At 71.3% G+C, this 57,671-nt stretch carries 45 protein-coding genes, 1 tRNA gene and 2 pseudogenes (2 of these 48 cut by a window edge); 24 read left to right on the top strand and 24 right to left on the bottom strand.

Annotation, left to right across the window (positions count from 1 at the left end):
* Positions 1 to 71, bottom strand: partial view of an ATP-binding protein gene (locus ABS735_RS07780; protein WP_373902133.1) — the 5' portion only. It extends 397 nt beyond the left edge of the window; 71 of the gene's 468 nt are visible here — the first part of the coding sequence; it begins with the start codon at positions 69 to 71; the stop codon falls past the left edge of the window.
* 157 nt (positions 72 to 228) lie between these two features.
* Between ABS735_RS07780 and ABS735_RS07775 the strand changes: the two genes are divergently transcribed.
* Together ABS735_RS07775 and ABS735_RS07770 are read left to right on the top strand one after the other, a co-directional pair.
* Positions 229 to 1,116, top strand: coding sequence for a helix-turn-helix domain-containing protein (locus tag ABS735_RS07775; RefSeq protein WP_373902132.1), 888 nt, complete (start codon positions 229 to 231; stop codon positions 1,114 to 1,116).
* The gene (locus tag ABS735_RS07770) at positions 1,116 to 1,301 is read left to right on the top strand and encodes a DUF397 domain-containing protein (RefSeq protein ID WP_373902131.1); all 186 of its coding nucleotides are present in this window, start codon (positions 1,116 to 1,118) and stop codon (positions 1,299 to 1,301) included. The genes ABS735_RS07775 and ABS735_RS07770 overlap by 1 nt, the downstream gene beginning before the upstream one ends.
* A 62-nt stretch (positions 1,302 to 1,363) precedes the next feature.
* On the opposite strand, the gene ABS735_RS07765 is transcribed toward ABS735_RS07770, so the two are convergent.
* From ABS735_RS07765 to ABS735_RS07750, 4 genes are all read right to left on the bottom strand, one after another.
* Positions 1,364 to 6,895, bottom strand: a complete 5,532-nt coding sequence (locus tag ABS735_RS07765) for a DNA methyltransferase (RefSeq protein ID WP_373902130.1) — start codon at positions 6,893 to 6,895, stop codon at positions 1,364 to 1,366.
* 5 nt (positions 6,896 to 6,900) lie between these two features.
* On the bottom strand, positions 6,901 to 9,903 hold the full coding sequence (locus tag ABS735_RS07760; protein ID WP_373902129.1) for an SNF2-related protein: 3,003 nt from the start codon (positions 9,901 to 9,903) through the stop codon (positions 6,901 to 6,903).
* 89 nt (positions 9,904 to 9,992) lie between these two features.
* On the bottom strand, positions 9,993 to 11,210 hold the full coding sequence (locus tag ABS735_RS07755) for a serine/threonine-protein kinase (RefSeq protein ID WP_373902128.1): 1,218 nt from the start codon (positions 11,208 to 11,210) through the stop codon (positions 9,993 to 9,995).
* 84 nt (positions 11,211 to 11,294) lie between these two features.
* Positions 11,295 to 12,080, bottom strand: coding sequence for a nucleotidyltransferase domain-containing protein (locus ABS735_RS07750; RefSeq protein ID WP_373902126.1), 786 nt, complete (start codon positions 12,078 to 12,080; stop codon positions 11,295 to 11,297).
* Positions 12,081 to 12,233: 153 nt separating this feature from the next.
* On the opposite strand from ABS735_RS07750, the gene ABS735_RS07745 reads away from it, so the two are divergent.
* Together ABS735_RS07745 and ABS735_RS07740 are read left to right on the top strand one after the other, a co-directional pair.
* The gene (locus tag ABS735_RS07745; RefSeq protein ID WP_373902124.1) at positions 12,234 to 12,647 is read left to right on the top strand and encodes a RidA family protein; all 414 of its coding nucleotides are present in this window, start codon (positions 12,234 to 12,236) and stop codon (positions 12,645 to 12,647) included.
* Positions 12,648 to 12,772: 125 nt separating this feature from the next.
* On the top strand, positions 12,773 to 13,210 hold the full coding sequence (locus ABS735_RS07740) for a GNAT family N-acetyltransferase (protein ID WP_373902329.1): 438 nt from the start codon (positions 12,773 to 12,775) through the stop codon (positions 13,208 to 13,210).
* A gap of 4 nt (positions 13,211 to 13,214) precedes the next feature.
* Here ABS735_RS07740 and pip read toward each other — a convergent pair whose 3' ends face one another.
* Positions 13,215 to 14,186 (bottom strand): prolyl aminopeptidase, encoded by a 972-nt coding sequence (gene pip, locus ABS735_RS07735; protein WP_373902123.1) that lies wholly within the window; start codon positions 14,184 to 14,186, stop codon positions 13,215 to 13,217.
* Positions 14,187 to 14,251: 65 nt separating this feature from the next.
* On the bottom strand, positions 14,252 to 14,965 hold the full coding sequence (locus tag ABS735_RS07730) for a uracil-DNA glycosylase (RefSeq protein ID WP_373902122.1): 714 nt from the start codon (positions 14,963 to 14,965) through the stop codon (positions 14,252 to 14,254).
* A 127-nt stretch (positions 14,966 to 15,092) separates the two neighbouring features.
* Here ABS735_RS07730 and ABS735_RS07725 point away from each other — a divergent pair, with 127 nt between their 5' ends.
* Complete coding sequence (locus ABS735_RS07725) at positions 15,093 to 15,632, top strand: RNA-binding S4 domain-containing protein (RefSeq protein WP_373902121.1); 540 nt, start codon at positions 15,093 to 15,095, stop codon at positions 15,630 to 15,632.
* Between the two features lie 57 nt (positions 15,633 to 15,689).
* On the opposite strand, the gene ABS735_RS07720 is transcribed toward ABS735_RS07725, so the two are convergent.
* Together ABS735_RS07720 and ABS735_RS07715 are read right to left on the bottom strand one after the other, a co-directional pair.
* Positions 15,690 to 16,124, bottom strand: a complete 435-nt coding sequence (locus ABS735_RS07720; protein WP_373902120.1) for a DoxX family protein — start codon at positions 16,122 to 16,124, stop codon at positions 15,690 to 15,692.
* A 107-nt stretch (positions 16,125 to 16,231) separates the two neighbouring features.
* Positions 16,232 to 16,918, bottom strand: a complete 687-nt coding sequence (locus ABS735_RS07715) for a class I SAM-dependent methyltransferase (protein ID WP_373902119.1) — start codon at positions 16,916 to 16,918, stop codon at positions 16,232 to 16,234.
* A gap of 172 nt (positions 16,919 to 17,090) precedes the next feature.
* Between ABS735_RS07715 and ABS735_RS07710 the strand changes: the two genes are divergently transcribed.
* Positions 17,091 to 17,348 (top strand): DUF6343 family protein, encoded by a 258-nt coding sequence (locus ABS735_RS07710; RefSeq protein WP_373902118.1) that lies wholly within the window; start codon positions 17,091 to 17,093, stop codon positions 17,346 to 17,348.
* 39 nt (positions 17,349 to 17,387) lie between these two features.
* Here ABS735_RS07710 and ABS735_RS07705 read toward each other — a convergent pair whose 3' ends face one another.
* The 4 genes from ABS735_RS07705 to rpsA form a co-directional block, all read right to left on the bottom strand.
* Positions 17,388 to 17,768 carry a tetratricopeptide repeat protein gene (locus ABS735_RS07705; RefSeq protein WP_373902117.1) on the bottom strand — a complete coding sequence of 127 codons (381 nt, stop codon included), beginning with the start codon at positions 17,766 to 17,768 and terminating at the stop codon, positions 17,388 to 17,390.
* A 49-nt stretch (positions 17,769 to 17,817) separates the two neighbouring features.
* Positions 17,818 to 18,420 (bottom strand): dephospho-CoA kinase, encoded by a 603-nt coding sequence (coaE, locus tag ABS735_RS07700; RefSeq protein ID WP_373902116.1) that lies wholly within the window; start codon positions 18,418 to 18,420, stop codon positions 17,818 to 17,820.
* 136 nt (positions 18,421 to 18,556) lie between these two features.
* A complete protein-coding gene (locus tag ABS735_RS07695) occupies positions 18,557 to 19,495 on the bottom strand; it encodes a PAC2 family protein (RefSeq protein ID WP_373902115.1) in 939 nt (312 codons plus the stop codon).
* 159 nt (positions 19,496 to 19,654) lie between these two features.
* Complete coding sequence (rpsA, locus tag ABS735_RS07690; RefSeq protein ID WP_373902114.1) at positions 19,655 to 21,163, bottom strand: 30S ribosomal protein S1; 1,509 nt, start codon at positions 21,161 to 21,163, stop codon at positions 19,655 to 19,657.
* 252 nt (positions 21,164 to 21,415) lie between these two features.
* Here rpsA and ABS735_RS07685 point away from each other — a divergent pair.
* Positions 21,416 to 22,383: pseudogene (locus ABS735_RS07685) on the top strand (class I SAM-dependent methyltransferase).
* Between the two features lie 144 nt (positions 22,384 to 22,527).
* Positions 22,528 to 25,500, top strand: a pseudogene (locus ABS735_RS07680) (ATP-dependent RNA helicase).
* Positions 25,501 to 25,549: 49 nt separating this feature from the next.
* On the opposite strand, the gene ABS735_RS07675 reads toward ABS735_RS07680, so the two are convergent.
* The 3 genes from ABS735_RS07675 to polA form a co-directional block, all read right to left on the bottom strand.
* A complete protein-coding gene (locus ABS735_RS07675; protein WP_373902113.1) occupies positions 25,550 to 27,373 on the bottom strand; it encodes a lytic transglycosylase domain-containing protein in 1,824 nt (607 codons plus the stop codon).
* Between the two features lie 305 nt (positions 27,374 to 27,678).
* Complete coding sequence (locus ABS735_RS07670; RefSeq protein ID WP_373902112.1) at positions 27,679 to 27,981, bottom strand: hypothetical protein; 303 nt, start codon at positions 27,979 to 27,981, stop codon at positions 27,679 to 27,681.
* 550 nt (positions 27,982 to 28,531) lie between these two features.
* Positions 28,532 to 31,255, bottom strand: coding sequence for a DNA polymerase I (gene polA, locus ABS735_RS07665; protein ID WP_373902111.1), 2,724 nt, complete (start codon positions 31,253 to 31,255; stop codon positions 28,532 to 28,534).
* Between the two features lie 191 nt (positions 31,256 to 31,446).
* On the opposite strand from polA, the gene ABS735_RS07660 reads away from it, so the two are divergent.
* The 9 genes from ABS735_RS07660 (at position 31,447) to ABS735_RS07620 (ending at position 41,605) form a co-directional block, all read left to right on the top strand.
* Entirely contained in the window at positions 31,447 to 33,726 is a 2,280-nt protein-coding gene (locus ABS735_RS07660; RefSeq protein WP_373902110.1) for an FdhF/YdeP family oxidoreductase, read from the top strand.
* An 80-nt stretch (positions 33,727 to 33,806) separates the two neighbouring features.
* Positions 33,807 to 34,295: a PaaI family thioesterase gene (locus ABS735_RS07655; protein WP_373902109.1), complete on the top strand. Its 489-nt coding sequence runs from the start codon at positions 33,807 to 33,809 to the stop codon at positions 34,293 to 34,295.
* Positions 34,296 to 34,717: 422 nt separating this feature from the next.
* Entirely contained in the window at positions 34,718 to 34,963 is a 246-nt protein-coding gene (locus ABS735_RS07650; protein WP_373902108.1) for a hypothetical protein, read from the top strand.
* Positions 34,960 to 35,556, top strand: a complete 597-nt coding sequence (locus tag ABS735_RS07645) for a Tat pathway signal sequence domain protein (protein WP_373902328.1) — start codon at positions 34,960 to 34,962, stop codon at positions 35,554 to 35,556. The genes ABS735_RS07650 and ABS735_RS07645 overlap by 4 nt, the downstream gene beginning before the upstream one ends.
* Before the next feature lie 287 nt (positions 35,557 to 35,843).
* The gene (locus ABS735_RS07640) at positions 35,844 to 37,079 is read left to right on the top strand and encodes a branched-chain amino acid ABC transporter substrate-binding protein (RefSeq protein WP_373902107.1); all 1,236 of its coding nucleotides are present in this window, start codon (positions 35,844 to 35,846) and stop codon (positions 37,077 to 37,079) included.
* A gap of 113 nt (positions 37,080 to 37,192) precedes the next feature.
* Positions 37,193 to 38,125: a branched-chain amino acid ABC transporter permease gene (locus tag ABS735_RS07635; protein ID WP_373902106.1), complete on the top strand. Its 933-nt coding sequence runs from the start codon at positions 37,193 to 37,195 to the stop codon at positions 38,123 to 38,125.
* A 5-nt stretch (positions 38,126 to 38,130) separates the two neighbouring features.
* Entirely contained in the window at positions 38,131 to 39,957 is a 1,827-nt protein-coding gene (locus ABS735_RS07630) for a branched-chain amino acid ABC transporter permease (RefSeq protein WP_373902105.1), read from the top strand.
* A gap of 5 nt (positions 39,958 to 39,962) precedes the next feature.
* Positions 39,963 to 40,892 (top strand): ABC transporter ATP-binding protein, encoded by a 930-nt coding sequence (locus tag ABS735_RS07625; RefSeq protein ID WP_373902104.1) that lies wholly within the window; start codon positions 39,963 to 39,965, stop codon positions 40,890 to 40,892.
* Positions 40,889 to 41,605, top strand: a complete 717-nt coding sequence (locus ABS735_RS07620; protein ID WP_373902103.1) for an ABC transporter ATP-binding protein — start codon at positions 40,889 to 40,891, stop codon at positions 41,603 to 41,605. Before ABS735_RS07625 ends, ABS735_RS07620 begins: the two co-directional genes overlap by 4 nt.
* A 75-nt stretch (positions 41,606 to 41,680) precedes the next feature.
* Here ABS735_RS07620 and ABS735_RS07615 read toward each other — a convergent pair whose 3' ends face one another.
* Entirely contained in the window at positions 41,681 to 42,337 is a 657-nt protein-coding gene (locus ABS735_RS07615; protein ID WP_133888483.1) for an ANTAR domain-containing response regulator, read from the bottom strand.
* A 97-nt stretch (positions 42,338 to 42,434) separates the two neighbouring features.
* Here ABS735_RS07615 and ABS735_RS07610 point away from each other — a divergent pair.
* Together ABS735_RS07610 and ABS735_RS07605 are read left to right on the top strand one after the other, a co-directional pair.
* Positions 42,435 to 42,518 (top strand) — tRNA-Leu (locus tag ABS735_RS07610).
* Between the two features lie 86 nt (positions 42,519 to 42,604).
* Positions 42,605 to 43,384 carry a helix-turn-helix domain-containing protein gene (locus ABS735_RS07605; RefSeq protein WP_373902102.1) on the top strand — a complete coding sequence of 260 codons (780 nt, stop codon included), beginning with the start codon at positions 42,605 to 42,607 and terminating at the stop codon, positions 43,382 to 43,384.
* On the opposite strand, the gene pyk is transcribed toward ABS735_RS07605, so the two are convergent.
* On the bottom strand, positions 43,385 to 44,821 hold the full coding sequence (gene pyk, locus ABS735_RS07600; RefSeq protein WP_373902101.1) for a pyruvate kinase: 1,437 nt from the start codon (positions 44,819 to 44,821) through the stop codon (positions 43,385 to 43,387). It abuts the gene before it with no gap.
* A 213-nt stretch (positions 44,822 to 45,034) separates the two neighbouring features.
* Between pyk and ABS735_RS07595 the strand changes: the two genes are divergently transcribed.
* The gene (locus ABS735_RS07595; RefSeq protein ID WP_373902099.1) at positions 45,035 to 46,846 is read left to right on the top strand and encodes a bifunctional metallophosphatase/5'-nucleotidase; all 1,812 of its coding nucleotides are present in this window, start codon (positions 45,035 to 45,037) and stop codon (positions 46,844 to 46,846) included.
* A 22-nt stretch (positions 46,847 to 46,868) separates the two neighbouring features.
* Here the strand turns inward: ABS735_RS07595 and ABS735_RS07590 are convergent, their stop codons facing one another.
* From ABS735_RS07590 to ABS735_RS07575, 4 genes are all read right to left on the bottom strand, one after another.
* The gene (locus ABS735_RS07590) at positions 46,869 to 48,281 is read right to left on the bottom strand and encodes a lysine N(6)-hydroxylase/L-ornithine N(5)-oxygenase family protein (protein ID WP_373902098.1); all 1,413 of its coding nucleotides are present in this window, start codon (positions 48,279 to 48,281) and stop codon (positions 46,869 to 46,871) included.
* The gene (locus ABS735_RS07585; protein ID WP_373902097.1) at positions 48,278 to 49,636 is read right to left on the bottom strand and encodes a pyridoxal phosphate-dependent decarboxylase family protein; all 1,359 of its coding nucleotides are present in this window, start codon (positions 49,634 to 49,636) and stop codon (positions 48,278 to 48,280) included. Before ABS735_RS07585 ends, ABS735_RS07590 begins: the two co-directional genes overlap by 4 nt.
* Positions 49,637 to 49,798: 162 nt before the next feature.
* Entirely contained in the window at positions 49,799 to 52,297 is a 2,499-nt protein-coding gene (pepN, locus tag ABS735_RS07580; RefSeq protein ID WP_373902096.1) for an aminopeptidase N, read from the bottom strand.
* 129 nt (positions 52,298 to 52,426) lie between these two features.
* The gene (locus ABS735_RS07575; RefSeq protein ID WP_373902095.1) at positions 52,427 to 52,789 is read right to left on the bottom strand and encodes a chorismate mutase; all 363 of its coding nucleotides are present in this window, start codon (positions 52,787 to 52,789) and stop codon (positions 52,427 to 52,429) included.
* A gap of 125 nt (positions 52,790 to 52,914) precedes the next feature.
* Here ABS735_RS07575 and ABS735_RS07570 point away from each other — a divergent pair, with 125 nt between their 5' ends.
* Both ABS735_RS07570 and ABS735_RS07565 read left to right on the top strand, forming a co-directional pair.
* Entirely contained in the window at positions 52,915 to 53,811 is an 897-nt protein-coding gene (locus tag ABS735_RS07570) for a hypothetical protein (RefSeq protein ID WP_373902094.1), read from the top strand.
* 42 nt (positions 53,812 to 53,853) lie between these two features.
* Positions 53,854 to 54,483 carry an SIMPL domain-containing protein gene (locus ABS735_RS07565; RefSeq protein ID WP_373902093.1) on the top strand — a complete coding sequence of 210 codons (630 nt, stop codon included), beginning with the start codon at positions 53,854 to 53,856 and terminating at the stop codon, positions 54,481 to 54,483.
* Between the two features lie 9 nt (positions 54,484 to 54,492).
* Here ABS735_RS07565 and ABS735_RS07560 read toward each other — a convergent pair whose 3' ends face one another.
* Positions 54,493 to 55,218, bottom strand: coding sequence for a vWA domain-containing protein (locus ABS735_RS07560; RefSeq protein ID WP_373902092.1), 726 nt, complete (start codon positions 55,216 to 55,218; stop codon positions 54,493 to 54,495).
* Positions 55,219 to 55,371: 153 nt separating this feature from the next.
* On the opposite strand from ABS735_RS07560, the gene ABS735_RS07555 reads away from it, so the two are divergent.
* Positions 55,372 to 56,307: a rhomboid family intramembrane serine protease gene (locus ABS735_RS07555; RefSeq protein WP_373902091.1), complete on the top strand. Its 936-nt coding sequence runs from the start codon at positions 55,372 to 55,374 to the stop codon at positions 56,305 to 56,307.
* A gap of 31 nt (positions 56,308 to 56,338) precedes the next feature.
* Positions 56,339 to 57,259, top strand: a complete 921-nt coding sequence (locus ABS735_RS07550) for a chitosanase (protein ID WP_373902090.1) — start codon at positions 56,339 to 56,341, stop codon at positions 57,257 to 57,259.
* Between the two features lie 100 nt (positions 57,260 to 57,359).
* On the opposite strand, the gene ABS735_RS07545 is transcribed toward ABS735_RS07550, so the two are convergent.
* Positions 57,360 to 57,671, bottom strand: the end of a protein-coding gene (locus ABS735_RS07545) for a glutamate synthase subunit beta (protein ID WP_373902089.1). 1,152 nt of this gene lie beyond the right edge of the window; only the last 312 of its 1,464 coding nucleotides appear in the window; the start codon falls outside the window, past its right edge; it ends in the stop codon at positions 57,360 to 57,362.

The following is a 57,671-nucleotide window of genomic DNA, read 5'->3' as shown; positions in this document are numbered from 1 at the left end:
GGGGTGGAGCTGAAGCGCTGGGAGAACACACGCACGGTTACCGCGAGTTCGTGGGGCGAGGGTGCTGTCATGGGGCCACAGTGGCGTCGGGCGGGACGGCCTGCCAGGTCAGCGACTCGTACTCTGGGTCAGCGTACGAGTACGGAGAGTGGACAGTGGCGGTGACGGGCTGTAACCCTGGGCGCGTTGGGAGTTGGCGGCGGGGAGAACGCGCGGAAGGTGGCCGCTATGGCGGACGGTGCGGGTGTGGTCGGCGGGGCCGAATCGTCGGCGGCGACGAGCTTGGCCGGTGCGCCGCCGGGTGGGGGCGGTGAGCCCGAGGTCTCCGACAGCCTGAAGACGTTCGGGGCGGTGGTCAAGGGCTTCCGCAAGCGGGCCGGGCTGACGCAGGAGGAGCTGGCCGAGCAGGTGCGGTACTCGGTGCAGACCGTGGCCTCGGTGGAGCAGGGGCGGCGCTTCCCCACGCTGGAGTACGTCCGACGGGCCGAGGACGTGCTGGACGCGGCCGGCATTCTCAGCGGGGCGGTGCAGCATCTGTCGCGGCAGCCGGGGCTGGCGAGCTGGTTCCGCCAGTGGGCGAAGCTGGAGGCGACGGCGATCAGCCTGAGCACGTACGAGTGCCGTCTGATTCCGGGCCTGTTGCAGACGGAGGCGTACGCGCGCACGCTGTTCGTGAACCAACTGCCCCCGCTGGGTGACGAACAGATCGAGGCACAGTGGGTGGCGCGGGAAGAGCGGCAACGGTTGCTCCGGGAACGGCCGAACACGGCGTTCAGCTTCATCCTGGAGGAGCATCTGTTCCTGCGGCGCACGGGCGGTGCGGAGGTGACTCGGCAGCTTATCGACCATGTGCTGGAGCTGGCTGAGTTGCGGAACGTCGAGGTGCAGGTGATGCCGTTGGTGCGAACAGCTCACGCCGGCCTGGCTGGTCCGATGCAGTTGCTGGAGACGCCCGAAGCCCGGTGGTTCGCCTACAACGAGGGTCAGCGGGGCGGCCTGTTCGTCTCTGACGCGAAGGAAGTAAGCGTCCTCCAGATGAGGTATGCCAGGATGCGTTCACAGGCTCTCTCCCTCGAAGACTCCCTGGGCCTGTTGCAGCAGATGCGAGGAGCCTGATGAGCACGAGCGAACTGGCCTGGTTCAAGAGCACTTACAGCAGCAGCGGCGACGGCGACTGCGTTGAGGTTGCCACTTGCCCGACCATGGTCCACATCCGAGACTCCAAAGACAGGCGCGGCCCACAGCTCGCCCTCTCCCCCGCCGCGTGGAACGACTTCGTCTCGTACGCCGCGCAGGACTGACCGTACGCACGCGGCAGCGCCCCGCACCGGATGAGCAACTCCGGTGCGGGGCGCTTGCGCGTCTACTCCAGCCGGTTCGCGAAGTGGGCGTGCGCGGTGCGCATCTCCTCTTCGCGGTTGGCCTTGTAGAAAGGCGCGGTGTAGCCCTCGGGGGGTTCGGGGCGTTCCTTGTTCTCGTAGGCCACGAAGTCCTCGTAGTGCTGCTTCGTCTGGCCGTGCCCGAAGGCGTACGGGTCCTTCGCGAGTTGACGCCCCTCCACGTCGAACCACATCTGCGACTCCCGGTCCGCGAGGATCGCGTACCGCGCCTTGTGGATGGCGATCAGCTCGTCGGCGCTCATGCCCAGCCATACGGCGACCAAGGCGTCCAGCTCGACCAGCGCCGCCCGCCGCTCGTACTCCGTCCGCAGCGGCGTGCCGTACTCCCACGTCGATTTGAGGTGCCCGGCGAGCGGCTTGAGTCCGGGCCACTCCAGGGCCCAGTCCTCGTAGCCGGGCCAGGTCATGTCGTACAGCTCCTCCCAGAGGGGGGCGTAGGCGTTGGTGAGGCAGTTGAGACGGAGGGTGCGGAGGAGGAGGGGGCCGGCCAAGGGATGGGTCGGGTCGGCGTAGGGCATCTTCTTGGCTTCGGCTACCCGCAGGTCTGAGCGCCCCGTAATACGCAGGAGGTAGTCGATGGGAAGCGCAGCCCAGAACCCGGAGTTGAGTGTGGTCGCACGATTGTCAGCCAGGGCCATCGAGTTTACGGCGTCGACATGCGCAGGCCCCGGCGGGACAAGCGCCGCAAACAGGCTGCGCTCCGTGTTGAACGGAATCATGCGACGCCACGCCAACCTGTAGAACCGCGTGTACGGCCGGAACAGCCACAGGCGCTCACGCAGCAACTGCCGCTGCTCATCTTCAGGGAGTGCCAACTCCTCCTCCGACAGCACATCACTGCGGCTCTCCCAGTCCGCTGCGGTGGGCTCCCAGTCAGCGCTCAGCCGATAGTGGTCCAACCAGGGATCTTGCTCATCCTCGTACCGTCTCAGAGAACACGTCTCGGGCCTGACGTAGTTCGTCCGTGGCACGACATTCCTGTCGAGACTCGGCAGGTCGAAGCTCGTCCAGTCGTGATTTCCCCGGCAGGGGACCTTCGGCTGCTTGCTCACCGGAGTGGCGACCCCGAAGTGCGGCCCCTGAAGGACCAGGTCGGACAGCGAGGCTGGGTGGGAGGTATCCCAGTCGATGAAGCCTGCCTTCTTCGCGTTCGTCTCGTTGTACCCCTGGCTGATCCTCGGCTCGTGTTGCCCCAGCCGGTCCCGCACGGCGGACAGCGCTGCGATGGCGCCCTGCTCCTCCGTTGTCGTCGGCTGCAGGAGAGCGGCACGGCTCGATGGGCTCTCTGTGTCGCCTGTCAGGCGTCGCCACTCCGAAAGCACACCTTCATCAACCTCGATCACACGCGCCTGGTGTGCGCGAAGATCCCAGCCGCCCGCATAGCGCATCCCTGGAACTTCGCCCTCCCCGTCGTGATCAAGGGATGCCATCAGCGGCTCCACTCCGTACAAACGACTCAGGTTGTCGAAGCTAGGAGTCCTTCGTGGTGCACCGTAGATGTGCACACCGAACTCGGTATTCCTGCTCGCCTCGAAGGCCCAGTTGCCGACATTGATGAAGCCAGCATGCAATCGCAGGTGTCGGTACGCCTCCCCACGCAGTCGCCCCTCGTTTACGCCGCCGAAGTGGGTATCCGGGTGGATGAGTCCCGCAATACCACCAGCGCCCGAATTTCCCCAGACCCTGCACATGAAGGCGCGGTACAAGTCGGGCCGAGTCCTCCACAGCACCGGATATGCAACTCGTGCTCCCAGCATTGCCGAGACCCCAGTGACCGCTGCAAGCTCATCCAAGTAGTAGCGAAGCGCCGCTACCTCCACCAGGAGCGTGTCCTTCTTCTCCTGCCGAACGGCTGCAGCAGGCTTCTCTGCCAGCATGAACCACGGATTCCGCTCGGCCAGAACCTGCGCCTCCACCCACTCCGGCCGAACCCAAGGCGGATTCCCCACCTGAAGATCGAACCCCCCGCTCCCCCTCCGGAAGACATGCGCAAAGTGCAGCTCCCAGTGGAAGAACCCGTGCCCGTCCTCCGCCTTTATGTCCTTCTCGGTCGTACCGGCGATGTCCTCCACCGTGTGCAGCCAGGGGAACCGTCCCCGCAGATTGAACGCCCTGTCCATCCCCAGGGCGACATCCATGTCCCGCTCGAACGCCTCCAGCAGAGGCAGCGCCTCGTCGACCGGCAGGTCGTCCAGGCCGTCCAGGAAGGAACCGTCGGCGTCCTTCGTACCGAGCGTCAGCTCAAGGAAGTCGAGCCAGTCCCCGAAGGAAGTCAGCGGGATGACTTCGCGCCACGGATCGTCATGGATCTGGGCCTGACGGCCACCGCCGCCCCCGGCCAGCGACGCCTTGGTGCGCAGCCCCGCCGCCCCGTCGGCGGCGAGGAGCTCACCCAACTCCCCCTGCTCACCGTCGGGATCGTCGAACAGCCCCGCAGCCCGCCAGGCGGCACCGGCACCAGTGCCTGCACCAGCCTCGGCCCCCGCGTCACTCGGCGCAGGCGGCGCCGCCGACAGCAGCCCCGGCACGTCCTCCCCCCGGACGACACCGCCTCCCACCGCGTAGTCCGGCGCCGTGCCGTCCAGCTCGGCCACCTTGTCCAGCGGCCAGAACCACAGGGCGCACCACGCGTCCATGACGGTCTTGAGCCGCCAGTACGGGGTGCCGAGGGCCGTCAGGTCGTCCAGGACCTTCTGCCGGGCGTCACCGTCGGCGTCCGTTCCCCCGCCCTGCGTCAGCCAGTCCGCGCCCCAGACGTCGATGCGTCGGGACACCTTCCGCTCGGACAGCTCAAGCCGCTTGGCGACCAGGCTCCAGAGGAACTCGGCGCGGCGGGCGACCCGCTGCAGGCGCCACTGCTCGGTCTTCTCCCGGGCTTTGGCCCACCGGTCGTACCGCTTCTGGCGGCGCTCGCGCGGCTCACCCTCCTTCTCCTCGAAGGGCTTGTACGCCTTGGGCGCCTTCAGCATCCCCTTGCGCCACTGGCCGAGCGCCTTGGCCTGCGGCTCCGCGAGCTTCTTGGCCTCCGCCTCCCCGGCGACCGCGCCCCACCCGATGGCGGGCAGCAGGAAGTGGTGGACGGCGCCCTCGGGCAGGTCACCGTCCCGGAAGGGGAGTTCACGCGGTGGCAGCGGGGCCTTCTTGGAGAGCCAGTCACCGCCCGGCAGGGCATCCGCCTCGTAGACCTTGCGGCCGGCGCCGATGAGGGAGTTGCCGCGTCGCAGGTGCAGGCCGAACCAGGGGGCCCGCATCCCGGGGTGCATGGTGTTGAGCCACAGCGAGACCTCCGCCAGCTCCACCGCCGTGGCGTTGAGGTCGACGCCGTACGCGTTGTGGAGGGCGATGTATGCCTTGACCTTCTGCAGCTCGATCTGCCGCTGCTCGGTGTCGACGCGCCGGCCCAGCTCGGCCTCGCGGCGGCGCAGGTACTCGCCGGCCACCTGGTCGATGGCCTCGTTCAGGAACGCCCCCGAGCCGAGTGCGGGCTCGCAGATCTTCCAGTCGAGGAGCTCCCGCGCCGGTGTCGTCGTCCCGTCCTGGTCGAGGCGGTGGCGCAGGGCCAGCTCGACCGTGACCGCCGTGAGGCTCTTCGGGGTGTAGTACGAGGCCGAGGTCTGGCGGTCGCGGCCGGCGAGGCGGTAGACGAAGGAGCCCTTGGGGTGCACGACGCGGTGGGACTGGCCCGTCTCCTCGTCCGTGCGGTGGACGAAGACGTCGTCGGGGTAGTCCTGCACCTTGGACGCCGGGATCATCCAGCTGCCGCCGGACGGGTCACCTCCCTTGGCGACCTCGTACAGGTCCTCCTCGGCGATGAAACCGGTGTAGGACATCAGGCCCTCGTACACCGCGCCGAGCTGGTTGATACCGAGCTGGGCGTACGAGATGAAGCCGCCGCGCTCACGGCCGCGGCCCTTGGTCAGCATGAGGCGGCGCAGGACGCGGTGGAGGGTGGCGTTGCGCAGGCGGGTGTCGAGGAACTCGGGCTGTGCGGAGCCGTCGCCGTCCTCGCCCTCGTACAGCGGGTTGTCCAGTCGTCGGCCGATCAGCCGTACCGCGTCCTCCTGGAACAGCTCCGAGCTGAGTGGCTCGAAGCGGAGTCCGGCGCTCGCGCTGAGGGCGGCCGCACGGCGTACGCGGGCCGCCTCGCGGGTCCGCTCGTCGTGCTCGGCCTGGGTGATCGTGCCCGCGGCCAGCAGTTCGGCGGCCTCCTTCTCGGCCGCGCTCGCCTCCCGGTCGGCGGTCTCGGCGGCCCGGTCCTCGGGCTCGCTGCCGTACTGGCGGTGGCCCTTCTCGACCATGCGGAAGAGCAGGTCGAGGGAGTCGTAGAGGTGGTGGCCGCGGCGGGAACGCTCGCCGATCAGGTCGCGGACGACGAGGTCGCCGAGGCGCTGGAGGCCGTAGCCCTGGCTGTACTCGGGGTAGTCCGAGGGGAGGATGCCGAGCGCGGGCTGGGCCTCGGCGTAGAGGAGGAAGAGGACGCGGTAGAGGTAGCGGAGCGATTCGCGGCTGAGTTGTTTGGCGAGGCGGGCCGGGTCGTCGAGCTGCTCGGGGCTCACGCCCTGCTGGCGCAGGCGCTCCAGGACCTCGTTGGCGATCCACTCGACCGACAGACGCAGGCCCTCGCGGAGTTCGGTGGAGACGCCGACGGCGTGCTTGCTCGACTTGTCGGCGAAGTCGGCGAGCGGCGCGGTGCCGCCCTCCTCGGGTACGCGTACCGCGTCGGCGCTGAACAGGGCGGCGACGGTGTCGAGTTCGCCGCCGTTGCGGTCGTCGCGGCGGTTGAGGGCCGTGTCCAGGTTGACGGCGAGGTAGCGGCCCTCGTGCCAGGCCGTGCGGTCGGCGAGGACGAGGACGCCGCCGACCAGCAGCAGCACGTAGCGCGGGGGCTCGTCGCACTCGAAGAGGAAGTCGGTGAGGGCCTTGCCGTCGGTCAGGCGGGCCGAGCCCTCCAGCTGGACGGGGTGGAGCAGGGCGCCGGGACCGTCCGGGTCGAGGGCGGCGTCGGGCTGGGTCGTCCAGCCGCAGGCGACGGCGGTGAGGAGACCGGGCTCGTGGTGGAGAACGTCGACCGGGTGGTCGTGGCCCGAGCGGTGGACGGTCACCGTCTGCTCGTGGGCCTCGGCGAAGCCCAGGGCGCGCAGGGTCGTCAGGTGGAGGTCGGTGAGGCGCTTGGTCCAGTCCGCCGGGGTAGGGCGGTCGGGGTCCGTCGCGGCCTCGGCGTCCTGGGCGAAGGCGGCGCGGCCGGCGAAGTACGGGCCGTGCAGGGCGCGCAGGCCCTCACGCGGGGTGCGGGCGCGTGGCGGGACGGTGTCCGGGTCGGCGCCGGTGCGCTTGGCCTCAGCAACCGCCGCGGCGTGGCGGCGGCGCTCGTCGTCCTCCGTCACCGCCCAGCGGGACAGGAGGCCGTCCTTGGCCTTGAGGTCCTTCGGGAGGACCTCGGCGAGGTAGTGGGCCGAGAGGTAGTCGCCGTGGTTGACCAGCGAGTCGTACGTCATCGCTCTCAGCTCTCCGCCGGGGTGTCGTCGGTGGTGTCGGTGCTCGCCGGGCGGTCCAGGACCGCCAGGACGCGCAGCAGGGGGCGGCCGGACGTCTGCAGCTGGTCGAGGAGGCGGGCCTGTTCGTCGGCCGTGTCCTCGATCCGGCGCCGGCCGCGGCTGGTGCGCTCGGGCAGCAGGGAGTCCTGGCGCCACTGGGCCAGCTGCTTGCGGTACTGGGCGAGCGGCTCGCTGATCAGGTCGGCCCACTCGTCCTTCGTGCGCTCCAGGTGGTCGCGGGCGGCGGACACGGCGGCCGGGACGAGGGCGGTGAGGCGGTCGAGGTCGCGGTCGTGCGGGACGCCGGTGACGGCCAGGCGCGGGCCGACCCCGGCGGCGCGCAGGGCCTCGGACATGTCACCGACCTCCGGAGTGCCGGGCAGGCCCGAGACGGCCATCCACTTCACGACGGTGGGGCGGCCCAGCGCGTTGGAGTAGATGCCCTGGACGAGGAACGTCGCCTCGGTGACGTGCGGCGAGATGACGACCGGCGCCTCCTGGCGGCCGAACTGCACGAGCACCTTGTCGGTCAGCCACTCCGCGACCGGATGGATGTCGGTGAGGAAGGAGACGTTCGGCCACAGGGTGTCCGATGCCTCGCGGGCGTCGGTGAGCTTGCGCTCGGCGAGGGCACGGTCGAAGGTGACGAGCATGCGCTCGGCCACGCCCTGTTCCTTGAGGTAGGAGGGCGGCAGCGCCTTGAGGCGGTGCAGGAGGTCGGGTGCCTTGGCCGGGGAGAGGGCCAGATACCGGCCGCCCTTGGGGTCGTCGCCGCGGGCCAGGCCGATCAGGTCCTCGGCGCGCTCGTCGTAGAGCTCGGCGAGTGCCGCCTCGGTGAACGCCTCCGTGTCGCCGTCGAAGAGGCTCGGGACTTCGGCACGCGGCGGGAGCTCCTGCTCGGTGATGGTGTCGACCTGGCCGAACAGGCCGGCGAGCATGTCGTCCTCCGCCGCCGGTGCCGCGTCGAGGAACTCCTCCACGGTGCCGCCCTCGACCAGTTCGCGGATCAGGCGCCGCTCCTCCTCCTCGGCCCGGTAGTAGCCGGTGACCGCCTCGGCCGTGCCGTCGAGCTTGTGGGCCTCCTCCTCGCGCCGGAGCAGCTTCTCGGCGACCGTGCGGTCGTCCTTGGCGCCGGGGGTGGTGGAGGTGAGGATCAGGGCGCGGAACTGCGGCTGGTGGCGCTGGCCGTAGCGGTCGATGCGGCCGTTGCGCTGCTCGATGCGGATCAGCGACCACGGGATGTCGTAGTGAATCAGGTGGTGGCACTGACGGTGCAGGTTGACGCCCTCGGAGGCGACGTCGCCGGTGAAGAGGAGGCGGACCGGGTTCTCCGCGAGTCCGAAGGCCGTGAGGACCTTCTGCTGCTCGTCGTCGCTGAGACCGCCGTGCAGCACGCGCACGTGCGGCGACTCGGCGTCCTTGCCGTTGTCCTTGCTGCTCTTGCCGTTGTCCTTGCCGATCTTGGCGGCGGGGAAGCCGAGCCTGGGCGGGACGACCTCGGCCAGCCACTTCAGGGTGCGGACGCGTTCGGAGAAGACGACGGCGCGGGTGGTGCTGCGGGGGCCGACGCCGATGTCCTTGAGCTGCTCGACCAGCGCGTCGAGCTTGGCCGAGTCGCCGGGGGCGGTGCCGTCGCCCATGGAGTCGGTGAGCGCGCGGAGCCGGGCGACGGCCTCCTGCTCGCGGTCGACGGCCGGGTCGTGCCTGCGGCCTTCCTTCGCCGCCTTGGCGACGCGCGTCGTGAGGCTGGTGACGCGGGCGTCGAGGGTGTCGGCCAGGGCCTTGTGGGAGGAGAGGAAGGACTTCAGGAGGTTGTAGGCGAAGAGCGGGTCCGTGCTGACGGACTGGCGGTCCTGGTCGGCCGTTCCGAACTCGGTGCTCGTCGGTCGACGTGGCAGCCAGTGCTCGGTGAGTTCGGCGAAGATCCGTTCCTCGGCCTCGGTGGCCGCGCAGTGCAGGGAGACGGTCGGGCCGCGGTCCGCCCACTCGCTGCCCATCTGGTCGCGGACCTCGGGGCTGACCTTCGTACGCCGGATGAAGAGGTGACCGAGGTCCTTCTCGGGGTCGTAGTGGTTCGGATCGGCGATGGCGGCGGGGTCGAGAAGCGAGATCAGGTCGGCGAAGGACTGCTTGTCGCCGTTGTGCGGGGTGGCGCTGGCCAGCAGCAGGGCGTCGGTGCGCGGGGCGAGGATCTCGGCGAGGGCGCGGCGCTGACTGCCGGGATTGATCAGGTTGTGGGACTCGTCGATGACGACGGCGTCCCACTGGATGCGCTCCAGGTGGTGGCGGTACTGGCCGATGTTCTTGAGGGTGTCGACCGAGATGATCACGCGCTTGTAATGCGTGAAGGGGTTGCGGCCGGCCGGGATCTCCCGCTGGATGCGCTGGATGCCCAGCGAGTCCAGGCGGCCCAGGGGGATGGAGAAACGGGTCCACAGTTCGTGCTGGAACTGCTCCAGGACGCTCTGCGGAGTGACGACAAGGATGCGTTCGCCCCGGCCGCGGCGGATCAGTTCGGCCAGCGTGAGGCCGATTTCGAGGGTCTTGCCGAGGCCGACGACGTCCGCGACGAGGACGCGGGGCCGCAGGTTGCGCATCGACAGCGCCAGCTCGGCGGGGCGCTGCTCGTAGGTGAGCGGGTCGAGGAGGAAGCGGTCGGCGAGTGCGAGACCGCGCTCGGACTGCGGCAGGGGCGTCTTGCGCAGGACGGCTTCCAGGAAGAGGCGGCTGCGGCGGAAGTAGGAGGAGGTGTCGGGGACGAGGCGGGTGTTCTCCGGCTCCAGGAGGTCCACTTCGTCGATCCCCGTGAAGAAGACCGCTTCCTCGTCCCGCACGAATTCCGACACTCCGACGGCTTCGATCTTGTCGCCGTCGTGGTCGGTGGGCGAGGCGTTCCTGACCAGCCATTCCTCGTCGCGCACCAGGATCTGTGCGCCCGGCGGATAGCGGGTCTCCCCCTGTTCTGACACCCCGGTCTTCCTCCGTCAGCAGCGATTCGGTGGCGATGAAATATGCCGACGAATTCTGTCACGCGGGCGAGGGGCCGCGGAGCGCGGTGTCAGAAACGGGCGTCGCGGGCGTATGCGGCGCGCAGGCGCTCGGCGATACGGAGCGGGGCCGAGAGGCGGGTGCGGGGGTCGGGGGGCCGCGGCGCCGGGGCGAGGGGCTCCGCGGGGCCGGCCGCTGCGGGGCCCGCCGCCGGCTTGGCGGCCGGCGGCTCGGCACCGTCGTCCGGTTCGGCACCGGCGTCCGATGCGGCTTCGGCGTCCGATACGGCTTCGTCGTCCGGCCCGGGCCGCCGTTCGGGGCGAGAGGCTGTTTCCTCGTCCTCTCGGGCGGCGGGGTCGACGACGGCCGGGTCGTACGGGGCGTGCTCGGGCCGCGCGGGCAGCTCCGGCAGGAGCTCGGCCGGTGTGCGGTCGGTCAGCCTGCGCTTGGCCTGGGCCGGAGTGAGCCCACAGCCGCGGATGACCTGGACCAGTTGGTCGGTGACCTGGCCGAGGGAAGGGCGGGACTCGGGGTCGTGCGCCAGCATCGTCTCGATCACCGGCCGGAGCTCCGGCGGCAGCCCCGACAGGTCGGGGGACGTGGTCGGGTCCTCGATCCGGAGGGCCACGGCCTGCCAGCCGGCTCCCGTGTAGGGGTAGTGGCCGGTGGCCGCGTACAGCAGGACGGCGCCGAGGGCGTAGACGTCGGCCGCCTGGGTCAGTTGGTGCTCGCCCCGCGCCTGCTCGGGCGGCATGCACAGGACCGAGCCGACGACGAACCCGGTCGCCGTCAGCATCGAACGGCGCTCCGCGAGCACCGCCAGTCCGAAGTCGATCAGTTTCGGCCCGTAGTCGGCGAGGAGGATGTTCTGCGGCTTGAGGTCACGGTGCAGGAGGCCTGCGTCGTGAACGGTGCGCAGGCCCTCGGCGAGCAGCGCCCCCAGACTCGCGGTCTCGGCGAGGGGCAGTGCCCCGTGGCCGGTGACGTACGTCCGCAGGTCGGGGCCGGGGACGTACTCCACCGCGAGCCACGGCTGGTCGGCGTACGCGTCGGCGGCGACGAAGGCCGCGACGAAGGGGCCGTAGACCGTCTTCAGGCTGTCCACTTCCAGCACGAAGCGGGCCCTGGTGTCCTCGTCCAACGCGGAAGCCTTGATCACCTTGACGGCGACCTGGAGACCGGCCGCCGACTCCCCGAGGTAGACCTGCCCCATCCCGCCGGTGCCGATGCGGCACCGCAGCGTGTACCCGCCGATGACCGACGGGTCGTCGTCCCGCAGTGGTTCCACCGGTTCTCGGCCTCCCCCTGGTCGCATCGCGGTGTACGCCGCCTGTCCCACCGGCAGTGTAGTGAGCCACCGACCCGCGTCGCGTCATCCGTACCGGGCCGCCTGTACGGCTCGGCCGAGCAGCGTCTCGCAGTCACCGACCGCCCGTGCCAGGGTCTCCGGCTCCGGCGTCAGGCCCGCCACCAGTGCGTCGACTCCGCCCAACCCCGCCCGCCCGACCATCCCCTTCTCGTTCGTCACCCACTCCCCCCGCGCCGCCAGCACCGCGTGCGCCGTCTGGGTCGTGGCGAGGGCAAGGGCGCCGGCGACCTGGGTGAGGGCGCCCTTGGGGGCGTGGCCGGCCTTGGCGTAGGCGAGGGTGGCGGTGGCGGCGCCGTACCAGCGGTCGGGGGCGGTCGTGCGGAGGGCCTCCGGGTAGGCGGCGGGGCGGGGCAGGTCGCCGCGGAGCACCTTGTTGATCGCCAGTTCGGCGACCACGAGGTACGTGGGGATGCCCGCCAGGTGGAACATCAGCGGTTCGACACCGAAGCGGCCCGCCTGAGCCTCCGTCACCTCGTGCTCGACCGCGTCGAGGTCGCGGTAGTGCACGTCGACGCGGCGCTCGTCGATCGTCAGCCAGGCGCCCCCGTTGAAGACACCGCCGCCCCAGTCGCCGATCTCCGAGACCTCCCCGGCCCAGCCCACGGCGCGCAGGTCGTCCGGGGCGAAGGCGCCCCGGTAGTAGACCGCCAGGTCCCAGTCGCTGTCCGGTCCGTGCGTGCCCCGGGCGCGGGAGCCGCCGAGGGTGACCGCCCGGACCGTGGGGAGGGCGGCGAGCCGGTCGGCGGTGGTGTCGAGGAAGGCCTGGTCCGTGAGGGTGGGGGTGGGCACTGGTACGGGCTCCTGACGGTGGGGGCGGGCGGGGCGGGGCAGACGCCGGGAGCCTAGGCGGCCGGGGTTCGGTCCGCGAACGAAAATCGGGTGCGCCGCGCCGGCGGAGAACGGACGATCGGGAGGTTGTCCGTCCGCCTTCCAGGAGTCCACGTGATCCAGCGCGTCACCGTGCCCGGTCTCTTCCCGCCGCCCGCCTACTCCCACGCCTCCGTCGTCGAGGCCGGGACCGGGCTCGCGTTCCTCGCCGGGTCCGTACCGCTCGACGCCGAGGGGAAGCTGGTCGGTGAGGGCGATCCGGTCCGTCAGGCCGAGCAGGTGATCGCTAACCTCACCGAGCAGTTGCGCGCCGTCGGGAGCGGCCTGGAGCACGTGCTGTCGACCGACGTGTACGTCGTGAGCACCGAGACCTCCGCGCTGTCCGCCGTCTGGGACGTGATCGAGGCGTCCGGGCTCGGTGCGGGGCCGCACTCCTCGACGCTGCTCGGGGTGGCCTGCCTCGGGTACCCGGGGCAGCTGGTGGAGATCACCGCGACCGCGGTCGTGCCGGAGAGCGGCCGTCCGTGAGCCGGGGGGCGGGAGCCGGGGCGGGAGCCGGGGCGGAAGCCGGGGCGGAAGCCGGGGCGGAAGCCGGGGCGGAAGCCGGGGCGGAAGCCGGGGCGGAAGCCGGGGCGGAAGCCGGGGCTGTCGTCCTGCGGCGCGCCTCGGCCGCCGACGCGCGTGCGGCGGCCGACGTCTGGCTGCGCTCCTTCGCCGCCGCACTGCCGACCGTGGTCCGGCCCCGGTCCGACACGGAGGTGCGTGAGTACTTCCGGCACGTGGTGGTGCCCCAGCACGAGACGTGGGTGGCGGAGGAGGCCGACGGCACGGTGGCCGGTGTGATGGTGCTGGAGGGCGAGGAGCTGTCTCAGCTGTACCTCGCCCCCGAGCGGCGCGGGCGCGGGATCGGGGACCGGTTCGTCGCCCTGGCCAAGGAGCGCCGGGCGGACGGGCTGTCGCTGTGGACGTTCCGGGTCAACGCGCCCGCGCGGCGCTTCTACGAGCGGCACGGTTTCACGGCCGTGGAGTGGACGGACGGCGTCCGGAACGAGGAGCGGGAGCCGGACGTGCGCTACGTGTGGCGGCCCTAGTCCTTCATTCCCCGGTGTCACCGCGCGCGTACCTGTCCGTCGCCGCGATCAGGGCCTCGTCGCCGGTCGCCCCGGCGTCGTGCCCGGCCTCGTCCACGAGCACCAGTTCGCTGTCCGGCCAGGCGTGGTGGAGCCGCCAGACGATGCCGAGGAGGTTGCCGAAGTCGAGGCTGCCCTGGACCAGCGTGCCGGGGATGCCCTTCAGCAGGTGTGCGTCCCTGAGGACCACGCCCTCGTCGTTGCCGTCGCCGAGGAAGTGGTCGTTGCCCCAGTAGTGCGTGACGGTACGGGCGAAGCCCATGCGGAACTCCGGGTCCCGGAACCGGGCGACCGAGCCGGGCGGTGCGGGGATCGTCGCCGTCTCCCAGTCGGTCCAGGCCCGCGCGGCCCGTTCCCGCACCGCCGCGTCCGGCGACTCCAGCAGGCGGTTGTACGCGGCGGCGAGGTTGCCGTCGCGTTCGTCCGGGGGCAGCTCGGCGAGGAACCGCTCGTGGGCCTGCGGGAAGATGTTCCCCAACCCGCGGGTCAGCAGGGCCACTTCGGCGTCGGAGCCGGTGGCGACCCCGGTCAGCACCAGCTCGGTCACCACCCCGGGGTGCGTCTGCGCGTACCGCAGGCCCAGGACCGAGCCCCACGACACGCCCCACACCAGCCAGCGCTCGACGCCCAGGTGGGCCCGCAGCCGCTCCAGGTCGGCCATGAGGTGGGCGGTCGTGTTGACGCTCATGTCGGTGTCGTAGGCACTCGCGCGGGGCAGCGACCGTCCGGCGCCCCGCTGGTCGAGCAGGACGATCCGGTAGGCGGCGGGGTCGAAGTACCGCCTCAGGCCCGGACTCGCGCGGCTGCCCGGTCCGCCGTGCAGCACCAGCGCGGGCTTGCCGTGCGGGTTTCCGCAGGTCTCCCAGTAGACGTGGTTGCCGTCGCCGACGTCGAGCATGCCGTGGTCGTACGGTTCGATCTCCGGATACAGGCCCATCGGAGCACCGTAACCGTGTCGCTCCGGGGCGCTCAGCCCCTTTTTGCGACGGCGGGCGGCGCCGGCTACCGAGCGGGCAGGCCCGCCGTCTCCGCCGCCGTGCGCAGCACGTCGCGCAGCATCTCGGGGGTGAGCCGGCCGGTGAAGGTGTTGCGCTGGCTGACGTGGAAGCAGCCGAAGAGATGCAGGTCCGGTCCGTCGGGGGCGTCCAGCGTCACGTGTCCGCCGTGCGCGAAGGCCGGGCGGGGGCGGGGCACGGTCCAGCCCGCCCCGGCGAACGCGGGCAGCGCGGCCTGCCAGCCGAAGGCGCCGAGGACGACCACGGCCCGCAGCGTCGGCCGCAGTAGCTCGAGCTCCTGGACGAGCCAGGCACGGCAGGTGTCCCGTTCGGCGGGGGTGGGCTTGTTGGCGGGCGGGGCGCAGTGCACCGGCGAGGTGACGCGCACGCCGTACAGTTCCAGGCCGTCGTCCACGCGGACCGCGGTGGGCTGCGAGGCGAGGCCCACGTCGTACAGCGCCTGGTACAGGACGTCCCCGGAACGGTCGCCGGTGAACATCCGGCCGGTGCGGTTGCCGCCGTGGGCGGCCGGTGCCAGCCCGACGATCAGCAGCCGCGCGTCCGGCGGACCGAAGCCGGGCACCGGCCTGCCCCAGTACGTCCAGTCGACGAACGCCGCCCGCTTGGTACGGGCCACCTCCTCCCGCCACTCGACCAGTCTCGGGCAGGCCCGGCAGCCCACGATGCGCTGGTCGAGTACGGAGAGGCCACCGGTGTCCATGCGTCCACCGTAAGGCCGCCCCCGGCCCGCGAGAGGTACGCGGGGGCTCCGGTGCCCGATCCGGGCCCGACGGCCGGGCGCGGAAATTGCGGCCCGTGCCACCGTGCCGGGCGGTTAAGGTCGAGACATGGCTTCCGAGCATGACGAAGGCGGAAGCGGCCGGGCGGCCGCCCCGCAGTACGGTGTCGCTCCCGCCGCCGGGACACCGGACCCGAAGACCGCGGCGGCGATCGCCGCTGCCGAGGCGGCCGGGCCGCAGAGCGGCGAGAGCGTCCGCGTGGACAGCTGGATCTGGGCCGTCCGGCTGATCAAGACCCGCTCCCTGGGCGCCACCGCCTGCCGCGGCGGCCATGTCCGGGTGAACGGCGAGCGGGTGAAGCCCGCGTACTCGCTCCGCGTCGGCGACGAGGTGCGCCTGCGGCAGGAGGGCCGGGAACGCGTCGTCGTCGTGAAGCGGCTGATCCGCAAGCGCGTGGGTGCCCCGGTCGCCGTCCAGTGCTACGTCGACAACTCCCCGCCGCCCCCGCCTCGCGAGGCCGTCGCCCCGGCCGGCATCCGCGACCGGGGTGCCGGCCGCCCGACCAAGCGCGATCGCCGCGAGATGGAGCGGCTGCGCGGGCTGGAGGGCCTGAGCGGTTCCCGAAGGGATGCCGGGAGCAGGCCCTGAGCAGTCCGCAGGCGCCCGTGGACGCAGTAGGCGGGTCGGTGGGCGGGACGCGGTCGGTCAGCCCCGTCGGACCCCGGCCCGCACCAGGCGGCGCAGCTCCTCGTTGTGCCCGCGCCGGGCCCTGGCGACGATCAGGAGCGGCACCAGCAGGATGAGCGGTGTCGCCGCGTTCTCACCGTCGAAGCAGGTGAGCTGGACGACGAACGCGCCCACCATCAGCGCGCCCAGGGCCGTCGCCGCCACCGACTGCAGCACTGGGACCATGAGGGCGACCGCTCCCGCCAGCTCGAGGACACCGATCGTGTACATGCCCGCGTCGCCCCAGCCCATCTCGGCGAAGGTGTCCGCCGCCGAGGAGTGCCCGATCAGCTTGGGAAGGGCGCTCGCGACGGCGAAGAACAGCGCGAGGAGCACCTGCACCACGCGCAGGGTGACCCGGAGGCCACGTCCGCGGGCCGGCACGGTGGTGGGGGAAGCGGTGGTTTCGGACATGGTGGTCTCCTGAGCTGAACGGTCCGTGCTGCTGTCGGGATACAGACCGCTCGTCGCCCCGGAAATCATCGCCGGACCGCCTTCTGCCTCCGCCTCTGATCTTGCCGCTACCCCTGCCGCACGGGCACGGCCCTCACCCACGTCCCGTCATCGGTGAGATACCGGTCCACCGCGAGTCCCGCCTCCCCCAGTGCCTCCTCGAACTGCTCCTTGGTCAGCGGCCGGGCCCGGAAGGTCTGCGTCCAGACCGCGTCCGGGAACTCGTACTCGGCCCGGACCGAGTTGACGCCGTCGCCCACCGGGTCCGCCGACAGGATCCGGACGGTGAAGCCGCTGGGGTCCACCCGCTCACGCGGCAGATTCGTGTGGTAGTCCGCCCCCTCCCGCTGGATCAGTACACAGCCGTCGTCCGTGACATGCCGGGCACAGGTGCGCAGCAGCTCCCGTCTGACCTCGACGTCCCCGGCGTGCACGAGAAACGACGCCAGCATCACCGCGTCGAAGCGCTCGTCGAGGTCGAGGTCCTCGATCGCGCTGCATATGGTGCGCGCCCCGCGCACGTGCTCCAGCATCTCGGCGGACTCGTCCACCGCGGTGACGCGGAAGCCCCGCTCCAGCAGGGGATGGGTCATGCGTCCCACGCCACTGCCCAGCTCCAGTATCCGCGCGCCCTCGGGTACGGCGGCGGCGACGATGTCCGGCTCGGCTCCGGCGGGCAGCCGCGAATAGAGTTCGACCGCGCAGCCGTCCGGGGTGATGGCTCCGGGTCCCGTGCCCTGGTGTCCCTCTCGCATTTTCAGCTCCATGCCCGTCCAACGGTCCGCCCCCGCACGCCCGTTCCCTTCCGGCAGCGGTTCACCCGACCGAGTGAACGCGCCCGGTCCCGTGGTGCGGCCGCCCCGGCGGAACGCCTCGCTTCCCCCTCGCTGCCTGCCGGAGTACGTTCGTTACAGGAGTGGTGAACCGATGCGTACGGGCAGTGAACCGGCCACCGCGCGCAGTGCCCTGCGGGCGCGCTTCTGGCTGAGCGTGTGGGGGCTGGTCTGGGCGATCTTCGGCACGGCCGCCTTCGCGCTCACGGGGCGCTTCGGATGGGCGCTCGCCTGCGGTGTGCTGTGGCTCGTCGTCACGGTCGACCTGGTCGTGATCCTCCGGCACATCCGCCAGGGCCCGCACTACCAGCCGGGCCGGAACATCCCGCCGTACCTGCCGCCGAAGCGCTGACTGCGCCATTGGGGTCCTGACGCGCCGGAGCGGCGACCGTCAGGAGTCGAACCGCGCCTGCTGCAGATACTCCGGGTTCGGGTCCAGCGCCGCCGCCAGCCGGAAGTGACGCCGGGCCTGGTCGGGACAGCCGCGGCGCTCGTAAGTGCGGGCGAGGGCGAAGTGCGCGAACGCGTTGTCCGGCTCGCGCTCCAGGACGATGGTGAACTCCAGCTCGGCCGGTCGCAGTTGCGCCGCCGCGAAGAAGGCACGCGCGCGCAGCAGCCGGGCCGCGGTGTTCTCGGGATGGGCGCCGATGACGCCGTCGAGCAGTTTCACCGCGCCGCGCGGGTCCCGCGCCGCGAGCAGTTGCTCGGCGGCACGGAAGTCGATGACATCCGTCTCCGGAGTACGTCCGGGCGAACCGCTTGTCTCGGGCACGGCAAAGTCCTTCCCTCTCTCGGAGGGATCAACGCACGCGCCGGATCCGCTATTCCGTGTGCGCCCTGCGCACGAGTTCGTCCCAGACCTCCTTGACGCGCCGCCGAAGCTCCTCCAGCGGTACGTCGTTGTCGACGATCACGTCCGCGATCTGCCGGCGCTGCTCGCGCGTCGCCTGGGCGGCCATGCGGGCCCGCGCGTCCTGCTCGGTCATGCCGCGCAGCCGTACCAGCCGGTCGAGCTGGGTGGCGGGGTCGGCGTCCACGACGACCACGAGGTCGTACAGCGGCGCCAGACCGTTCTCCGTGAGCAGGGGGACGTCGTGGACGACGACGGCGTCCTCGGCGGCGGCCTCTTCGAGCGCGCGGGAGCGTTCACCGACCAGGGGGTGCACGATGTCGTTCAGGACGGCAAGCTTCTCCGGGTCGGAGAACACGATCGAGCCCAGTTTGGGCCGGTCCAGGCTGCCGTCCTCGGCGAGGACGTCCTCGCCGAACGCCGCCACGACCGCGGCGAGTCCCGGCGTCCCGGGGGCGACGACCTCGCGCGCGATCCGGTCGGCGTCGATCAGTACCGCGCCGTGCTCGACGAGGAGCCGCGACACCTCGCTCTTGCCGGCGCCGATCCCGCCGGTCAGGCCCACGGACAGCATGACCGCGCCTCCACCTCACCAATCCCCGCGAGTGCGGGGAGCAACTTACCGACTCCGATCCCGCCGGTCGGACCCACCGGATCATCCCCGCTACGGCGGGGAGAGGTGGGGCGCGCTCATCCGCCAGATTACCGGATCAGCTGTCGCCCTCCCGCTCCGCCAGGAACCGTTCGAACTCGCGGCCGATCTCGTCGGCGGAGGGGATCTCGACGGGCTCGGCGAGCATGTTGCCCCGGGTCTCGGCGCCGGCGGCCGCGTCGTACTGGTGCTCGAGGCCCTGGACGAGGGCGGTGAGTTCCTCGTCGCCCTCCTGGATCTGCCGGTCGATCTCCGTCTGGGTGCGGTGGGCGTCGGTGCGCAGGGAGTGCGCGATGCCCGGCAGGACCAGGCCGGTCGCCGCGGTGATCGCCTCCAGGACGGTCAGCGCCGCGTCCGGGTAGGCGGAGCGGGCGATGTAGTGCGGGACGTGCGCGGCGACGCCGAGCACGTCGTGGCCGGCCTGCGCGAGCCGGTACTCGACGAGCGCCTCCGCGCTGCCGGGGACCTGCGCCTCCTCGAAGGGGCTGCGGTGGCCCGGCACGAGGTCGGTGCGGCTGCCGTGCGGGGTGATGCCGACGGGCCGGGTGTGCGGAACGCCCATGGGGATGCCGTGGAAACTCACCGACAGACGGACGCCGAGCCGCTCCACGATCTGCCGTACGGCGGCGGCGAAGCGCTCCCACTCGACGTCCGGCTCGGGGCCGGACAGGAGCAGGAAGGGCGCCCCGGTGGCGTCCTGGACGAGCCGCACCTCGATGGTGGGTTCCTCGTAGTCCGTCCAGGTGTCGCGCTTGAAGGTCAGCAGCGGCCGGCGCGCCCGGTAGTCCACGAGCCGGTCGTGGTCGAAGCGGGCGACGACCTGGTGGGGCAGCGAGTCGAGCACCTGGTCGACGATCTGGTCGCCGGTCTCGCCGGCGTCGATGTATCCGTCGAAGTGGTACAGCATGACCAGTCCGGCCGACTCCTGGGCGAGTGCCATGTCGACGACGGCAAGGCCCTTCGGCTCCCAGGCGTACAAATCCTGCGGATCAAGCACAGTGACCGCTCCCCTCCTCGTGTTCGTCAGTGACAACGCCCTTGTGGGGTGGGGCATTCCCGGGGGAACACACCGAAGGGGCCGCACCTCGGAAGGTGCGGCCCCTCGGTCTACCGCTGTGCTTCAACCGCTGTGTGTCAGCGGCCGGTGTTCAGAGCTTCAGCTCTGGCCGCCGGCCAGCTTCTCGCGCAGCGCGGCCAGCGCCTCGTCCGACGCCAGGGCGCCGGAGTTGTCGCCGCCCTCGGAGGAGTACGAGCCGCCGCCGCCACCACCGGACGCGGCCGGAGCCGCACCCGCGGTGTCGACACCCTCGGCAGCGGCCTTCTCGTCCGCCTCGCGGGACTTGATGACCTGCGCCTGGTGCTGCTCGAAGCGCTGCTGGGCCTCGGCGTACTGCGTCTCCCAGGCCTCGCGCTGGGTCTCGTAGCCCTCGAGCCAGTCGTTGGTCTCGGGGTCGAAGCCCTCGGGGTAGATGTAGTTGCCCTGGTCGTCGTAGGACGCGGCCATGCCGTACAGGGTCGGGTCGAACTCGACCGCGGACGGGTCGGCACCGAAGGCCTCGTTGGCCTGCTTCAGCGAGAGGCTGATGCGACGGCGCTCGAGGTCGATGTCGATGACCTTGACGAAGATCTCGTCGTTGACCTGGACGACCTGCTCCGGGATCTCCACGTGGCGCTCGGCCAGCTCGGAGATGTGGACCAGACCCTCGATGCCCTCGTCCACGCGGACGAACGCGCCGAACGGAACCAGCTTCGTGACCTTGCCGGGCACGACCTGGCCGATCTGGTGGGTGCGGGCGAACTGCTGCCACGGGTCTTCCTGGGTCGCCTTCAGCGACAGGGAGACACGCTCGCGGTCCATGTCGACGTCGAGGACCTCGACGGTGACCTCCTGGCCGACCTCGACAACCTCGGACGGGTGGTCGATGTGCTTCCAGGACAGCTCGGAGACGTGGACCAGACCGTCGACGCCACCCAGGTCCACGAAGGCACCGAAGTTGACGATCGAGGAGACGACGCCGGAACGGACCTGACCCTTCTGGAGGGTGGTGAGGAACGTCTGGCGGACCTCGGACTGGGTCTGCTCCAGCCAGGCACGGCGGGACAGGACCACGTTGTTGCGGTTCTTGTCCAGCTCGATGATCTTCGCCTCGAGCTCCTTGCCCACGTAGGGCTGGAGGTCGCGGACGCGGCGCATCTCGACCAGGGAGGCCGGGAGGAAGCCGCGGAGGCCGATGTCGAGGATGAGACCACCCTTGACGACCTCGATGACGGTACCGGTGACGATGCCGTCCTCTTCCTTGATCTTCTCGATGGTGCCCCAGGCACGCTCGTACTGGGCGCGCTTCTTCGAGAGGATCAGGCGGCCTTCCTTGTCCTCCTTCTGGAGGACCAGGGCCTCGATCTCGTCACCGACGGCGACGACCTCGTTGGGGTCGACGTCGTGCTTGATCGAGAGCTCGCGGCTCGGGATGACACCTTCGGTCTTGTAACCGATGTCGAGCAGGACCTCGTCCCGGTCGACCTTCACGATGACGCCGTCGACGATGTCGCCGTCGTTGAAGTACTTGATCGTCTCGTCGATCGCGGCGAGGAAGGCTTCCTCGTTACCGATGTCGTTGACCGCAACCTGCGGGGTGGTGGCGGTGGTCTCGGTGCTGCTCGTCATGTGGGAAAGGGCTCCGGTACGGACATTGAGTCGTAGGTACTGCTTACGCCGGGAGCCCGTTTCGCTCTGCAGAAGCCGGACAGCCAAGGAAGCGTCACCGAAAACCACTGGCGACGCCTCGAGAACCGAGGGGACATACAACAGATGCGAGCGCGACCTGCTACGTCTGAGGTGCGCAGGCCCGCAGCGCAACTTGTAGCATACGGGGGCAGCCGGGCAGGGTCAATGCGCGAAGCCGCACACCCGGGGCGGATCGTCGCATACCCGGCACAAAAGCCGTCTCCCGAGGCCACACGGACCCCTGGATGCCCCTCGCGTGACACGCGGGGCGGGCGGCACGGAAGAGCCCGCAGACTAGTACGAGGGAGCCGGTCATCCAAGAGCCCGTAACGTCCGAGGCGGCATCAGCGGCCGAGGGAGCCGAAGGATCCGAGCCCGAGGCCACCCGGCGTGCCGCCGGTGTCACGGAGAGTTCCCGCGCCAACCGCGGCTGGTGGGACCGGAACGCGGACGAGTACCAGACCGAGCACGGCACCTTCCTCGGTGACAACCGCTTCGTGTGGTGCCCCGAGGGGCTGGACGAGGTGGAGGCCGAGCTGCTCGGCCCGCCGGAGGACCTGAAGGGCAAGGACGTCCTGGAGATCGGCGCCGGCGCCGGCCAGTGCTCCCGGTGGCTGACCGCCCAGGGTGCCCGTCCGGTGGCCCTGGACCTCTCCCACCGCCAGCTCCAGCACGCCCTGCGCATCGGCGCCTCCTTCCCCCTGGTGTGTGCCGACGCGACGGTGCTGCCCTTCGCGGACGCTTCGTTCGACCTGGCGTGCTCGGCGTACGGGGCGCTGCCGTTCGTCGCCGACCCGCGGCTGGTGCTGCGGGAGGTGCACCGGGTACTGCGGCCCGGCGGCCGCTTCGTCTTCTCGGTCACGCACCCGCTGCGCTGGGCGTTCCCGGACGAGCCGGGCCCCGAGGGCCTGTCGGTGTCCGCCTCCTACTTCGACCGCACGCCGTACGTCGAGCAGGACGACGAGGGCCTCGCGGTGTACGTCGAGCACCACAGGACGCTCGGCGACCGGGTGCGGGACGTGGTGACGTCGGGGTTCCGGCTGGTGGACCTCGTCGAGCCGGAGTGGCCGGACTGGAACACCTCGGAGTGGGGCGGCTGGTCGCCGCTGCGCGGGCATCTGATCCCGGGGACGGCGATCTTCGTCTGCGAGCGCGACTGAGCCGTAGCCGTAGCCGTACCGGGCCGGGCCCGTCTTCCACGCGCGCGTGGAAGACGGGATGGCGGTGCCGTACTGGTCGATCAGCCCGTGCTCATGATCACGCGCGCGTGGAGGGCGGTTTCGCGGACGTACGACACTGGGGGCGTGATCCGTTACGACGCCCTGGACGCGCTGCCCGTGCGCGGTGCCCTGCCCGCGCTGCACGACGCCCTGGAGGGGCACGGCACGGCGGTGCTGGTCGCGCCGCCCGGCACCGGCAAGACGACGCTGGTGCCGCTGGCGCTGGCCGGGCTGCTGGGCGGGGCGGAGGCTGCCGCGCGACGCGTGGTCGTGGCCGAGCCGCGGCGGATCGCGGCGCGGGCGGCGGCGCGGCGGATGGCGTGGCTGCTGGGCGAGAAGCCGGGCGCGAGCGTCGGCTACACCGTGCGCGGGGAGCGGGTCGTCGGGCGCCACGCGCGCGTGGAGGTCGTCACGACCGGAGTGCTGCTGCAGCGGCTCCAGCGGGACCAGGAGCTGACGGGCGTCGACGTGGTGGTGCTGGACGAGTGCCACGAGCGGCATCTGGACGCGGACACGACTGCGGCGTTCCTCTGGGACGTGCGGCAGGCTCTGCGTCCTGAGCTGCGGCTGGTGGCGGCGTCGGCCACGACCGACGCGGAGGGCTGGTCCCGGCTGCTGGGCGGCGCGCCGGTCGTCGAGGCGCCGGGCGTGTCGTACCCCGTCGAGGTCGTGTGGGCGCCACCGGCGCGTCCGGTGCGGCCGCCGCACGGGACGCGGGTGGACCCGGCACTGCTCGCGCACGTGGCGTCGGTGGTGCGGCGGGCGCTGGCCGAGCGGGACGGGGACGTGCTGTGATTCCTGCCGGGAGTCGGCGAGATCTCCCGCGTCGCCGGGCAATTGCGGGCGCTCGCGGACGTCGACGTGCTCCAGGTGCACGGTCGGGCGCCCGCGGCCGTGCAGGACGCGGTGCTGGCGCCCGGGGGGCGGCGCCGGGTGGTGCTGGCGACCTCGGTGGCCGAGTCGTCGCTGACGGTTCCGGGCGTGCGGGTGGTCGTGGACGCGGGGCTGGCGCGGGAGCCGCGGGTGGACCACGCGCGCGGGCTGAGCGCGCTGACGACGGTACGGGCCTCGCGGGCGGCGGCGCGGCAGCGGGCGGGCCGGGCCGGCCGTGAGGCGCCGGGGGTGGTGTACCGCTGCTGGGCGGAGGCGGAGGACGCCCGTCTGCCGCGGTTCCCGGCGCCGGAGATCAAGGTGGCCGACCTGACGGCGTTCGCGTTGCAGGCGGCCTGCTGGGGCGATCCGGACGCGTCCGGTCTCGCGCTGCTCGATCCGCCGCCGGGCGGGGCGATGACGGCCGCCCGGTCGGTGCTGGAGGCGGTCGGCGCGGTGGACGCGTCCGGCCGGGCGACGGAGCGGGGCGTACGACTGGCCCGCCTCGGGCTGCATCCCCGGCTGGGCCGGGCGCTCCTGGACGCGGAGGAGGTGAGCGCGGGGATTTCCCGCCGGGCCGCCTCGGGTCCGGCGGCGGCGCCTCGGGACCGCTCCGGTGCGCGGCCCGCGGGTGCGGGCGCGGATGCGGATGCGGGTGCGGGTGCTGCGTCGGCGAGGGTCTCGGCCACGCGACACGCCGGCGGCGACACCGCGCGACGGGCCGCCGCCCAGGCCGGGGGCGCCGCCCAGGCCGGGGGCGCCGGGGCCGGAGCCTCCGGGGCGGGCACCCACGGTGCGGGTGTGCCGCGGATCGACGCCCCCGGTACGGCCGGTTCCGACGCAGACGGTTCCAGGACGGACGCCTCCAGGGCTGTTGGCTCCGGAGCGGACGCGGCCCGGACGGCCCACTCCACGACGAACGCCCCCTCGACGGACTCCTCCGGAGCGAGCACCGCCGGGACGCACGCCTCCGCAGCGGGCGATGCCCGAACGGGCGGCTTCAGGGGCCGGGGAGCCGAGGGGCGTGAGGTGGTGGCCGAGGTGGTGGGGCTGCTGAGCGAGGAGGCGCCGCGGGAGTACGGGGACGATCTTCCGGCCGTGCTGCGGGCGGCCCGGCGTGGCGGGGACGCGTACGGGGCGCGGTGGCGGGCCGAGGTGCGGCGGCTGCGGAGCGCTGTGGAGGGCGGCGGCGGTGGGCGCGGGCAGCGGGTCGGCGAGGAGGCTCTCGCCGGTCTGGTGGCCGCTCTGGCGTTTCCCGAGCGGGTGGCCAGGAAGGACGGCGGTTCGTATCTGATGGTGTCCGGCACCCGGGCGGAGCTGCCGGAGGCGTCCGCGCTGCGTGGAGCGCCGTGGATCGCCGTCGCCGTGGCCGACCGGCCCGTGGGAAAGGGACACGCGCGCGTGCAGCTCGGTGCGGTCGTCGACGAGGACACCGCCCGGCTCGCGGCCGGGGCGCTGCTGACGGAACGGGACGAGGTGCACTGGGCCGACGGTGACGTGGTGGCCCGGCGTGTCGAGCGGCTCGGGGCGGTGGAGCTGGCGGTGCGGCCCCTCGCCGATGCCGACCCCGGTCTCGTACGGGGCGCGCTGCTGGAGGGGTTGCGGCGGGAAGGGTTCGGGCTGCTGCGCCGGTCGGCCGACGGCGACCTGTTGCGCAAGCGGCTCGCGTTCCTGCGGCGGCATCTCGGTGAACCCTGGCCGGACGTCTCCGACGACGCGCTCCTCGCGCGCGCGGACGAGTGGCTGGAGCCCGAGCTGAGCCGGGCCCGGCGGCGAGCCGACCTGGGGCGGATCGACGCCGGGGAGGCGCTGACGCGGCTGCTGCCCTGGGCCTCCGGAGAGGCGGCGCGGCTCGACGAGCTGGCCCCCGAGCGGATCGTCGTCCCCAGTGGGTCCAGGATCCGGATCGACTACGGCAACCCCGAACAGCCCGTCCTCGCGGTGAAGCTGCAGGAGATGTTCGGGCTCCAGCGGTCACCGGAGGTCGCGGGGGTGCCGCTTCTCGTGCATCTCCTCTCCCCCGCAGGCCGTCCCGCTGCGGTCACGGCCGACCTGGCCTCGTTCTGGAGGGACGGCTACAAGGGCGTACGGGCGGAGCTGCGCGGCCGCTATCCCAAGCACCCGTGGCCCGAGGACCCCGCCACGGCGGAGCCGACGCGGTACACCAAGGCCCGGCTCGGCAAGTGACCGCTGCCCGGCGCAGGGTGGAGAGCCCCGCCGGGCAGCGGATCGGGGCCTATGCCTCCGGTTCGGTCGACGGCTCGGTGGAGGGGGCGGTCGGCGACGGCTCGGTCGAGGGAGCGGTCGGCGACGGATCGGTCGACGGGTCCGGCGTGGGCTCGGCCGCCTTGGCCACCTTCAGGGTGATGTCGAGGGTGGCGCCGCCCGCCGCGGTGAGGCGGAGGACGTACGTGCCCTCGGTGTCGTCGGCGTACAGCTTCGGCAGCTGCAGCAGGCCCTTGGCGTCGGTCTTCCGGCCGGTCAGGGTGCGGACGGCCTTGCCGTCGGCGTCCTTGAAGTAGGGGCCCTTGTCGTTCTCGGCCGGGTCGGTGTCCGACTTGATGAGGGTGGCGGTGACGGCGACCTTGTCCGCGACGGCGCCCTTGAGCGTGGCCTTCACCTCGGCCAGGTCGGCGAACTCGCCGCCCGGCGTGCACGTCAGCTCCGTCGCGCCGGTGCTGGTGAGGGTGTCGGCGACGCGCTCGGTGACGGTGGCCGTGTAGTCGAGGCCCGGGACGGTACGGCCGATCACCGTGGCGCGGACGGTGAACTCGCCGGTCTGCTCGCCCGCCACCAGCGCGGGCGCGACGGCCACGCCGGAGGCGTTGGTGGTGACCGCGGCGACCTTCTCGCCGCCGGTGAAGGTGGCGTCCGTGTCGCCCAGGACGGTGAAGCGGATGCGCACCTTGCCGACGGCGTCTCCGGCCTTGGTCTCGGCGCGGGTGCTGATCTTCTTGGCGAAGGAGTCGCCCGCGGTCGCGGTGAGCCCCGTGGTACCGGCGTTCTCCAGGTGGTGAACCATGTCCGTGGGGGTGGGGGTCTCAGTCGGCGGCGCCGGGTCCGTGGGCGGCGTAGCGGGCTCGGTGCCCGGGCCCCCGGGGTCGGTGGGCTTGCCCGACGTCGGCGGCTTGCTCGGGCTTTGGCCCGGGCTGGGCGTCGCCGCACCGGGTGTCTTGGGCGTGCTGCTCGCGCCCGTCCTGCCCGGCGAGGGACTGGCGCCCGCGTTGGTGTCGTCGCTGCGGCCGACCGGGAGGCTGCCGGTGCCGTCCGGGATCTCGTGGGTGCCCTTGCGGTAGTGCTCCAGCCACGACAGGACGGTGTTCAGGTAGTCCTGCGATGGGTTGTAGCTGAGGATCGCGCGGTCGAGATCGGCCTGGTCGGACAGGTCCCAGTCGTAGCGGCACAGGTAGTGGCCGGCGGCGAGCGCGGCGTCGTAGACGTTGTTGGGGTCTTCCTTGCCGTCGCCGTTGCCGTCGCGGCCCGCCCATGCCCAGGTGGACGGGATGAACTGCATGGGGCCGACGGCGTTGTCGTAACTGCTGTTGCCGTCGTAGACACCGTTGTCGGTGTCCTTGATGAGCGCGAAGCCGTTGCCGTCGAGCTGCGGGCCGATGATCCTGCCGATCGTGGTGCCGTTGGCGTCGACGCGGCCGCCGCGGGCCTGACCGGACTCCACCTTGCCGATGGCGGCGAGCAGTTGCCACGGCAGGTTGCAGCCGGGCTTGGACCGGCGCAGCTCCGACTCGGCCTTCTTGTAGGCGTCGAGGACGGTCGCGGGAATGCCGGTCTCGGACGAGCCCGGGGATGTGGGTGTGCCCGTGGTCGGGGCGGGGCTGGGGCTGTTGAGCGGCGGCAGGTCGGTGTAGTAGGGCGAGTTGCCGGTGGCGCTCTCGGCGGAGGGCGTGTCGGACGCCGGCGCGTTGTCGGCGGTGGTCTGTCTGCCGTTGCCGTCGGCCGTCACGTCGGGAGCCTGGGACGCGGACAGGGCCGCGACCGCGACCGCCGCCACGGTGGTGGTGACCGCCGCCTTGCGGAGCCTCCTGTCGAAATGCGCCGCCATAGAGTGAACCCCTCCCCTGGACGCCCGCGCGCCCTTCTCCGTACGTGTTCTGCTGTCGTACTCGCCCGTTGTACCCGCTGTTTCCGCCCTGTTGTGACGATCGACGGGCACCGACGGTTGCACCGCACTCCTGCGAGCACGGTGTCCGTCTGTTCGACCCGTACGGTGCCGCAGGCGACCCTACGACAACTTGCTTTGCACGGGCACCCGTTCGTGCCCGATATTCACCAGTTGGCCATATGAGGACTTCTGTTGCCGTTCGCCCTCGGTCACGCGGCCGCCGTGCCGCCCGGGGCGGGCGGTCGTCAGTACGGTGCCGGTCCGTCGGGTCGCGCACCCGGGGTGTCGGCGGTCGCCACGAACACGGTGAAGGTGCGGGCGGGGCGGGGCCGTGGCAGCAGGGTGAGGGCCAGCGCGAGGTAACCGCGGGCCAGGTCGGCCCACAGGTGCCAGGCGGGTGCCTCGTGCGGGGCGGCGGTCGCGGGGGCCCTGCGGGCGAGTCTGCGGCGGAGGTCCTTCGCGGTGCGGTGCAGGGCCGTCGTGAGGGTGGTGGGGGTGCGGCCGGTACTTGCGCCCGGTGCGAAGACCGGGACCGGGAGGAGTGGCACGCGGGCGGGTCCGTCTGTGCGTGCCCGTGCCGGTGTCGTCCGGTGGTGGAGCATGCGTATACCCATGCCCGCATCCTCACGGGAGACCCGGGTCGGGGCGTTTCCTCGGGGGCCACCGGAGTGACGGGGGCGGGCGCGCGGGGGGAACGGGCGGGTGGGGGCGCGTGCGAGGGGCGGGGCCTGGCCGCCCCCCCCTGCCGGAGGTGGGGCCCGCGTGTGAGGGCGGGGCTCCGTGCTGAACAGTGGTGTCGGCCGGCCCGCGCCGACGGGTGGCCGGCGCGGGCGGCGCTAAGGGGGTACGCAGCCCGGCGTTGCGGGGTGCCTCCCCCACTCTCGGCTTCGCTCGAGCGGGAGGTACCCCCACCGCCCACCCGTGCCGCCCCAGCGGCACGACTGCCCGCAGCTACGGCGGCGTGCGACTGATCGCAGCCCGGGCGGGGCGGGCGCGGGCGGGCGCAGCACCCCCTGCCGCTGCGCCCATCCCTGCCGCCCCAGTGGCACGACTGCCCGCAGCTACGGCGGCATGCGACTGATCGCAGCGACGGGGAGGCTAGTGCGCTGCCGACTCCCAGTCCGGGCCCGCGCCCACCGAGACGCCCAGGGGGACCCTGAGCTGTACCGCGTTCGCCATTTCGCGGCGGACCAGTTCCTCCGCCGCCGCGCGCTCGCCCGGGGCGATCTCCAGGACGATTTCGTCGTGGACCTGGAGGAGCATGCGGGACTCGAGGCCCGCCTCGCGCAGCGCCCTGTCGACGTTGAGCATGGCGATCTTGACGATGTCGGCCGCCGTGCCCTGGATCGGCGCGTTCAGGGCCATGCGCTCGGCCGCCTCGCGGCGCTGGCGGTTGTCGCTGTTGAGGTCGGGCAGGTAACGGCGGCGGCCGAAGAGGGTCGCCGTGTACCCCGTGGCCCGTGCCTCGTCGACGACCCGGCGCAGATAGTCCCGTACGCCGCCGAAGCGCTCGAAGTAGGCGTCCATCAGGCCGCGCGCCTCGGCCGCCTCGATGTTCAGCTGCTGGGAGAGGCCGAAGGCGGACAGGCCGTACGCCAGGCCGTAGGACATGGCCTTGATCTTGCGGCGCATCTCCGCGTCCACGGCCGACTGCTCGACGGAGAAGACCTGGGCGGCCGCGGTGGTGTGCAGGTCCTCGCCGGAGGTGAACGCCTCGGTCAGGCCCGCGTCCTCGGACAGGTGGGCCATCACCCGCAGCTCGATCTGGCTGTAGTCGGCCGTCATCAGGGACTCGAAGCCCTCGCCGACCACGAAGCCCCGGCGGATGGCGCGGCCCTCGTCGGTGCGGACCGGGATGTTCTGCAGGTTCGGGTCCGTGGAGGAGAGGCGGCCGGTCGCGGCGACCGTCTGGTTGAACGTGGTGTGGATACGGCCGTCCGCGGCGATCGTCTTGATCAGGCCCTCCACCGTGACGCGCAGCTTGGCCTGCTCACGGTGGCGGAGCATGATCACCGGCAGTTCGTTGTCCGTCTGGGCGGCGAGCCAGGCCAGGGCGTCGGCGTCGGTGGTGTAGCCGGTCTTGGTCTTCTTGGTCTTCGGCAGGTTCAGCTCGCCGAAGAGGACCTCCTGGAGCTGCTTGGGCGAGCCCAGGTTGAATTCCCGTCCGGCCGCCGCGTGCGCCTCCTTCACCGCCTGCTGGACCGCGCCCGCGAACATCTGCTCCATGGCCTGGAGGTGTTCCCGGTCGGCCGCGATGCCGTGCCGCTCCATGCGGGCGAGCAGTGCGGACGTGGGCAGCTCCATGTCACGCAGCAGGTCGGCGGCGCCGACGTCCGCCAGGCGGCTCTCGAAGGTCTCGCCCAGGTCGAGGATGGCGCGGGCCTGCACCATGAGCGCCTCGGCCTCGGCGCCCTCGTCCGCGCCGAAGGCGAGCTGCCCGTCGGCCGCGGCGGCGGGAGCCAGCTCGCGGTGCAGGTACTCCAGGGACAGCGCGTCCAGGTCGAAGGAGCGGCGGCCCGGCTTGACCAGGTAGGCGGCCAGCGCGGTGTCCATGCCCACGCCGGCGACGCTCCAGCCGTGCTCGGCGAAGACGCGCATCGCGCCCTTGGCGTTGTGGAGGACCTTCGGCCGGGCCGGGTCGGAGAGCCAGGCGCGGAACGCCGCCTCGTCGGCCTCGTCGGTCTCCGTCGGGTCGAACCAGGCGGCCTTCCCGTCGGCCGCGGCGAGCGCCACCTCGGTGACCGAGCCGGTGCCCAGCGCCCAGGTGTCGACCGTGGCCACGCCGAGCGGCTGGTTGCCGTGCTCGGTGAGCCAGCCGGCCAGCTCGCCCGTGCCGAGCACCGTGCCGTCCAGCTCCACGCCGTCCGCGACCACCGGGGCGGCCTCGGACTCCTCGGCGCCCGGATCGACGGCGTAGAGCCGCTCGCGCAGGGAGGGGTTGCGGATCTCCAGGGTGTCAAGGATCACCGCGACGCCCTTGCGGTCGTACGCCGTCCGCTCCAGGTCGGTGACCGTCCTCGGCAGCTCGACGCGCCGCTCCAGCTCGGTGAGCCGGCGGTTGAGCTTGACGGACTCCAGGTGGTCGCGGAGGTTCTGCCCGGCCTTGCCCTTGACCTCGTCGACGCGCTCGACCAGCTCCGCGAAGGACCCGAACTGGTTGATCCACTTCGCGGCCGTCTTCTCACCGACACCCGGGATGCCGGGCAGGTTGTCGGACGGGTCGCCGCGCAGCGCCGCGAAGTCGGGGTACTGGGCGGGGGTCAGCCCGTACTTCTCGAAGACCTTCTCCGGCGTGAAGCGGGTCAGCTCGGAGACGCCCTTGGTCGGATAGAGGACCGTGGTGTGCTCGCTGACCAGCTGGAAGGAGTCCCGGTCGCCGGTGACGATCAGCACGTCGAAGCCCTCGGCCTCGGCCTGGGTGGCGAGGGTGGCGATGACGTCGTCCGCCTCGAAGCCCTCGACGGCGAAGCGGGGGACGTGCATGGAGTCGAGCAGCTCGCCGATCAGCTCCACCTGCCCCTTGAACTCGTCCGGGGTCTTGGAGCGGTTGGCCTTGTACTCGGTGAACTCCTCGGACCGCCAGGTCTTGCGGGAGACGTCGAACGCCACCGCGAAGTGCGTGGGCGCCTCGTCACGCAGGGTGTTGGCCAGCATCGACGCGAAGCCGTAGATCGCGTTGGTCGGCTGGCCCGTCGCGGTCGTGAAGTTCTCCGCGGGCAGCGCGAAGAACGCGCGGTACGCCAGGGAGTGCCCGTCCATGAGCATCAGCCGCGGTCGGCCGCCGGAGGTGCTGTCGGTCTTCTTCGATGCTGTCTTCGCCACAACCCCGATCCTGCCACGTGCCACTGACAGTCGGTCCCGTCCTCGCCGTCCGGCGACCGGCGCGCGGCCGCGACGCCGCAGGTTCCGCAAGCTTTGCTCACCAACTCCGCCCCGCCCGGCCCACCTCGGTGTCGGCGGGGCGTGCGAGGATCGGAGACGTACTTCACAACGCGTAAGCGAAGGAGCGCGCGATGGCGACCAAGCCGCCCAAGGGTGATCCGGTTCAGGACGCACCGCAGGTGTCGGAGCCCCAGCACGCGGCGGCGGGCATCCCGGCGATCGGTCACACCCTGCGGATCGCCCAACGGCAGATGGGCGTGCGGCGGACGGCGCTGACGCTCCTGCGCGTCAACCAGAAGGACGGCTTCGACTGCCCGGGCTGCGCCTGGCCGGAGGGTGACCACCGGCACAAGGCGGAGTTCTGCGAGAACGGCGCGAAGGCCGTGGCCGAGGAGGCCACCCTGCGCCGGGTCACCCCGGAGTTCTTCGCCGCGCACTCCGTGGCCGACCTCACCGGCCGCAGCGGCTACTGGCTGGGCCAGCAGGGCCGGCTGACGCACCCGGTGTATCTGCCGGAGGGCGGCGAGCACTACGAGCCGGTCACCTGGGAGCGCGCCTTCGACATCGTCGCGGAGGAGATCGCCGCGCTGGACTCGCCCGACGAGGCGGTCTTCTACACCTCGGGGCGCACCAGCAACGAGGCGGCGTTCCTCTACCAGCTCTTCGCGCGCGAGCTGGGCACCAACAACTTGCCGGACTGCTCCAACATGTGCCACGAGTCGTCCGGCTCGGCCCTGTCCGAGACCATCGGCGTCGGCAAGGGCAGCGTCCTGCTGGAGGACCTCTACAAGTCCGACCTGATCATCGTGGCGGGCCAGAACCCGGGCACCAACCACCCGCGGATGCTCTCCGCCCTGGAGAAGGCCAAGGCGAACGGCGCGCGGATCATCAGCGTCAATCCGCTGCCCGAGGCCGGTCTGGAACGCTTCAAGAACCCGCAGACCCCCAAGGGGCTCACCGCGGGCGCCTCCCTCACCGACCTGTTCCTGCAGATCCGCCTCGGCGGCGACCAGGCCCTGTTCCGGCTCCTCAACAAGCTGATCCTCGCCACCGAGGGCGCGGTCGACGAGGCCTTCGTCGAGGAACACACGCACGGCTACGAGGAGTTCGCCGCGGCCGCCCGCGCCGCCGACTGGGACGAGACGCTCGCCGCGACCGGTCTCACGCGCGCGGAGATCGAGGAGGCACTGCGCATGGTCCTCGCCTCAAAGCGCACCATCGTGTGCTGGGCGATGGGCCTGACCCAGCACAAGCACTCGGTGCCCACCATCCGCGAGGTGGTGAACTTCCTGCTGCTGCGCGGCAACATCGGCCGTCCGGGCGCGGGCGTGTGCCCGGTGCGCGGCCACTCCAACGTGCAGGGCGACCGCACGATGGGCATCTTCGAGCGGCCCGCGCCCGCCTTCCTGGACGCCCTGGAGAAGGAGTTCGGCTTCGCCCCGCCGCGCGAGCACGGCTACGACGTCGTACGGGCCATCCGCGCGCTGCGCGACGGCGAGGCGAAGGTCTTCTTCGCCATGGGCGGCAACTTCGTCTCCGCCTCCCCCGACACGGAGGTCACCGAGTCGGCCATGCGCCGCGCGCGGCTCACCGTGCACGTGTCGACGAAGCTGAACCGCTCGCACGCGGTCACGGGCGCGCGGGCGCTGATCCTTCCGACGCTGGGCCGCACGGAGCGTGATCTGCAGGGCGGGGGCGAGCAGTTCGTGACCGTGGAGGACTCCATGGGCATGGTGCACGCCTCGCGCGGCCGGCTCGAGCCCGCGAGCCGGCAGCTGCTGTCCGAGCCCGCGATCGTGTGCCGGCTGGCACGCCGGGTGCTGGGCGAGGACAGCCGCACGCCGTGGGAGGAGTTCGAGAAGGACTACGCGACGATCCGCGACCGCATCGGGCGGGTCGTGCCGGGCTTCGAGGACTTCAACGCGCGCGTGGCGCACCCCGGCGGATTCGCCCTGCCGCACGCGCCGCGCGACGAGCGCCGCTTCCCGACGGCCACCGGCAAGGCCAACTTCACCGCCGCGCCGGTCGAGTTCCCCGAGCTGCCCGAGGGGCGGCTGCTGCTGCAGACGCTGCGCTCGCACGACCAGTACAACACCACCATCTACGGCCTGGACGACCGCTACCGGGGGATCAGGAACGGCCGCCGCGTCGTCCTGGTCAACCCGGAGGACGCCCGGAAGCTGGACGTCGAGGACGGCTCGTACGTCGACCTGGTGAGCGAGTGGCGGGACGGGGTGGAGCGGCGGGCGCCCGGTTTCCGCGTCGTGCACTACCCGACGGCCCGGGGCTGCGCGGCGGCGTACTACCCGGAGACCAACGTCCTGGTGCCGCTGGACGCCACCGCGGACACCAGCAACACCCCGGCCAGCAAGTCCGTGGTCGTCCGTCTGGAACAATCGGCGACCGACTGAGCGTTTGCTCAGCGAAGCGGCCGGCCGGTCACCGACCGGCCGGCGGGCACACAGACGGATCGACGAAACGGAGCCGGCCCATGGGTGAGCAGCAGCAGGTGCAGTTCCCGCAGGAGGTCATCGACGAGTACGCCGCGCTCGGCGTCGACCTGCCCGCGCTGTTCTCCGCCGGACACCTGGGGACGCGCATGGGCGTCCAGATCGTCGAGGCGTCGGCCGACCGGGTCGTCGGCACCATGCCGGTGGAGGGCAACACCCAGCCGTACGGACTGCTGCACGGCGGCGCCTCGGCCGTGCTGGCCGAGACGCTCGGGTCGGTCGGCTCGATGCTGCACGGCGGCGCCTCCAAGATCGCCGTCGGGGTCGACCTGAACTGCACCCACCACCGCGGGGCCCGCTCCGGCCTGGTCACCGGGGTGGCCACGCCGGTGCACCGGGGCCGTTCGACGGCGACGTACGAGGTCGTGATCAGCGACGAGCAGGACCGCCGGGTGTGCACCGCCCGGCTGACCTGCCTGCTGCGGGACGTGAACCCCGGCGACGGGGCCCGGGCGGGCGCGGTGGGCTGAGCACCGCGCCCACGCATCCCGAGACGGACCGCGGCGGGCCCTCCACCCCGGCCACGGGCATTGCCCCCTGCCGCAGGGCGCCATAGCGTCGGGGCATGGGACGGGGAGGGGGCTCTCGGGCGGGGGCGGCGGCGCCGCGGCGCCGGGTCGTGCGGGGACGGGCCATGCCCAAAGGGGGCGCACCGGTTCCCGATGCCCCGGCCCGGACCCGGGCTCCGTCCCCGGCGCTGGTCCCGGTCCTGGCCCTGCTGATCGCCGTCTGCGCCACCGGCTGCGGCGACTCCGGTGACGGAGCGGACGGTTCCGCCGGCGCCGCGCACAGCGCACCCCCGGCGTCCCCGTCAACCTCGTCGCCCCCGTCACCCTCGTCGCTCCCGTCACCCTCGTCGTCCCCGCGACCCGCGTCCGGCGCGGAGTTGTGCGTGAGCGCCGTCGGGTACTGGGCGCGCGAGATGCTGGACGGCGGCGAACCCTACGGCGACTATCAGTCGATGGGTCTGTCCAACCGGCAGTACGACATCCTGCGGGAGGTCGTGGACGCGGCACGGACCCTGAAGCGGGACCAAGGCGCCCAGGAAGCCGACGAGTTGATCGGCCGTCAGGTGCGGCTGGCGTGCGCCGAGGGGTACCGCGACGGCGGTCCGAGCAACGGCCCGTGGCAGTCATGAGCGGTGTCGGCCCCGTCGAGCCGGGCGAGGACACCCGCGTCCGGGAGGCGCCGCGGCCCCGGCCGCGCGGACGGCTCGCCCGGCACTACGACCGCCACCGCCGGACCGTCCTCGCCTCCGGCGCCGCCCTCGTCGTACTGGCGGGCGGCGGCTACCTGTACGCGAGCCGGCCGCAGCCGCCTCCCGCTCCCCCGCCGCCCTACCCGTCCCAGGCGATCGACCTCGTCTACGTGGCCCCCGTGACCGGCTCCCCGGGAGCCGCGGCCGGCGGCTTCGGCTTCACGGTGCTGCTGAGCGTCCGGTCGGGCCCGCCCGTCACCGTGACGCGGCTGACCCAGCCCTACGACGGCCTGTCGGTGTCCTCCTCCCCCGCGACACCTTTCCAGACAAAATCGCATTCCGCCCGCAAGATCATTGTCACGCTGCGGGTGACGGAATGTGAAAAAGCGCCCCGGAATCCCGGACTCCCTTTCCTGGATGTAACACTGCGTAATGCGCGCGCAATAGAGTCCCACAGTTTCATCCTGGGCACGCGCTATGCGCGGGACCTCTCCCGGACCCTTGAGGTCGCCTGCAGCAACGATTCCAGGTAATCACCAAAACGCCCCAGACGCCTGAACGCGAAGCGCCGGTCCTGCGGGTTCTCACCATGCGGACAGGGCGAATCGGCCTGAATTCAGCCCTTCTTCCCAGCCAGTACCGCTCTGCAATACCCCGTGTCATAACAAGAGAGTCACAGCCTCAGTCAGACCCTCCTCCACCTTCCCTGCACACGCTTAGAGTCACGGCCAGTCACCGCGCCGTCGGATTGTCATTTCGGCCCCGCGCTCGACTCGACCGCCTCCACGGGGAAGCGGCCGCGCCAGGGAAAGGACTGATCGTGCGCCAACGTTCGCTCATCGCCATCACCGCCGCTCTGGCGGCGGGAGCGCTCACCCTCACCGCCTGCGGCTCGCGCGACGACGACGGCGGCTCGGACTCCGGCAACGGCGGCGGTGGCACCACCGTCGTCATCGGCGTCGACGCCCCGCTGACCGGCGACCTGTCCGCGCTCGGCCTCGGCATCAAGAACTCGGCGGACCTCGCCGCCAAGACGGCCAACAAGAACAAGACCGTCGAGGGCGTCACCTTCAAGGTCGAAGCCCTCGACGACCAGGGCCAGCCCTCCGTCGGCCAGCAGAACGCCAGCAGCTTCGTCGCCGACAAGGACGTTCTCGGCGTCGTCGGCCCGCTGAACTCGTCGGTCGGCGAATCCATGCAGAAGGTCTTCGACACCGCCAAACTGGTCGAGGTCTCCCCGGCCAACACCGGCCCCTCCCTCACCCAGGGCCAGGACTGGCGGAACAAGAAGGTCCGCCCGTACAAGTCGTACTTCCGCACCGCCACCACGGACGCCATCCAGGGCCCGTTCGCCGCGCAGTACGTCTACAACGACGCCAAGAAGAAGAAGGTCTTCGTCATCGACGACAAGAAGACCTACGGCGCGGGCCTCGCCGGCACCTTCACCGAGGAGTTCAAGAAGCTCGGCGGCAAGGTGGTCGGCACCGAGCACATCAACCCGGACACCAAGGACTTCTCCTCGGTCGCCACCAAGGTGAAGAACTCCGGCGCCGACGTCGTCTACTACGGCGGCGAATACCCGCAGGCCGGCCCGCTCAGCAAGCAGATCAAGGAAGCCGGCGCCAAGATCCCGCTCGTCGGCGGCGACGGCATCAAGGACGACACCTTCATCAAGCTGGCCGGCGCCGCCGCCAACGGCGACCTCGCCACCTCCGTCGGCGCGCCCGTCGAGACCCTCCCGTCCGCCAAGAAGTTCGTGGCCGACTACAAGGCGGCCGGCTACAAGGAGGACTACGCGGCCTACGGCGGCTACTCCTACGACTCCGCCTGGGCGATCATCGAGGCCGTCAAGAAGGTCGTCGAGGACAACGACGGGAAGCTCCCCGACGACGCCCGCGCCAAGGTCACCGAGGCCATGCAGAACGTCTCCTTCGACGGTGTGACCGGCAAGGTCTCCTTCGACGAGTTCGGTGACGCCACCAACAAGCAACTCACCGTCTACTCCGTCGAGAACGGAGCCTTCAGCGACGTCAAGTCCGGCACCTACACCGGCTGACCGACCCCGCACCACAGCCCACGAGCCGCGCGGGGCGCTGTTCCACAGGCGCCCCGCGCGGACTCGCATCCGGCCATATCCGTCGAACGTCCGAAAGTCTCGGAGGACATGCGGTGAACGAACTGCCGCAGCAGCTGGTCAACGGCCTGCTACTGGGATCCATGTACGGGCTCGTCGCCATCGGCTACACAATGGTCTACGGCATCGTCCAGCTCATCAACTTCGCCCACGGCGAGATCTTCATGACCGGCGCCTTCGGCGCACTCACGGTCTACATGTACATCCTGCCCGACGGCACCTCCATGCTGATCGCCCTGCCCCTGATGCTCCTCGGCGCGGTGATCGTCTCCGTCGCCGTCGCCGTCGGGGCGGAACGGTTCGCCTACCGTCCCCTGCGCGGCGCCCCCCGGCTCGCGCCCCTCATCACCGCCATCGGCCTCTCCCTCGCCCTCCAGCAGGCGGTATGGGCCTGGTACCCGGACGCCAAGTCCGCGCGCCCCTTCCCGCAGATCGACGGCGGCCCCTTCCACATCGGCAACGTCACCATCCAGACCGGCGACATCTTCCTCCTGATCGCCGCCCCGGTCAGCATGGCCCTGCTCGGCTACTTCGTCATGCGCACCCGCACCGGACGCGGCATGCAGGCCACCGCCCAGGACCCGGACACCGCCAAGCTGATGGGCGTCAACACCGACCGCATCATCGTGGTCGCCTTCGCCCTCGGCGCCGTCTTCGCCGCCGTCGGAGGCGTCGCCTACGGCCTCAAGTACGGCCAGATCGAGTTCAAGATGGGCTTCATCCTCGGTCTCAAGGCCTTCACCGCGGCAGTCCTCGGCGGCATCGGCAACATCTACGGCGCCATGATCGGCGGTGTCGTCCTCGGCGTCGCCGAGACCCTGGCCACCGCCTACATCGCCGACATACCCGGCCTGGACAAGTTCGGCAGCCAGTCCTGGGCTGACGTCTGGGCCTTCATCCTCCTCATCCTCGTGCTGTTGTTCAGGCCACAGGGCCTGCTCGGCGAACGCGTTGCGGACAGGGCGTGACACCGATGACCACACAGACCACCGCGCCGAAGAACACCGGCGCCCCCGCCCCGGGCGACACCTCCGGCCTCATCGGCATACCCGCCAACCTCGGCCGCGCCCTCGCCACCGGCGGAGGCGCCCTCACCGTCGTCTCCACCTTCCTCGCCTGGACCTGGACCGCCGAGTTCCCCGGCGACCTCACCGTCTACGGCTACCCGGGCGGCCTGCAGGTCCTGGTGCTCATCGCCGGCGCCGTCACCACCCTCTTCGGCCTCGCGTCGTACGGCGTCAAGGGACTGGGCTGGCTCGCACCCGCCGGTGCCGACGCGGCCCTCAAGTTCGCCGCGCTCGCCGCCTTCGCCACCACCTGGTACACGATCATCGCGATCAGCACCCAGCTCGGCGGCGTCGTCAACCTCGAACCCGGCGGATACATCGCCGCAGCCGTCACCCTCATCGCCTTCCTGGGCGCCCTCGCACTCCCCTTCGAACGGCCCGAGCCCGACCCCTTCGACCCCGACGACACCGGCTGGGACCAGTTCAAGCACACCAGCTCGCAGAACTGGCAGACCGTCCGCGCGGCCTTCGCCTCCAAAGAGCCCCGACCCGTGCGCGCACTGCCCTCCTACGTCGAGATCCTCATCATCGTCGCCGTCCTCGCCCTGGCCCTGCTCGTCTTCACCTACGGCATCGGCACCGAGTACGACGAACTCTTCGTCGGCTTCCTCATCGTCGCCGGCTTCGGCTTCGCCGCCCTCCACCGGTCCGGACTGATCAGCCACGCCACCGAGATCACCGCCCGGCACCAGAACATCACCGTCTGCGGCGCCTTCATCGCAGCGGCCTGCTTCCCCTTCACCCAGTCCGACGACCAGTACGCCACCCTCGGCGTCTACATCCTGATCTTCGCCACCGTCGCCCTCGGCCTGAACATCGTCGTCGGCCTCGCCGGCCTGCTCGACCTCGGCTACGTCGCCTTCCTCGGCGTCGGCGCCTACGCCGCCTCCATGGTCTCCGGCTCCCCCAGCTCCCCCTTCGACCTGCACCTGCCCTTCTGGGCCGCCGTCCTGGTCGGCGCCGCCGCCTCCCTGGTCTTCGGCGTCCTGATCGGCGCGCCCACCCTGCGGCTGCGCGGCGACTACCTCGCCATCGTGACCCTCGGCTTCGGTGAGATCTTCCGGATCACCGCCAACAACCTGGACGGCACCTCGGGGCCCGACGTCACCAACGGCTCCAACGGCATCTCGTCCATCCCCGACCTCAAGATCCTCGGCTTCGACCTCGGGGTCTCCCACGACATGGGCAGCTTCACCCTCGGCCGGTTCGCCAACTACTTCCTGCTGATGCTCATCATCACGGCCGTCGTCGTCCTCGTCTTCCGGCGCAGCGGCGACTCCCGCATCGGCCGCGCCTGGGTCGCCATCCGCGAGGACGAAACCGCCGCGCTCGCCATGGGCATCAACGGCTTCCGCGTCAAGCTCATCGCCTTCGCCGTCGGCGCCTCGCTCGCCGGACTCGCCGGCACCGTCCAGGCACACGTCACCTACACCGTCACCCCCGAGCAGTACCTCTTCGCCGGCACCACCCCGCCCAACTCCGCCTTCCTGCTCGCGGCGGTCGTGCTCGGCGGCATGGGCACCATCGCCGGCCCGCTCATCGGCGCCTCACTGCTCTTCCTGATCCCCAACAAGCTCCAGTTCCTCGACGACTACCAGCTCCTCGCCTTCGGACTCGCGCTCGTCCTCCTGATGCGCTTCCGCCCGGAAGGCCTCATCGCCAACCGGCGCCGCAAGCTCGAGTTCCACGAAGAGGCCGAAGCGCCCACAGTCCTGAGCAAGACAGGGGCCTGACCACCATGACCACCGACACCACCACCAAGGACACCGCACCGGGCGCCCCCGCCCCCGGCACCACCATCCTCGACGCACGCGGTGTCACCATGCGCTTCGGCGGACTCACCGCCGTCAACGGCGTCGACCTCACCGTCAACAGCGGCGAAATCGTCGGCCTGATCGGCCCCAACGGCGCCGGCAAAACGACCTTCTTCAACTGCCTGACCGGCCTCTACATCCCCACCGAGGGCGAGGTCCGCTACAAGGGCCGGGTCCTGCCGGCCAAATCCTTCAAAGTGACCGCCGCCGGCATCGCCCGCACCTTCCAGAACATCCGGCTGTTCGGCAACATGACAGTCCTGGAAAACGTACTCGTCGGCCGACACACCCGGACCAAAGAGGGCTTCTGGTCCGCCGTCCTGCGCGGCCCCGGCTTCCACCGCGCGGAGAAGGCGTCCCGGGAACGCGCCACGGAACTACTGGAGTTCGTGGGCCTCGCCCCCAAAGCCGACCACCTCGCCCGCAACCTGCCCTACGGCGAACAGCGCAAGCTGGAGATCGCCCGCGCACTGGCCAGCGAACCGGGACTGCTGCTGCTCGACGAGCCCACGGCCGGCATGAACCCCCAGGAGACACGCGCCACCGAAGAACTCGTCTTCGCCATCCGCGACCAGGGCATCGCCGTCCTCGTCATCGAGCACGACATGCGGTTCATCTTCAACCTCTGCGACCGCGTCGCCGTCCTCGTCCAGGGCGAAAAGCTCGTCGAGGGCGACAGCGCCACGGTGCAGGGCGACGAACGCGTCGTCGCCGCCTACCTCGGCGAACCCCTCGCCAACGACCCCGGCGCCGCGGAAGCCGCCGAGGTGGAAGCCGCCGAAGCCGCCCAGGCCGAAGCCGCCGAGGCCGACACCACCACGGACACCGCGGCCGGCAAGGAGAACGACCGATGACCGCACTCCTCGAGGTCGAGGACCTCCGCGTCGCCTACGGCAAGATCGAAGCCGTCAAAGGCATCTCCTTCAAGGTCGACGCCGGCGAAGTGGTCACCCTCATCGGCACCAACGGCGCCGGCAAGACCACCACCCTGCGCACCCTGTCCGGCCTGCTCAAGCCGGTCGGCGGCCAGATCAGATTCGGCGGCAAATCACTCAAGAAGGTCCCCGCCCACCAAATCGTCTCGCTCGGGCTCGCGCACTCGCCCGAAGGCCGGCACATCTTCCCGCGCATGAGCATCGAGGACAACCTCCGCCTCGGCGCCTTCCTGCGCAACGACCGGCCGGGCATCGAGAAGGACATCCAGCGCGCCTACGACCTCTTCCCCATCCTCGGGGAACGCCGCAAGCAGGCCGCGGGCACCCTCTCCGGCGGCGAACAGCAGATGCTCGCCATGGGCCGCGCCCTCATGTCCCAGCCCAAGCTGCTCATGCTCGACGAGCCCTCCATGGGCCTCTCGCCGATCATGATGCAGAAGATCATGGCGACGATCGCCGAACTGAAGTCCCAGGGCACCACCATCCTGCTCGTCGAACAGAACGCCCAGGCCGCCCTCTCCCTGGCCGACCACGGTCACGTCATGGAGGTCGGCAACATCGTCCTGTCCGGCAGCGGCCAGGACCTGCTCCACGACGAGTCCGTCCGCAAGGCCTACCTCGGCGAGGACTGACACCCCCTGCGCACCGTACGGCCGAGGCCCGCACCCCCACACCGGGGACGCGGGCCTCACTCGTACGTCGAGGACTCAGCCCTTGGACGCCTTCTTCTCCTCGGCGTCCTGGATGACCGCCTCGGCCACCTGCTGCATCGACATCCGCCGGTCCATCGAGGTCTTCTGGATCCACCGGAAGGCGGCCGGCTCGGTCAGGCCGTACTCCGTCTGAAGCACCGACTTGGCGCGGTCCACCAGCTTGCGGGTCTCCAGGCGCAGGCTGAGGTCGGCGACCTCCTTCTCCAGCGCCTTCAGCTCCGTGAACCGCGAGACGGCCATCTCGATCGCCGGCACGACGTCGCTCTTGCTGAACGGCTTCACGAGGTACGCCATCGCCCCGGCGTCCCGGGCCCGCTCCACCAGGTCGCGCTGCGAGAAGGCGGTCAGCATCAGCACCGGAGCGATGCTCTCCTCGGCGATCTTCTCGGCCGCGGAGATACCGTCCAGCTTGGGCATCTTCACATCCAGGATCACCAGGTCGGGCCGGTGCTCCCGGGCCAGCTCCACGGCCTGCTCACCGTCACCGGCCTCACCGACGACGGAGTACCCCTCCTCCTCCAGCATCTCTTTGAGATCCAGCCGGATGAGCGCCTCGTCCTCGGCGATGACGACACGGGTCGTCAGCGGAGGAACGTGCGACTGGTCGTCGTCGGTCACGTCGGCGGGCTGGGGCGACTCGGGGGCGGTCACGTGGCGCTCCTTGTTCCGGGGCAGGCGGTACTGCTTCTGAGAGCCTACCTAGCTGCGGCTTGCTGCGGTGAACCGGTACACTCCTCAAGGCTGACCAGCCGGGTTGGCGGAACTGGCATACGCGGATGTCTCAAACACATCTGTTCGAAAGGACATACGGGTTCGAGTCCCGTACCCGGCACAAGCACCAAAAAGCGGAAGACCACATTCGCGTGATCTTCCGCTTTTTCATACCCCGAGTGACTGCCATTAACTCAGTGTGTTCCCATGGAGCAGCACAGTCCTTCGATCCGCGCACACGCTGTTGCGCTCATGAACCAGGGATTCCCCAACCACGTGGTTGCCGCGCAGCTCAACATCCCGCGAGGGACCGTGGGCTGGTGGCGCAGCGAGGACCGAAAAGCGCGCGGCGAGGCGTACAGGCAACCAACCGATTGCCCTCGGTGTACGGGTCGCCAGTTCGATGAGGTTGCATACGCCTACCTGCTGGGCCTGTACCTCGGCGACGGTCACATCGTCTCGAAGCCCAGCCAGCATCACCTGTCGATCTTCTGCGACGCCACACAGACCGGCCTGATCGAAGCGGCGGCAGACGCCATGCGCAAGGTCATGCCACTACCCAGCGTTCGTCCGCGCCGGAAACCTGGCTGCGTGGAGGTCAAGTCGTACACGAAACACTGGTGCTGCTTGTTCCCCCAACACGGCCCCGGCAAGAAGCACGAACGCAAAATCGCCCTGGAGACGTGGCAACAGGTCATCGTTGACGCTCACCCTTGGGAGTTCATCCGGGGCCTCATCCACTCGGACGGCTGCCGTATCACCAACTGGACGGCGAAAACCGTTGGCGGCGTGCGCAAGCGCTACGAGTACACGCGCTACTTCTTCAGCAACAAGTCGGACGACATCCGCGGGCTGTTCACCAGCGCCCTCGACACGGTCGGTGTCGAGTGGACGACTCTGGCGCGCGGCAGCGATCCTTTCAACATCTCCGTAGCCCGCAAAGCCTCCGTAGCCCTCATGGACGTCCACGTGGGCCCCAAGTACTGATCACTTGGGACTGTCGTCCTCCCCGATGTGGTGGACCCGTACCAGGTTCGTCGTGCCGGACACCCCGGGCGGTGAGCCGGCCGTGATGACCACGACGTCGCCCTTCTCGCAGCGCCCGTACTTGGTGAGCAGTTCGTCCACCTGGTCGACCATCGCGTCCGTGGAGTCCACGTGCGGGCCGAGGAAGGTCTCCACGCCCCAGGTCAGGCTCAGCTGGGAGCGGGTCGCCGGTTCGGGGGTGAAGGCGAGCAGGGGGATGGGTGAGCGGTAGCGGGAGAGGCGGCGGACGGTGTCGCCGGACTGGGTGAAGGCGACCAGGAACTTCGCGCCGAGGAAGTCGCCCATCTCGGCGGCGGCGCGGGCGACCGCTCCGCCCTGGGTGCGGGGCTTGTTGCGTTCGGTCAGCGGGGGCAGTCCCTTGGCGAGGATGTCCTCCTCGGCCGCTTCGACGATCCGGGCCATCGTGCGCACCGTGTCGGTGGCGTGCTTGCCGACGCTGGTCTCGCCGGAGAGCATGACCGCGTCCGTGCCGTCGATGACCGCGTTGGCGACGTCGGAGGCTTCCGCGCGGGTGGGGCGGGCGTTGTCGATCATGGAGTCGAGCATCTGGGTGGCGACGATGACCGGCTTGGCGTTGCGCTTGGCGAGCTTGATGGCGCGCTTCTGGACGATCGGTACCTGCTCCAGGGGCATTTCGACGCCGAGGTCGCCGCGGGCGACCATGATGCCGTCGAAGGCGGCGACGATGTCCTCGATGTTCGCCACGGCCTGCGGCTTCTCGACCTTGGCGATGACGGGCAGGCGGCGGCCCTCCTCGTCCATGATGCGGTGGACGTCGAGGACGTCCCGGCCGCTGCGCACGAAGGAGAGGGCGACGACGTCGAAGCCGTTGCGCAGCGCCCAGCGCAGGTCGTCCTCGTCCTTCTTCGACAGGGCGGGCACGGATACGGCGACGCCGGGGAGGTTGAGGCCCTTGTGGTCGGAGACCATGCCGCCCTCGATCACCCGTGTGCGTACACGGGGTCCGTCGACGGCGGTCACCTCCAGGCAGACCTTGCCGTCGTCGACGAGGACGCGTTCGCCGGGGGTGACGTCTTCGGCGAGGCCGGCGTAGGTGGTGCCGCAGGTGTGGCGGTCGCCCTCGATGCCCTCCTCGACGGTGATGGTGAAGCTGTCGCCGCGTTCAAGGAGTACGGGTCCTTCACCGAAGTGGCCGAGGCGGATCTTCGGACCCTGAAGGTCGGCGAGGGCGCCGACGCTGCGGCCGGTCTCGTCGGACGCCTTGCGGACACGGTGGTAGCGCTCTTCGTGTTCGGCGTGGGTGCCGTGGCTGAAATTGAAGCGGGCGATGTCCATTCCGGCGTCGACCAGGTCCTTGATCTGGTCGTAGGAGTCGGTGGCGGGCCCAAGAGTGCAGACGATCTTTGCTCGGCGCATGAGTCGAGCCTATGACTTACTGCCGGGTAGCGAATTGGCCACGCATGACCACTCAACAACCTTTGAGTAAAGGGTTATTGACAAGTGTTGAATTGTGCGCGACGCCGCTCCGATGAGCATTCGGATTGTCCGGCACCCCTTGACAGGAGACATGTTCAGGACAGAATCTACGCGCGTTGCCACTGTCTGCCGGGTCACCGAGGAGAGTCAGTCATGCCGTTGAACCGCCGCAAGTTCCTGAGCAGGTCCGCCGTGACGGGGGCGGGTGTCGCGCTGGCCGGCGCGGCGGCGGCTCCGGCGGCCGAGGCGGCGGCGCACAGGGGGCACAGGGGGCACAGGAAGCCCAAGCGGTATGCGCTGACCGTGCTGGGCACCACCGACCTGCACGGGCACGTCTTCAACTGGGACTACTTCAAGGACGCCGAGTACACGGACACGGCGGGCAACGCCCAGGGTCTCGGCCGGATCTCCACCCTGGTGAACCAGGTCCGCGAGGAGAAGGGCCGCCACAACACGCTGCTGGTGGACGCGGGCGACACCATCCAGGGCACCCCGCTGACGTACTACTACGCGAAGGTGGACCCGATCACCGCCGAGGGTGGTCCGGTGCATCCGATGGCGCAGGCGATGAACGCGATCGGCTACGACGCGGTGGCGCTCGGCAACCACGAGTTCAACTACGGCATCGAGACGCTGCGCCGGTTCGAGGAGCAGTGCGACTTCCCGCTGCTCGGCGCGAACGCGGTCGACGCGAAGACGCTGAAGCCGGCCTTCCCGCCGTACTTCATGAAGACGTTCCGGGTGAAGGGCGCGCCGCCGGTGAAGGTGGCGGTGCTGGGGCTGACCAACCCGGGCATCGCGATCTGGGACAAGGCGTACGTGCAGGGGAAGCTGGCCTTCCCGGGTCTTGAGGAGCAGGCGGCCAAGTGGGTGCCGAAGCTGCGTTCGATGGGCGCGGACGTGGTGGTCGTGTCGGCGCACTCCGGTTCGTCGGGCACGTCCTCGTACGGTGACCAGGTCCCGTACGTCGAGAACGCGGCGGCCAACGTGGCGCGGCAGGTGCCGGGCATCGACGCGATCCTGGTCGGGCACGCGCACGAGGAGATCGCGGAGCTGAAGGTCGTCAACGAGGAGACGGGGAAGACGGTCGTGCTGTCGGAGCCGCTGTGCTTCGCCGAGCGGCTCACTCTGTTCGACTTCGAGTTGGTCTTCGAGCGGGGCCGCTGGCACGTCGAGTCGGTGCGGGCGTCGCTGCGCAACTCCAACGCGGTCGACGACGACCCGAGGATCGCGAAGCTGCTGGCGGACGAGCACGCGAAGGTCGTGGAGTACGTCAACCAGGTCGTCGGCACGGCCACCGAGACGCTGACGACGGTCGAGGCGCGGTACAAGGACGCGCCGATCATCGACTTGATCACGAAGGTGCAGGAGGACGTGGTCAAGGAGGCGCTGGCGGGCACGGAGTACGCCTCGCTGCCGGTCCTGTCCCAGGCGTCGCCCTTCTCGCGGACCTCTCAGATCCCGGCGGGCGACGTGACGATCCGGGACCTGTCGAGCCTGTACGTGTACGACAACACGCTGGTCGCGAAGTTGCTGACGGGCGCGCAGGTGCGGGCGTACCTGGAGTACTCGGCGGAGTACTACGTGCGGACGGCGGCCGGTGCGCCGGTGGATGTGGACAAGTTGACCAACGCGAACGGCCGTCCGGACTACAACTACGACTACGTGTCGGGTCTGACGTACGAGATCGACGTCGCGCAGGCGGCCGGTTCGCGGATCAAGAACCTCGCGTACGGCGGTGCTCCGCTGGACGACGCCCAGCAGTTCGTGCTGGCCGTGAACAACTACCGGGCCAACGGCGGCGGCGCCTTCCCGCACGTGGCGTCGGCGAAGGAGCTGTGGGCGGAGTCGACGGAGATCCGTACGCGGATCGCGGAGTGGGCGATGGCGAAGGGTGTGCTGGACCCGAAGGACTTCGCGTCCGTGGACTGGTCGCTGACGCGGGACGGCGAGCCCTTGTTCTGATCCGCGGGTATGTGGGTCGGCCTCAGATGCCGTCCGCCAGAGGGATGAGTGCCCGGTGGTGGCGCGCGGACGGGATCTGGGGCCTGCCGTTGTCCAGGCCGAAGGTGGTGAAGGCGGTGCGGGCGGGCAGCGGGTACGGCTCCTGTCCGGTGAGGTCGTTGAGGATGGTCGCGCTGCGCCAGGCGGCGAGTCCGAGGTCGGGCGTGCCGACGCCGTGGGTGTGGGTTTCGGCGTTCTGGACGTAGACGGAGCCGGTGACGGAGGGGTCGAGGACGAGGCGGTGGCGGTCGTCGATGCGGGGGCGTTCCCGGCTGTCGCGCCGCATGTAGGGGTCGAGGCCGGCGAGGATGCGGCCGAGGGGGCGTTCGCGGTGGCCGGTGGCGAGGACGACGGCGTCGGTGGTGAGGCGCGAGCGGGTCTTCTGCTGTTCGTGTTCGAGGTGGAGTTCGACCTGGGTGGCGCCGATGCGGCCGGCGGTACGGACGTGGACGCCGGGGGTGAGGGTGGTGTCGGGCCAGCCGCCGTCGAGGGTGCGGCGGTACAGCTCGTCGTGGATGGCGGCGGTGGTGTCGGCGTCGATGCCCTTGTGCAGCTGCCACTGGGCGGTGACGAGGCGGTCGCGGACCGGTTCGGCCAGGCCGTGGAAGTAGTGGGTGTAGTCGGGGGTGAAGTGCTCCAGGCCGAGTTTGGAGTACTCCATGGGTGCGAGGGCTTCGGTGCGGCCGAGCCAGTGGAGCCGCTCGTGGCCGGCGGGGCGGCGGCGGAGCAGGTCGAGGAAGACTTCGGCGCCGGACTGGCCGGTGCCGATGACGGTGACGTGTCCGGCGGCCAGGAGCCTGTCGCGGTGGCGGAGGTAGTCGGCGGCGTGGACGACGGGGACGGCGGGGTCGTCGACGAGGGGCCTGAGCGGGTCGGGGACGTGCGGTTCGGTGCCGACGCCGAGAGCGACGTTGTGGGTGTATGTCCGGCCGAGGGCCTCGGCCTCGCCGTCGGCGTCGAGCTGGGTGTAGTCGACCTCGAAGAGGTGGCGTTCGGGGTTCCAGCGGACGGCGTCGACCTGGTGGTGGAAGCGGAGGGCGGGGAGGTTCTCGGCGACCCAGCGGCAGTAGGCGTCGTACTCGGCGCGTTCGATGTGGAAGCGTTCGGCGAAGTAGAAGGGGAAGAGGCGTTCTCTGGCCCTGAGGTGGTTGAGGAATGTCCAGGGGCTGGCCGGGTCGACGAGGGTGACGAGGTCGGCGAGGAAGGGCACCTGGACGCGTGCGCCGTCGATGAGCAGGCCGGGGTGCCAGCGGAAGTCGGGGCGCTGCTCGTAGAAGACGGCGTCGAGGCCGCCGAGGGGGTCGGCGAGGGCCGCGAGGGAGAGGTTGAAGGGGCCGATGCCGATGCCGACGAGGTCGCGCGGGGTGTCGGGGGCGGGGTGCGGGGCGGCGTTCATCGGGGGGTGTGTCCTTCCACGAGTGCCAGGAGTGTGGCGAGGTCGTCCGGTCGGGCGTGGGGGTTGAGGAGGGTCGCCTTGAGCCAGAGCCGGCCGTCGGCGCGGGCGCGGCCGAGGACGGCGTGGCCGGTGGTGAGCAGGGTGCGGCGTACGGCGGCGACGGTGTCGTCGGTGGCGCCGGTGGGCCGGAACAGGACGGTGCTGATGGTGGGTGGGGCGTGCAGTTCGAACCCGGGGTCGGTTTCGACCAGCCCGGCGAATTCCTGGGCGAGGGAGCAGACCGCGTCGACGAGGTCGCCGAGTCCGGCGCGGCCCAGGGTTTTGAGGGTGACGGCGGCTTTGAGGATGTCGGGGCGGCGGCTGGTGCGTGGGGATCGTCCGAGGAGGTCGGGGAGTCCGGCGTCGGTGTCGTCGTCGGCGTTGAGGTAGGCGGCGCGGTGGTGGAGGGCGGCGAGGTCGTCGGTGTCGGTGACGGTGAGGAGGCCGGCGGGGATCGGCTGCCAGCCGAGCTTGTGGAGGTCCAGGGCGACGGTGTCGGCGGCCTCCAGTCCCGTGAGCCGTGCGCGGTGCCGGTCGCTGAAGAGGAGGCCGGCGCCGTAGGCGGCGTCGACGTGGAGGCGGGCGCCGTGGGCGGCGCAGCGGGCGGCGGTCTCGGGCAGCGGGTCGATGAGCCCGGCGTCGGTGGTGCCGGCTGTGGCGGCGACGAGGTGGGGTCCGGGGACCTGGGTGAGCGCCTCGTCGAGGGCGGCGGGGTCGAGGGTGCCCGCGGGGGCGGGGACGACGACGGGTTCGGGCAGGCCGAGGAGCCGGGCGGCGCGGGGCAGGGAGTGGTGGGCGTTCTCTCCGTGGACCAGCCGCAGGTGGGCGCCGTGGGTCTCGCGGGCGAGCAGGACGGCGAGCTGGTTGGACTCGGTGCCGCCGGTGGTGACGAGGGCGTCGGCGGCGCCGGTCTCGCGGGCGAGGGCGCGGGTGACGAGGGTTTCCAGGGCGGAGGCGGCGGGTGCCTGGTCCCAGGAGTCGAGGGAGGGGTTGAGGACGCTGGCGGCGAGGTCGGCGGCGGCCGCGACGGCGAGGGGCGGGGCGTGCAGGTGGGCGGCGCACAGGGGGTGGGCGGGGTCGGCGGCGCCCTCGGCGAGCGCGGTGACCAGGATGCGGAGCGCCTCGGGATCACCCTGGTCGGGCAGGATCTCACCGGCCGCGTCGGCCACCCGGGCGGCGACGGCGCCGGGGCCGCCCGCGGGCAGCGGGCCGCCGCGTGCGGCTGTGCCGGCGCGCAGGGCGTCGAGCACGGTGTCGAGCAGGGGCCGCAGGGCGTCGGTGCCGTGCGGGCCCGAGGCGAGGGGCGGCATGCCCATGAGCCGTCCTTGGGGCACGGGGACTGGGGTTCCAGCTTGTACGCACGGGTGCGTGTACGCCCGGACAGCTCAGTGATCACAACCCGAAAGGGGTATCCCGGCGGTCTTTCCACCGGCGGGCGCGGCCGGTCCCCGCCTCGCAGGGACCGGTCGCGTCCGGGCTCAGTCCGTGTTCGCCTCCCGCACCCGCAGCGCGCGGGCCAGGTCGTCGAGCTGGTCGGTGAGCTTGCGGCGCAGGGCGGGGATCGGGTCGGCGTCGGCGAGGCACTCCTGGCCGAGGCGGAGGGTGTCGGCGTCGACGGCGTGGGCGGGGAAGGCCCAGCGGCCTGCGGCGTCGGCGATGGCGGGGCCGCGGCGGGCGGCGAGTGCGACGGCCTCGGTGTAGTAGCGCGGTACGTAGTCGCGTACGAGGTCGGCCTGTTCGGGCTGCCAGAAGCCCTGGGCGGTGGCGGTGAACAGGTAGTTGGAGAGGTCGTCGGAGGCGAACATGGCCTCCCAGGCGCGGGCCTTGGTCTCGGCGTCGGGCAGTGCGGCGCGGCAGCGGGCGGCGCCCTCCTGGCCGGTGGCGCTCGGGTCGTTGTCCAGTTCGGCGGCGATGGCGGCCTCGTCGGTGGCGCCGAGGACGGCGAGCCGGGTGAGGATGCGCCAGCGCAGCTCGGGGTCGAGTTCGGGGCCGCCGGGCACGGTGCCGTCGGCGAGCCAGGCGGCGATGGTGTCGGGGTGGGCCGCGGTGGTGATGCGGTGGCGCACGGCGATCAGGCGCAGGCCGGGGTGGTCGCCGTCCTCGGTGCGGCGGATGAGGTCGCGGCACAGTTCGGCGAGGATGCTCAGGGCGGCGGGCCGCTGCTCGGGCGTGACGTAGCGGTCGGCGATCTGGCCGGCGGCGAAGGCGAGGACGCCGTCGACGAGCGCGAGGTCGGTCTCGTGCGGGAGGTGGGTGCGGGCGATGTCGAGGTAGGTGGCGGCGGGGAGTTCGCCGTCGCGGACGGCGTCCCTGAGGGCGTTCCAGACGACGGCCCTGGTGAGCGGGTCGGGCAGGCCGGACAGGCTCTCGCTCAGGGTGCGGAAGGAGTCGGCGTCGAAGCGGATCTTGGCGTAGCTCAGGTCGCCGTCGTTGAGGACGACCAGGGCGGGGAGCTTGCCGATGGGCCGGGGTTCGGCCTGGGGGACGTCGATGTCGAGGCGTTCGCGCGGGGTGAGGCGGCCCTCGTGGCCCGGGTCCTGGTCGTAGAGGCCGACGGCGATGCGGTGGGGGCGCTCGCCGGTGCGGTGGACGGTGAGGGCGCGGCTGCCGTTGTCGCCGGTGACGCTCGGGGTGAGGGTGTCGACGCCGGTGGTGCGCAGCCAGGCGTCGGCCCAGGCGTGGACGTCGCGGTCGGTGGCGGCGGCCAGGGAGTCGATGAAGTCGGCGAGGGAGGCGTTGGCGAACTTGTGCCGCTCGAAGTGGATGTTGATGCCGGCCAGGAAGTCCTTCTCGCCGAGCCAGGCGACGAGCTGGCGCAGGGCGGAGGCGCCCTTGGCGTAGGAGATGCCGTCGAAGTTGAGCAGGGCGGAGGCGGTGTCCTGGACGTTCTCGGGGGCGACGGGGTGGGTGGAGGGGCGCTGGTCGGCGTCGTAGCCCCAGGCCTTGCGGGTGACGCCGAAGTCGGTCCAGGTGTCGGTGAAGCGGGTGGCCTCGGCGGTGGTCTGGTAGCCCATGTACTCGGCGAAGGACTCGTTCAGCCAGATGTCGTCCCACCAGCGCAGGGTGACGAGGTCGCCGAACCACATGTGGGCCATCTCGTGGGCGATGACCATGGCGCGGGTCTGGCGTTGGGTGTCGGTGACGGCGGAGCGGAAGACGAACTCGTCGCGGAAGGTGACCAGTCCGGGGTTCTCCATGGCGCCGGCGTTGAACTCGGGGACGAACGCCTGGTCGTAGGAGTCGAAGGGGTAGGGCTCGGTGAACTTCTCGTGGTAGCGGTCGAAGCAGGCGCGGGTGACGTCGAGGAGTTCGTCGGCGTCGGCGTCCAGGTGGGGGGCGAGCGAGCGGCGGCAGTGGATGCCGAAGGGCAGGCCGCGGTGCTCGGTGCGCACGGAGTGCCAGGGGCCGGCGGCGACGGCGACGAGGTAGGTGGAGATCAGCGGGGTGGTGGCGGCCTTCCAGCGGCCGTCGCCGGTGTGTTCGGTGACGCCGTTGGCGAGGACGGTCCAGCCCTCGGGGGCGGTGACGGTGAGGTCGAAGACGGCCTTGAGGTCGGGCTGGTCGAAGGCTGCGTAGACGCGCTGGACGTCGTCCAGGAAGAGCTGGGTGTAGGCGTAGGTCTCGCCGTCGCTGGGGTCGGTGAAGCGGTGCATGCCCTCGCCGGTGCGGGAGTACCGCATGGCGGCCTCGACGCGCAGCTCGTGCTCGCCGGGAGCGAGGTTCTTCAGCGCCAGCCGGTTCTCGTCGAGGGTGGCCGGGTCCAGGGGCTGTCCGTCCAGGGTGACGGCGCGCAGTTCGGCGGGCTTGACCTCGAGGAAGGTGTCCGTGCTGTCCGTGTCGCCGCGGACGGTGAACCGGATGACGGTCCGGGAGTCGAAGGTCTCGTCCCCACGGGTCAGATCGAGGTCGATCGCGTAGTGGTGGACGTCGAGGAGCCGGGAACGGGTCTGCGCTTCGTCGCGCGTCAGTACGGACATGCACGACATGCTGCCTGATGCGGTGGGCAGGGCACAGAGGCGGTTCGGTACGCGCGGTATGTCCGGTCCGTCGCGCCGGCCGCGGCACTCCCCCGGCGTGCGCCCCCGCGGGCGGGGGCGCGGCCCGTCTCAGTCGGCGGCCGGCAGCCCGCCCGGCGCACCGCCGGCGCCGTTGCTCTCCGCGATGCGCTCGTGGTGGTGGATCACCTCGGCGACGATGAAGTTGAGGAACTTCTCGGCGAACGCCGGGTCCAGCTTGGCGCTCTCGGCGAGGGTGCGCAGCCGGGCGATCTGCTGGGCCTCCCGGGCCGGGTCGGCGGGCGGCAGCCGGTGGCGGGCCTTGAGGTGGCCGACCTGCTGGGTGCACTTGAAGCGCTCGGCGAGCATGTGGACGACGGCCGCGTCGATGTTGTCGATGCTGTCCCGCAGCCGGGCCAGCTCCTCGCGGACGGCGGGTTCGACGGCACCGGTACCGGTGTTGCTGGTGGTCATGGGCGCACACCCTACGGGCGCCGGCCCGGCTGTCGCAGACCGTCTCAGGCGCTGAACGCCGTACGGTCCTCGTACAGTGGGAGCGGTATTCAGGAGGCAGGGTTCAGGCGTCTTGGGGGTCGGGCGTGGCGAACGGCGGACCGGTCGAGCACGGGTTCCCGCACCTGGAGACGGTGCGGGAGGCGGTCACGGCGCTGTACCGGCGGCTGTCGTACGACACCGTCCGGACGTTCTCGGCCAGTGTGGCCCCGGTGGACGTGGCGTTCTGCGACACGGACGACCTGTATCTGGGCACGCAGCGGGTGGCGCACGAGCTGGTGCGGCACTACGGGCTGCCGGATGCCCGCATGATCGTCTCCTTCCGCGAGATGACCCACGCGGCGAACGTGGAACTGACGGCCGGACCGGAGTACTTCATCGAGCTGAACGACCGCTTCCGCGCCCATCGCCGGGACATCGGCGCGGCTCTCGCGCATGAGGTGATGCACGTGTACCTGCACCGTCTCGACCTGGCCTTCCCCTCCACCCGGGCCAACGAGATCCTCACCGACACGGCGGCGACGTACCTGGGCGCGGGCTGGCTGCTGCTGGACGCCTACCGGGAGGACGCGGCGTCCTCGCAGAAGCTGGGGTACCTGACGCCGGAGGAGTTCGGTTACGTCCTGGCCAAGCGGGCGCTGGTGTTCGGCGAGGACCCGGCGGTGTGGTTCACGAGTCCGCAGGCCTACACGGCGTACGGCAAGGGTATGGCGCGGGCGCGCCGGGACGAGGAGCAGCCGCCGCTGACCGCGGCCGGCTGGGCGGGGCGTCGCCGCTACGCCCGGGACCGCCGGCACGCGCAGGACCCGCACGCCGCGGGGGCGGCGGACGGCGGCCCGTACTCCTTCACCGCCCAGGCGCCCGGACAGCTCCGGGTGTCGTTCCCCTGCCCGACCTGCCACCAGCGGATCAGGGTGCCGGTGCGGGGGCGGGTCCGGGCGCGGTGCGGGCTGTGCCGGACGGTGCTGGAGTGCGACACGTAGGACGCCCCGCGCGGGGCGTGGGGGCGCTGCTTCAATGCCCGTATGACACAGGCCATCGAAGAACCGTGGGGCATCAGCGTGTTCGGCTCGGGCACGGCGCGGGCCGAGCCGTCGCTCGCCCGGGTGCAGCCGGCGGTGGACGTGCTGGAACCGTCGCCCGAGCAGGCCTTCCAGAAGGCCGGGGAGGCCGTGGCCCGGCTGCGGGAGGTACTGCGGCGGCACGGCGTGCCGGACACCTCGGTCTCGGGCTCCCGGCTCGGCCTCAGCTCGGAGTACGACGGTCACGGCGGTGGCCGGACGCTGCTCGGGTACCGGTGCCAGGCCTCGTACTCGGTGGAGACCGAGGCGCTGGACGACCTCGAGCGGCTGATCGCGGACGTGGTCGACGCGGGCGCGCACCGGATCGACGGCGTGGAGTTCGACGTGCGTGACAAGCCGTCGCTGCTCGACGAGGCGCGGCGCAGGGCGGTGGCCGCGGCCCGCCGCAAGGCCCGGGTGTACGCGGAGGCGGCGGACGTGCGGCTGGGTCCCGTGCTGCACATCCAGGACGTGGAGTCCGAGCCCTTCGCCGCGTTCCGTGCCGCCCAGGGCGGCGGCCCGCCCGGCGCGCTGGCTCCGGGCGCGGTGGAGGTGTCGGCCAGGGTCGTGCTGGGCTTCTCCCTGCGGCACTGACCGCCGCGTTCAGGAGGGCCGCACGATCCCCTGGGCGCGTGCGGCCGCCAGCCACTGGGGGAACTCGCCCACGAGCCGGTCGTACAGCTCGGCGTCGGTCACCTTCCGCGGGTCGCGGCCCGCGTGGAAGAACCCGGCGTTGTCGACGACCCGCTTGCCGGGCACCGCCAGTTCGTCGAGTTTGCGCAGGTACTCGAACTGGCGGCTGCCGGGATCGCCGAAGCCGACGAACTGCCAGAACAGGGGCAGCGGCGCCGCCTTGCACAGGTACCGCTCGGCGGCGAGCCGGTTGATCGGGCCGCCGTCGGTCTGGAAGACGACCAGGGCGGGGTGGCTCGAGCCGCTGTCGAGGTAGTGGTCGATGACGGCGTCCATGGCCAGGTGGTAGCTGGTCTTGCCCATGTGCCCGAGACCGGCCACGATCCGCTCGATCCGGCCCTGGTGGTCGGCGAGCGCGATCTCGGTGACGGCGTCGACGTCGGTGGAGAAGAACACCACCGGCACGGTGCCGTCGTCGTCGAGGTGGGCGGACAGGCTCAGCACGCGGTCGGCGAGCGCCTGCACGCTGCCGTCCTTGTAGTACGGCTTCATGGAGCCGGAGTAGTCGACGACGAGGTAGACCGCGGCCCTGGTCCCCTCCATGCCGTGCTTGGTGAGCGACACCCCGGCGGTCTTGTACAGGTCGACCAGCGCGGGCGCCGTCTCCCGCACCTTGGTGAGACTGATCGCGGCCATGCGGACTCCCCCGTCACCCCTGCCGTGCGTCGTACGGGTGCCGAGGTTACGGCACGGCGCACCCCGCCGCTCGGCCGGTCCCTGGGCATTCGTTATTTTGTTCGCCGCCGTCCCCACCGGCTCACCGTCCGCCCGTCCCGAGGAGCCGGCCCCGTGGATTCCGAGTCCACCGTCACCAGGTGCTACCGCCATCCCGCGGTGGAGTGCCACGTCCGCTGCACCCGCTGCGAGCGGTACATCTGCCCGGACTGCATGCGCGCGGCGCCCGTCGGTCACCAGTGCCCCGAGTGCGTGCGGGAGGGGGCGCGGTCGGTCCGGCAGGCCCGGACCATCGCGGGCGGCCGGATGTCGACGACGCCCGTGGTGACGTACGTGCTGTTCGCGCTGAACGTGCTGGCGTACCTGGCGGAGGTGGTGCGGCCGGAGCTCGTGGACCGGTTCGCCATGGTGGGTTCGCGGCTGGTCGGTCCGGACGGCACCTACTACGTCGGCAACGGCCCGTTCCTCAGCTTCGGGCCGCTGCGGGTGGAGGGTGTCGCCGGGGGCGAGTGGGAGCGGATGCTCACCGGCGCGTTCCTGCACCAGTCGCCTTTCGAGGGAACGTTCGGGATCCTGCACATCACGCTGAACATGGTCGTGCTGTGGCAGTTGGGTCGGGTGGTGGAGCTGATGCTCGGCCGGGTCCGTTTCGCCTTCCTGTACCTGCTGTCGGCGCTCGGCGGTTCCGTCCTGGAGCTGGTCCTCACCGATCCCGGGCAGAGCTCGGTCGGCGCGTCCGGTGCGGTCTTCGGCGTGGGGGCCGCCTACTACGTGCTGCACCGACGGCTGGGCGCCGACATGGGGCGAGTCAACCGCTTCATGGCCGGGCTGCTGCTGTGGCTGCTGGTCTCCGCCTGGTTCACTTCGTGGCAGGGGCATCTCGGCGGCCTTCTGGTGGGCGGGGCGCTGGCCCTGGCGTTCGCGTACGCGCCCCGGGACGGGCGCCGGGTGGCCGTGCAGGCCGGCGCGGGTGCCGCGCTGGTGGTGCTGCTGGCGGTGACGGCGGCGGTGAAGGTGTCGGAACTGACGGGCGGGAGTGTCCCCCTGTGAGAGGTGTCCCCCCTATGAGAGGTGTCCCCCTATGAAACGTGTCGGAGTACTGCTCCTCGGGGCCCTTCCCGTGATCGCCGCGGGCGTGTACTTCGCCGTGCCGGACGACTCGGCGGACCCGGCGGACACCGCGACCACCGCGTCCTCGTCGTCCCCGGCCACCGCCCGGTCGGCCCGCGACGACGCCAAGGACCGGGCCGAGGAGGAACGGGAGGCGGACGACGCGCTGATCGCCGACCTGCCGCCGGGGCTCGCCGCACCGGCGAAGAAGGAGCTGGCCCAGCAACTCGTGTCCAGCGCCGAGAACTCGACCACGAAGTGGCGCACCGCCTACGGCAGCATCCAGGACGTCGGGGACGGCGACGGATACACCGCGGGCATCATCGGCTTCTGCACCGGCACCCACGACCTGCTCACCCTGGTCGAGCGCTACACCGAGGACCACCCGGACAACGGCCTGGCGACGTACCTGCCCGCCCTGCGCGAGGTCGACGGCAGCGACTCCCACGAGGGCCTGGACCCGGGCTTCACGGCGGCCTGGAAGGCGGAGGCGGAGGTCCCGGCGTTCCGCGAGGCCCAGGAGGAGGAGCGCGACCGGGTCTACTTCGAACCGGCGGTGCGCCTGGCCAAGCTGGACGGCCTGGGCACGCTCGGCCAGTTCGTCTACTACGACGCGATGGTCTTCCACGGCCCCGACACGGACGCCGAGGGTTTCTACGGGCTGCGCGAGCGGGCCATGGCCGAGGCGAAGACGCCGGGCCAGGGCGGCTCCGAGAAGGCCTATCTGGACACCTTCCTGGACGTCCGCAAGCAGGCCATGGAGGCCAAGCGGCCGGGCATCGACACCTCCCGCGTCGACACCGCCCAGCGGCGGTTCCTCGCGGCCGGGAACTTGAAGCTGGCGACGCCGCTGGTGTGGGAGGTGTACGGGGACACCTACCGGGTGCCCTGAGCATGCGACAGCGCCTGCCCTTGGTCCGGTCGGGGACGGGGCAGGCGCCATCAGTGTTCCGCACGCCTTTGTGCGGGACGTTCTTCGGTTGTTCCGTCCGTCAGACCGCGAGGGCGCGGTCGGTCGGGCGGATCGGGGCCGGCAGTTCGCTGGCTCCGGTCAGGAAGCTGTCGGCGCCGCGCGCGGCCGAGCGGCCCTCGGCGATCGCCCAGACGATGAGCGACTGGCCGCGGCCGGCGTCACCGGCGACGAACACACCCGGCACGTTGGTCTGGAAGTCGGCGTCCCGGGCGATGTTACCCCGTTCGTCGAGCTCCAGGCCGAACTGGTCGACGAGACCGTTCTCCTTGTCGGTGCCGGTGAAGCCCATGGCGAGGGTGACCAGCTGGGCCGGGATCTTGCGCTCGGTACC

Origin of the sequence: Streptomyces sp. MMCC 100, from assembly GCF_041538145.2 — a bacterium.
In the GTDB taxonomy this organism is placed as follows: domain Bacteria; phylum Actinomycetota; class Actinomycetes; order Streptomycetales; family Streptomycetaceae; genus Streptomyces.
Note: the sequence above shows the minus strand (reverse complement) of the source record. Positions and strands in the feature narration are given on the sequence as shown.

Bases quoted from the DNA above. Each gene is read 5' to 3' on its own strand.
- ABS735_RS07775 (WP_373902132.1), top strand. From the start codon at position 229: ATGGCGGACGGTGCGGGTGTGGTCGGCGGGGCCGAATCGTCGGCGGCG.
- ABS735_RS07770 (WP_373902131.1), top strand. From the start codon at position 1,116: ATGAGCACGAGCGAACTGGCCTGGTTCAAGAGCACTTACAGCAGCAGC.
- ABS735_RS07765 (WP_373902130.1), bottom strand. From the start codon at position 6,895: ATGACGTACGACTCGCTGGTCAACCACGGCGACTACCTCTCGGCCCAC.
- pip (WP_373902123.1), bottom strand. From the start codon at position 14,186: ATGGGCCTGTATCCGGAGATCGAACCGTACGACCACGGCATGCTCGAC.
- ABS735_RS07730 (WP_373902122.1), bottom strand. From the start codon at position 14,965: ATGGACACCGGTGGCCTCTCCGTACTCGACCAGCGCATCGTGGGCTGC.
- ABS735_RS07725 (WP_373902121.1), top strand. From the start codon at position 15,093: ATGGCTTCCGAGCATGACGAAGGCGGAAGCGGCCGGGCGGCCGCCCCG.
- ABS735_RS07720 (WP_373902120.1), bottom strand. From the start codon at position 16,124: ATGTCCGAAACCACCGCTTCCCCCACCACCGTGCCGGCCCGCGGACGT.
- ABS735_RS07715 (WP_373902119.1), bottom strand. From the start codon at position 16,918: ATGCGAGAGGGACACCAGGGCACGGGACCCGGAGCCATCACCCCGGAC.
- ABS735_RS07710 (WP_373902118.1), top strand. From the start codon at position 17,091: ATGCGTACGGGCAGTGAACCGGCCACCGCGCGCAGTGCCCTGCGGGCG.
- coaE (WP_373902116.1), bottom strand. From the start codon at position 18,420: ATGCTGTCCGTGGGCCTGACCGGCGGGATCGGCGCCGGCAAGAGCGAG.
- rpsA (WP_373902114.1), bottom strand. From the start codon at position 21,163: ATGACGAGCAGCACCGAGACCACCGCCACCACCCCGCAGGTTGCGGTC.
- ABS735_RS07675 (WP_373902113.1), bottom strand. From the start codon at position 27,373: ATGGCGGCGCATTTCGACAGGAGGCTCCGCAAGGCGGCGGTCACCACC.
- ABS735_RS07660 (WP_373902110.1), top strand. From the start codon at position 31,447: ATGGCGACCAAGCCGCCCAAGGGTGATCCGGTTCAGGACGCACCGCAG.
- ABS735_RS07655 (WP_373902109.1), top strand. From the start codon at position 33,807: ATGGGTGAGCAGCAGCAGGTGCAGTTCCCGCAGGAGGTCATCGACGAG.
- ABS735_RS07645 (WP_373902328.1), top strand. From the start codon at position 34,960: ATGAGCGGTGTCGGCCCCGTCGAGCCGGGCGAGGACACCCGCGTCCGG.
- ABS735_RS07630 (WP_373902105.1), top strand. From the start codon at position 38,131: ATGACCACACAGACCACCGCGCCGAAGAACACCGGCGCCCCCGCCCCG.
- ABS735_RS07625 (WP_373902104.1), top strand. From the start codon at position 39,963: ATGACCACCGACACCACCACCAAGGACACCGCACCGGGCGCCCCCGCC.
- ABS735_RS07620 (WP_373902103.1), top strand. From the start codon at position 40,889: ATGACCGCACTCCTCGAGGTCGAGGACCTCCGCGTCGCCTACGGCAAG.
- ABS735_RS07605 (WP_373902102.1), top strand. From the start codon at position 42,605: ATGGAGCAGCACAGTCCTTCGATCCGCGCACACGCTGTTGCGCTCATG.
- pyk (WP_373902101.1), bottom strand. From the start codon at position 44,821: ATGCGCCGAGCAAAGATCGTCTGCACTCTTGGGCCCGCCACCGACTCC.
- ABS735_RS07595 (WP_373902099.1), top strand. From the start codon at position 45,035: ATGCCGTTGAACCGCCGCAAGTTCCTGAGCAGGTCCGCCGTGACGGGG.
- ABS735_RS07590 (WP_373902098.1), bottom strand. From the start codon at position 48,281: ATGAACGCCGCCCCGCACCCCGCCCCCGACACCCCGCGCGACCTCGTC.
- ABS735_RS07585 (WP_373902097.1), bottom strand. From the start codon at position 49,636: ATGGGCATGCCGCCCCTCGCCTCGGGCCCGCACGGCACCGACGCCCTG.
- pepN (WP_373902096.1), bottom strand. From the start codon at position 52,297: ATGTCCGTACTGACGCGCGACGAAGCGCAGACCCGTTCCCGGCTCCTC.
- ABS735_RS07575 (WP_373902095.1), bottom strand. From the start codon at position 52,789: ATGACCACCAGCAACACCGGTACCGGTGCCGTCGAACCCGCCGTCCGC.
- ABS735_RS07565 (WP_373902093.1), top strand. From the start codon at position 53,854: ATGACACAGGCCATCGAAGAACCGTGGGGCATCAGCGTGTTCGGCTCG.
- ABS735_RS07560 (WP_373902092.1), bottom strand. From the start codon at position 55,218: ATGGCCGCGATCAGTCTCACCAAGGTGCGGGAGACGGCGCCCGCGCTG.
- ABS735_RS07550 (WP_373902090.1), top strand. From the start codon at position 56,339: ATGAAACGTGTCGGAGTACTGCTCCTCGGGGCCCTTCCCGTGATCGCC.